The organism is Anabaena sp. CCY 0017, assembly GCF_963920885.1.
GTDB lineage: Bacteria > Cyanobacteriota > Cyanobacteriia > Cyanobacteriales > Nostocaceae > Nodularia.
This window is the reverse complement of record NZ_CAWUDG010000025.1, coordinates 1-55,732: the sequence shown is the minus strand read 5'-3', so window position 1 is coordinate 55,732 and position 55,732 is coordinate 1. Positions and strand designations below refer to the sequence as shown.

General features: G+C 41.9%; 59 protein-coding genes and 2 pseudogenes (1 of these 61 cut by a window edge). 24 read left to right on the top strand and 37 right to left on the bottom strand.

Annotated elements, in window-relative coordinates; genetic code table 11:
• From zds to ACM0OW_RS21575, 3 genes are all read right to left on the bottom strand, one after another.
• Nucleotides 1–1,359: the 5' portion of a 9,9'-di-cis-zeta-carotene desaturase gene (zds, locus tag ACM0OW_RS21585; RefSeq protein WP_414552209.1), read on the bottom strand. The gene continues 81 nt to the left of window position 1, outside the view; 1,359 of the gene's 1,440 nt are visible here — the first part of the coding sequence; its start codon is at nt 1,357–1,359; the stop codon falls past the left edge of the window.
• 345 nt (nt 1,360–1,704) lie between these two features.
• On the bottom strand, nt 1,705–1,881 hold the full coding sequence (locus tag ACM0OW_RS21580; protein ID WP_414552207.1) for a CopG family transcriptional regulator: 177 nt from the start codon (nt 1,879–1,881) through the stop codon (nt 1,705–1,707).
• A gap of 989 nt (nt 1,882–2,870) precedes the next feature.
• Nucleotides 2,871–4,505 (bottom strand): DUF6930 domain-containing protein, encoded by a 1,635-nt coding sequence (locus ACM0OW_RS21575; RefSeq protein ID WP_414552205.1) that lies wholly within the window; start codon nt 4,503–4,505, stop codon nt 2,871–2,873.
• 433 nt (nt 4,506–4,938) lie between these two features.
• Here ACM0OW_RS21575 and ACM0OW_RS21570 point away from each other — a divergent pair, with 433 nt between their 5' ends.
• The 3 genes from ACM0OW_RS21570 (at nt 4,939) to ACM0OW_RS21560 (ending at nt 6,194) form a co-directional block, all read left to right on the top strand.
• Nucleotides 4,939–5,295, top strand: coding sequence for a HesB/IscA family protein (locus tag ACM0OW_RS21570; protein WP_414552204.1), 357 nt, complete (start codon nt 4,939–4,941; stop codon nt 5,293–5,295).
• A gap of 86 nt (nt 5,296–5,381) precedes the next feature.
• Complete coding sequence (locus ACM0OW_RS21565) at nt 5,382–5,801, top strand: tetratricopeptide repeat protein (RefSeq protein ID WP_414552202.1); 420 nt, start codon at nt 5,382–5,384, stop codon at nt 5,799–5,801.
• Nucleotides 5,802–5,951: 150 nt separating this feature from the next.
• On the top strand, nt 5,952–6,194 hold the full coding sequence (locus ACM0OW_RS21560) for a hypothetical protein (RefSeq protein WP_414552201.1): 243 nt from the start codon (nt 5,952–5,954) through the stop codon (nt 6,192–6,194).
• A 307-nt stretch (nt 6,195–6,501) separates the two neighbouring features.
• On the opposite strand, the gene ACM0OW_RS21555 is transcribed toward ACM0OW_RS21560, so the two are convergent.
• The 6 genes from ACM0OW_RS21555 to ACM0OW_RS21530 all read right to left on the bottom strand — a co-directional run bounded on the left by ACM0OW_RS21555 (nt 6,502) and on the right by ACM0OW_RS21530 (nt 13,646).
• Entirely contained in the window at nt 6,502–7,428 is a 927-nt protein-coding gene (locus ACM0OW_RS21555) for a TIGR01777 family oxidoreductase (RefSeq protein ID WP_414552200.1), read from the bottom strand.
• Nucleotides 7,429–7,470: 42 nt separating this feature from the next.
• The gene (locus tag ACM0OW_RS21550) at nt 7,471–7,914 is read right to left on the bottom strand and encodes an FHA domain-containing protein (protein ID WP_414552198.1); all 444 of its coding nucleotides are present in this window, start codon (nt 7,912–7,914) and stop codon (nt 7,471–7,473) included.
• A gap of 353 nt (nt 7,915–8,267) precedes the next feature.
• Nucleotides 8,268–10,697 (bottom strand): heavy metal translocating P-type ATPase, encoded by a 2,430-nt coding sequence (locus ACM0OW_RS21545; RefSeq protein ID WP_414552196.1) that lies wholly within the window; start codon nt 10,695–10,697, stop codon nt 8,268–8,270.
• A 106-nt stretch (nt 10,698–10,803) separates the two neighbouring features.
• Nucleotides 10,804–11,010 carry a hypothetical protein gene (locus tag ACM0OW_RS21540; protein ID WP_414552194.1) on the bottom strand — a complete coding sequence of 69 codons (207 nt, stop codon included), beginning with the start codon at nt 11,008–11,010 and terminating at the stop codon, nt 10,804–10,806.
• Nucleotides 11,011–11,107: 97 nt separating this feature from the next.
• Nucleotides 11,108–11,383: a TM2 domain-containing protein gene (locus ACM0OW_RS21535; protein WP_414552193.1), complete on the bottom strand. Its 276-nt coding sequence runs from the start codon at nt 11,381–11,383 to the stop codon at nt 11,108–11,110.
• Between the two features lie 694 nt (nt 11,384–12,077).
• Nucleotides 12,078–13,646: a lysostaphin resistance A-like protein gene (locus tag ACM0OW_RS21530; protein WP_414552191.1), complete on the bottom strand. Its 1,569-nt coding sequence runs from the start codon at nt 13,644–13,646 to the stop codon at nt 12,078–12,080.
• Between the two features lie 377 nt (nt 13,647–14,023).
• Between ACM0OW_RS21530 and ACM0OW_RS21525 the strand changes: the two genes are divergently transcribed.
• Together ACM0OW_RS21525 and ACM0OW_RS21520 are read left to right on the top strand one after the other, a co-directional pair.
• Nucleotides 14,024–14,701, top strand: coding sequence for a uracil-DNA glycosylase (locus ACM0OW_RS21525; protein ID WP_414552190.1), 678 nt, complete (start codon nt 14,024–14,026; stop codon nt 14,699–14,701).
• 12 nt (nt 14,702–14,713) lie between these two features.
• Nucleotides 14,714–14,935, top strand: a complete 222-nt coding sequence (locus ACM0OW_RS21520; RefSeq protein ID WP_414552188.1) for a toxin-antitoxin system, antitoxin component, Xre family protein — start codon at nt 14,714–14,716, stop codon at nt 14,933–14,935.
• Between the two features lie 174 nt (nt 14,936–15,109).
• Here ACM0OW_RS21520 and ACM0OW_RS21515 read toward each other — a convergent pair.
• A pseudogene (locus ACM0OW_RS21515) lies at nt 15,110–15,262 on the bottom strand (Uma2 family endonuclease); the annotation flags it as partial.
• 118 nt (nt 15,263–15,380) lie between these two features.
• On the opposite strand from ACM0OW_RS21515, the gene ACM0OW_RS21510 reads away from it, so the two are divergent.
• Nucleotides 15,381–15,728: a hypothetical protein gene (locus tag ACM0OW_RS21510; protein ID WP_414552186.1), complete on the top strand. Its 348-nt coding sequence runs from the start codon at nt 15,381–15,383 to the stop codon at nt 15,726–15,728.
• On the opposite strand, the gene ACM0OW_RS21505 is transcribed toward ACM0OW_RS21510, so the two are convergent.
• The 3 genes from ACM0OW_RS21505 to tyrS all read right to left on the bottom strand — a co-directional run bounded on the left by ACM0OW_RS21505 (nt 15,725) and on the right by tyrS (nt 18,277).
• Nucleotides 15,725–16,273 (bottom strand): hypothetical protein, encoded by a 549-nt coding sequence (locus ACM0OW_RS21505; protein WP_414552230.1) that lies wholly within the window; start codon nt 16,271–16,273, stop codon nt 15,725–15,727. The genes ACM0OW_RS21510 and ACM0OW_RS21505 overlap by 4 nt on opposite strands.
• Before the next feature lie 74 nt (nt 16,274–16,347).
• Nucleotides 16,348–17,064, bottom strand: a complete 717-nt coding sequence (gene pyrF, locus ACM0OW_RS21500) for an orotidine-5'-phosphate decarboxylase (RefSeq protein WP_414552185.1) — start codon at nt 17,062–17,064, stop codon at nt 16,348–16,350.
• 13 nt (nt 17,065–17,077) lie between these two features.
• Entirely contained in the window at nt 17,078–18,277 is a 1,200-nt protein-coding gene (gene tyrS, locus ACM0OW_RS21495) for a tyrosine--tRNA ligase (protein WP_414552183.1), read from the bottom strand.
• A 287-nt stretch (nt 18,278–18,564) separates the two neighbouring features.
• Here tyrS and ACM0OW_RS21490 point away from each other — a divergent pair, with 287 nt between their 5' ends.
• The gene (locus ACM0OW_RS21490; RefSeq protein WP_414552228.1) at nt 18,565–20,373 is read left to right on the top strand and encodes a transglycosylase domain-containing protein; all 1,809 of its coding nucleotides are present in this window, start codon (nt 18,565–18,567) and stop codon (nt 20,371–20,373) included.
• A gap of 61 nt (nt 20,374–20,434) precedes the next feature.
• Here the strand turns inward: ACM0OW_RS21490 and ACM0OW_RS21485 are convergent, their stop codons facing one another.
• The 3 genes from ACM0OW_RS21485 to ACM0OW_RS21475 all read right to left on the bottom strand — a co-directional run bounded on the left by ACM0OW_RS21485 (nt 20,435) and on the right by ACM0OW_RS21475 (nt 21,838).
• A complete protein-coding gene (locus tag ACM0OW_RS21485) occupies nt 20,435–20,758 on the bottom strand; it encodes a DUF1825 family protein (RefSeq protein WP_414552182.1) in 324 nt (107 codons plus the stop codon).
• 217 nt (nt 20,759–20,975) lie between these two features.
• Nucleotides 20,976–21,401 (bottom strand): NUDIX hydrolase, encoded by a 426-nt coding sequence (locus ACM0OW_RS21480; protein ID WP_414552180.1) that lies wholly within the window; start codon nt 21,399–21,401, stop codon nt 20,976–20,978.
• 35 nt (nt 21,402–21,436) lie between these two features.
• Nucleotides 21,437–21,838: a hypothetical protein gene (locus tag ACM0OW_RS21475; RefSeq protein ID WP_414552178.1), complete on the bottom strand. Its 402-nt coding sequence runs from the start codon at nt 21,836–21,838 to the stop codon at nt 21,437–21,439.
• 247 nt (nt 21,839–22,085) lie between these two features.
• On the opposite strand from ACM0OW_RS21475, the gene folD reads away from it, so the two are divergent.
• The 3 genes from folD to ACM0OW_RS21460 all read left to right on the top strand — a co-directional run bounded on the left by folD (nt 22,086) and on the right by ACM0OW_RS21460 (nt 24,572).
• Nucleotides 22,086–22,961 (top strand): bifunctional methylenetetrahydrofolate dehydrogenase/methenyltetrahydrofolate cyclohydrolase FolD, encoded by an 876-nt coding sequence (gene folD, locus ACM0OW_RS21470; RefSeq protein ID WP_414552176.1) that lies wholly within the window; start codon nt 22,086–22,088, stop codon nt 22,959–22,961.
• A 136-nt stretch (nt 22,962–23,097) separates the two neighbouring features.
• Nucleotides 23,098–24,027: a geranylgeranyl diphosphate synthase CrtE gene (gene crtE / locus ACM0OW_RS21465; protein ID WP_414552174.1), complete on the top strand. Its 930-nt coding sequence runs from the start codon at nt 23,098–23,100 to the stop codon at nt 24,025–24,027.
• Nucleotides 24,028–24,116: 89 nt separating this feature from the next.
• Nucleotides 24,117–24,572 (top strand): divergent PAP2 family protein, encoded by a 456-nt coding sequence (locus ACM0OW_RS21460; protein ID WP_414552172.1) that lies wholly within the window; start codon nt 24,117–24,119, stop codon nt 24,570–24,572.
• A 102-nt stretch (nt 24,573–24,674) separates the two neighbouring features.
• Here the strand turns inward: ACM0OW_RS21460 and ACM0OW_RS21455 are convergent, their stop codons facing one another.
• The 6 genes from ACM0OW_RS21455 to ACM0OW_RS21430 all read right to left on the bottom strand — a co-directional run bounded on the left by ACM0OW_RS21455 (nt 24,675) and on the right by ACM0OW_RS21430 (nt 29,352).
• Nucleotides 24,675–25,355 carry a hypothetical protein gene (locus tag ACM0OW_RS21455; RefSeq protein WP_414552171.1) on the bottom strand — a complete coding sequence of 227 codons (681 nt, stop codon included), beginning with the start codon at nt 25,353–25,355 and terminating at the stop codon, nt 24,675–24,677.
• A gap of 112 nt (nt 25,356–25,467) precedes the next feature.
• Nucleotides 25,468–25,797, bottom strand: coding sequence for an MgPME-cyclase complex family protein (locus tag ACM0OW_RS21450; protein WP_414552169.1), 330 nt, complete (start codon nt 25,795–25,797; stop codon nt 25,468–25,470).
• A gap of 81 nt (nt 25,798–25,878) precedes the next feature.
• Nucleotides 25,879–26,661 carry an ester cyclase gene (locus ACM0OW_RS21445; RefSeq protein ID WP_414552167.1) on the bottom strand — a complete coding sequence of 261 codons (783 nt, stop codon included), beginning with the start codon at nt 26,659–26,661 and terminating at the stop codon, nt 25,879–25,881.
• 100 nt (nt 26,662–26,761) lie between these two features.
• Nucleotides 26,762–27,478, bottom strand: coding sequence for a pyridoxine 5'-phosphate synthase (locus ACM0OW_RS21440; RefSeq protein WP_414552165.1), 717 nt, complete (start codon nt 27,476–27,478; stop codon nt 26,762–26,764).
• Between the two features lie 282 nt (nt 27,479–27,760).
• Complete coding sequence (locus ACM0OW_RS21435; RefSeq protein WP_414552164.1) at nt 27,761–28,492, bottom strand: hypothetical protein; 732 nt, start codon at nt 28,490–28,492, stop codon at nt 27,761–27,763.
• A 77-nt stretch (nt 28,493–28,569) separates the two neighbouring features.
• Nucleotides 28,570–29,352, bottom strand: coding sequence for an ABC transporter permease (locus tag ACM0OW_RS21430; RefSeq protein ID WP_414552162.1), 783 nt, complete (start codon nt 29,350–29,352; stop codon nt 28,570–28,572).
• 118 nt (nt 29,353–29,470) lie between these two features.
• Between ACM0OW_RS21430 and ACM0OW_RS21425 the strand changes: the two genes are divergently transcribed.
• The 6 genes from ACM0OW_RS21425 (at nt 29,471) to ACM0OW_RS21400 (ending at nt 34,848) form a co-directional block, all read left to right on the top strand.
• Entirely contained in the window at nt 29,471–29,653 is a 183-nt protein-coding gene (locus ACM0OW_RS21425; RefSeq protein WP_414552160.1) for an RNA-binding S4 domain-containing protein, read from the top strand.
• A 750-nt stretch (nt 29,654–30,403) separates the two neighbouring features.
• A complete protein-coding gene (locus ACM0OW_RS21420; RefSeq protein WP_414552158.1) occupies nt 30,404–30,904 on the top strand; it encodes a DUF2231 domain-containing protein in 501 nt (166 codons plus the stop codon).
• Nucleotides 30,901–31,506 (top strand): DUF2231 domain-containing protein, encoded by a 606-nt coding sequence (locus tag ACM0OW_RS21415; protein WP_414552156.1) that lies wholly within the window; start codon nt 30,901–30,903, stop codon nt 31,504–31,506. Before ACM0OW_RS21420 ends, ACM0OW_RS21415 begins: the two co-directional genes overlap by 4 nt.
• A 56-nt stretch (nt 31,507–31,562) precedes the next feature.
• Nucleotides 31,563–32,492 (top strand): cytochrome c oxidase subunit II, encoded by a 930-nt coding sequence (locus ACM0OW_RS21410; protein ID WP_414552155.1) that lies wholly within the window; start codon nt 31,563–31,565, stop codon nt 32,490–32,492.
• A gap of 11 nt (nt 32,493–32,503) precedes the next feature.
• On the top strand, nt 32,504–34,165 hold the full coding sequence (ctaD, locus tag ACM0OW_RS21405) for a cytochrome c oxidase subunit I (RefSeq protein ID WP_414552154.1): 1,662 nt from the start codon (nt 32,504–32,506) through the stop codon (nt 34,163–34,165).
• A 68-nt stretch (nt 34,166–34,233) separates the two neighbouring features.
• Nucleotides 34,234–34,848, top strand: a complete 615-nt coding sequence (locus ACM0OW_RS21400; RefSeq protein WP_414552153.1) for a cytochrome c oxidase subunit 3 — start codon at nt 34,234–34,236, stop codon at nt 34,846–34,848.
• Between the two features lie 15 nt (nt 34,849–34,863).
• Here ACM0OW_RS21400 and ACM0OW_RS21395 read toward each other — a convergent pair whose 3' ends face one another.
• The 7 genes and pseudogenes from ACM0OW_RS21395 to ACM0OW_RS21365 form a co-directional block, all read right to left on the bottom strand.
• The gene (locus ACM0OW_RS21395) at nt 34,864–35,190 is read right to left on the bottom strand and encodes a DUF3140 domain-containing protein (RefSeq protein ID WP_414552152.1); all 327 of its coding nucleotides are present in this window, start codon (nt 35,188–35,190) and stop codon (nt 34,864–34,866) included.
• Between the two features lie 461 nt (nt 35,191–35,651).
• Nucleotides 35,652–36,698, bottom strand: coding sequence for a glycosyl hydrolase (locus tag ACM0OW_RS21390; protein WP_414552151.1), 1,047 nt, complete (start codon nt 36,696–36,698; stop codon nt 35,652–35,654).
• A gap of 240 nt (nt 36,699–36,938) precedes the next feature.
• Nucleotides 36,939–38,105, bottom strand: a complete 1,167-nt coding sequence (locus tag ACM0OW_RS21385) for an FAD-dependent oxidoreductase (protein ID WP_414552150.1) — start codon at nt 38,103–38,105, stop codon at nt 36,939–36,941.
• 19 nt (nt 38,106–38,124) lie between these two features.
• On the bottom strand, nt 38,125–39,423 hold the full coding sequence (locus tag ACM0OW_RS21380) for an FAD-dependent oxidoreductase (RefSeq protein ID WP_414552149.1): 1,299 nt from the start codon (nt 39,421–39,423) through the stop codon (nt 38,125–38,127).
• 296 nt (nt 39,424–39,719) lie between these two features.
• Nucleotides 39,720–40,322: a hypothetical protein gene (locus ACM0OW_RS21375; RefSeq protein WP_414552148.1), complete on the bottom strand. Its 603-nt coding sequence runs from the start codon at nt 40,320–40,322 to the stop codon at nt 39,720–39,722.
• A 120-nt stretch (nt 40,323–40,442) separates the two neighbouring features.
• Nucleotides 40,443–41,726 carry a phospholipase D-like domain-containing protein gene (locus tag ACM0OW_RS21370; RefSeq protein ID WP_414552147.1) on the bottom strand — a complete coding sequence of 428 codons (1,284 nt, stop codon included), beginning with the start codon at nt 41,724–41,726 and terminating at the stop codon, nt 40,443–40,445.
• A 243-nt stretch (nt 41,727–41,969) separates the two neighbouring features.
• Nucleotides 41,970–42,182, bottom strand: a pseudogene (locus tag ACM0OW_RS21365) (type II toxin-antitoxin system HicB family antitoxin).
• Nucleotides 42,183–42,467: 285 nt separating this feature from the next.
• On the opposite strand from ACM0OW_RS21365, the gene ACM0OW_RS21360 reads away from it, so the two are divergent.
• Both ACM0OW_RS21360 and ACM0OW_RS21355 read left to right on the top strand, forming a co-directional pair.
• Nucleotides 42,468–42,701 carry a hypothetical protein gene (locus tag ACM0OW_RS21360; RefSeq protein ID WP_414552146.1) on the top strand — a complete coding sequence of 78 codons (234 nt, stop codon included), beginning with the start codon at nt 42,468–42,470 and terminating at the stop codon, nt 42,699–42,701.
• Between the two features lie 6 nt (nt 42,702–42,707).
• The gene (locus ACM0OW_RS21355; protein WP_414552145.1) at nt 42,708–43,106 is read left to right on the top strand and encodes a type II toxin-antitoxin system VapC family toxin; all 399 of its coding nucleotides are present in this window, start codon (nt 42,708–42,710) and stop codon (nt 43,104–43,106) included.
• Between the two features lie 29 nt (nt 43,107–43,135).
• Here the strand turns inward: ACM0OW_RS21355 and ACM0OW_RS21350 are convergent, their stop codons facing one another.
• Nucleotides 43,136–43,348 carry a type II toxin-antitoxin system HicB family antitoxin gene (locus tag ACM0OW_RS21350; protein ID WP_414552144.1) on the bottom strand — a complete coding sequence of 71 codons (213 nt, stop codon included), beginning with the start codon at nt 43,346–43,348 and terminating at the stop codon, nt 43,136–43,138.
• Here ACM0OW_RS21350 and ACM0OW_RS21345 point away from each other — a divergent pair.
• Both ACM0OW_RS21345 and ACM0OW_RS21340 read left to right on the top strand, forming a co-directional pair.
• A complete protein-coding gene (locus ACM0OW_RS21345; RefSeq protein ID WP_414552143.1) occupies nt 43,337–43,513 on the top strand; it encodes a hypothetical protein in 177 nt (58 codons plus the stop codon). The two genes, ACM0OW_RS21350 and ACM0OW_RS21345, sit on opposite strands and share 12 nt — an antisense overlap.
• 102 nt (nt 43,514–43,615) lie before the next feature.
• Complete coding sequence (locus ACM0OW_RS21340) at nt 43,616–43,837, top strand: hypothetical protein (RefSeq protein ID WP_414552142.1); 222 nt, start codon at nt 43,616–43,618, stop codon at nt 43,835–43,837.
• A 242-nt stretch (nt 43,838–44,079) separates the two neighbouring features.
• Here ACM0OW_RS21340 and ACM0OW_RS21335 read toward each other — a convergent pair whose 3' ends face one another.
• The 3 genes from ACM0OW_RS21335 to ACM0OW_RS21325 are packed head-to-tail and all read right to left on the bottom strand — an operon-like array spanning nt 44,080 to nt 45,008.
• A complete protein-coding gene (locus ACM0OW_RS21335; protein ID WP_414552141.1) occupies nt 44,080–44,415 on the bottom strand; it encodes a XisI protein in 336 nt (111 codons plus the stop codon).
• A complete protein-coding gene (locus ACM0OW_RS21330) occupies nt 44,403–44,822 on the bottom strand; it encodes a XisH family protein (RefSeq protein ID WP_414552140.1) in 420 nt (139 codons plus the stop codon). Before ACM0OW_RS21330 ends, ACM0OW_RS21335 begins: the two co-directional genes overlap by 13 nt.
• 36 nt (nt 44,823–44,858) lie before the next feature.
• Entirely contained in the window at nt 44,859–45,008 is a 150-nt protein-coding gene (locus ACM0OW_RS21325) for a hypothetical protein (RefSeq protein WP_414552139.1), read from the bottom strand.
• A gap of 57 nt (nt 45,009–45,065) precedes the next feature.
• On the opposite strand from ACM0OW_RS21325, the gene ACM0OW_RS21320 reads away from it, so the two are divergent.
• Nucleotides 45,066–45,287 carry a hypothetical protein gene (locus tag ACM0OW_RS21320; RefSeq protein ID WP_089093321.1) on the top strand — a complete coding sequence of 74 codons (222 nt, stop codon included), beginning with the start codon at nt 45,066–45,068 and terminating at the stop codon, nt 45,285–45,287.
• Nucleotides 45,288–45,569: 282 nt separating this feature from the next.
• Here the strand turns inward: ACM0OW_RS21320 and ACM0OW_RS21315 are convergent, their stop codons facing one another.
• Nucleotides 45,570–45,722, bottom strand: coding sequence for a hypothetical protein (locus ACM0OW_RS21315; protein WP_414552138.1), 153 nt, complete (start codon nt 45,720–45,722; stop codon nt 45,570–45,572).
• A gap of 227 nt (nt 45,723–45,949) precedes the next feature.
• On the opposite strand from ACM0OW_RS21315, the gene ACM0OW_RS21310 reads away from it, so the two are divergent.
• Nucleotides 45,950–47,002, top strand: a complete 1,053-nt coding sequence (locus tag ACM0OW_RS21310; protein WP_414552137.1) for a hypothetical protein — start codon at nt 45,950–45,952, stop codon at nt 47,000–47,002.
• Nucleotides 47,003–47,176: 174 nt separating this feature from the next.
• Here the strand turns inward: ACM0OW_RS21310 and ACM0OW_RS21305 are convergent, their stop codons facing one another.
• Nucleotides 47,177–47,752: a Uma2 family endonuclease gene (locus ACM0OW_RS21305; RefSeq protein WP_414552136.1), complete on the bottom strand. Its 576-nt coding sequence runs from the start codon at nt 47,750–47,752 to the stop codon at nt 47,177–47,179.
• Nucleotides 47,753–47,930: 178 nt separating this feature from the next.
• Complete coding sequence (locus tag ACM0OW_RS21300) at nt 47,931–51,917, bottom strand: magnesium chelatase subunit H (RefSeq protein WP_414552135.1); 3,987 nt, start codon at nt 51,915–51,917, stop codon at nt 47,931–47,933.
• A gap of 446 nt (nt 51,918–52,363) precedes the next feature.
• Between ACM0OW_RS21300 and ACM0OW_RS21295 the strand changes: the two genes are divergently transcribed.
• On the top strand, nt 52,364–53,602 hold the full coding sequence (locus ACM0OW_RS21295) for a lipid-A-disaccharide synthase (RefSeq protein ID WP_414552134.1): 1,239 nt from the start codon (nt 52,364–52,366) through the stop codon (nt 53,600–53,602).
• Between the two features lie 192 nt (nt 53,603–53,794).
• On the opposite strand, the gene ACM0OW_RS21290 is transcribed toward ACM0OW_RS21295, so the two are convergent.
• A complete protein-coding gene (locus ACM0OW_RS21290) occupies nt 53,795–54,181 on the bottom strand; it encodes a hypothetical protein (protein ID WP_414552133.1) in 387 nt (128 codons plus the stop codon).
• A 225-nt stretch (nt 54,182–54,406) separates the two neighbouring features.
• Between ACM0OW_RS21290 and ACM0OW_RS21285 the strand changes: the two genes are divergently transcribed.
• Nucleotides 54,407–55,507: a TRAP transporter substrate-binding protein gene (locus tag ACM0OW_RS21285; protein WP_414552132.1), complete on the top strand. Its 1,101-nt coding sequence runs from the start codon at nt 54,407–54,409 to the stop codon at nt 55,505–55,507.
• Nucleotides 55,508–55,732 lie beyond the last annotated feature (225 nt).

Sequence of the window (55,732 nt, the reverse complement as noted above, 5' to 3'; positions counted from 1 at the left end):
TTGCTGAGTATAACTACCTGCTAAAAAGAAATTATCCACTGGAGTTTTTTGGTTAGGACGGTAAGGGTCCATTCCTGGTGCTTCCCGGTAAAGAGATTTCGCCAATTTCACGACACTATACCAAGTCATATTCAGTTCTCTTGATGAGGGGAACAGTTCATGAACTTGCTTGAGAACGTGTTGCGCGATCGCCTCATTACTTTGTTTAATAAAAGGATCTCCCGGTGTGAGTACTAGCTGTAACAAAGACCCTTCTCCAGGGCGATAATAATCACTGGGACTAGTCAAAGCCAAATCAGCAAAACAAGAAAAATCAGCATCGGCGGTATAGAGCAAATTATCTATCCCCGCAGCATGATTTAGCTGTTTGCGTTGCGCTTCATCTTGCAGTTCTGTCACCCAGCCATCAAATCTTAGCTGTACTGTGGCGACTGGTACAGCATCCAACTTATATATATTGTCAAATTCTGACCACTTACGCCACTCTTCGGGTAAAATTCTCTGAATGCCTGGGACATCGCAAGCAAAAACGTAAGCATCAGCCGTAATAATTTCTGTGGTGTCACCTTCAGCAACTGCTATACCAGTGACGTGAGTTTGTTCGCCTGATTCGGTAAATTGAATTTCCCGGACTTGGCGACGGGTATGAATTTGAGCGCCTCTCGCTTCTAAATATTTGAGGATAGGCTGGTGCAAATACTCATTTGGTGAACCCTCCAGCATTCGCATAATCGAAGCTTCAGTTTTAGACGCAAAAAACTGGAAGATTGTCAACATACAACGGGCAGAAATATTGTCACAATCAATAAATCCCAAAGCATACGCAATGGGATTCCACATTCGTTTGATACTACCTTCACTACCACCATGACTGCGGAACCATTCTGCAAAGCTAACTTTATCTAAGGTACGGATAGTTTTCATCGCCCCGTTGAAGTCTACCAAACCTCGGACTATGGGGCTAGTACCCAAAGCGATCGCATTTTGCAGTTTATCTTGTAATGACAGTTGAGAAGTAGTAAAAAATGCCTTTAATCCATTGAAAGGCGCACCCGTAAAAAAGCGGAAATCTAATGTACCAGTGCGTCCTCCTTTATTAATAAAGGTGTGGGTATGTTCTTTCAGGCGTAAATTTGACAACGCCCCCACTTTTTCCATTAAATCAAATAGCTGGTAGTAGCACCCAAAGAAGACGTGCAACCCCATTTCAATATGGTTGCCATCATCATCCACCCAGCTACTGACCTTACCACCCACAAATGGACGGGACTCAAAAATTTGGACTTCACAACCAGCATCAGCCAAATCTACTGCGGTTGCTAGCCCAGCCAGTCCCGCACCCACTATTGCAACACGCATGATTCCATCTTACCTTTTCAGTTTCTTTACAGATTGTAACTGGGTTGGTGTCGGAATTGGCTATTTATCGCCGTAGTCATATTGGTTAGAAAAGTTTTGATAGCTTAAGGTCCTTGAAGCAACTGGGTTTAAACTCAGCACGCTGCTCACACCTTGCTCCACCAACAGCACTTTTTCACATACCAAGTTTACTATTCTCTAAAGCCACAACAGCGTCATGTCATCTGATAATCACTTTACCTTTATCACTCTTGGGACGTGTCAGTGAATGTAGACCAAGGAAACATCACAAGTGTTTTTGGCATATAAATTGATGATCATCTATAAATCCCTAAAACTAAATCCCTAGTTGTTTGTTTCCTTGGTGTCATCTGATAAAGGTAGCCCTCTAATCAGTTCCCGAATAACATCTGTTGCAGGTCTACCAGTTTGCTGGCAATATTTTTCTAGTTTTTCTGCTTCCTGTGTTGCTAAATTGACAGTTATACGTTTTACAGCCCATTTTTTATTAGTCATTATCATGCTATTTGCTATATGTTAACACCATCTAAAAGAACAATTAACTCCAGATGAAGACGATAAGATTATCAGAGTTTGTGTCAAGAAACAAGCAATGCCGTTAGCAATAAAAAAGTCATCTTTGTGAAATGTCTTGATCATTGCCCAACAAAATATAAGATTAGAATTAGCATTGTGACAGCAAAGATATCGCACGCTATCTGGTAAAAACAGTTACACCAACAAGGTGTCTATCCAATCCTGATATTTTAGATAAAATGGCTCGATTTTTTTTGTTTTATCTATCTATCAGAACTTGTTTAAATTAAACGTTTTTTCTATTCATAATCTTCATCACCTTGGTTTACCCAGGAGAGAATGTTTTTCATACTCATTTTCAATTTAACTTGATAAAGTTACTCAAACTTTGTTTCTAAGACAAGTGAAACCAGTGGAGATTCATGACTAGATTCCTCCTGAAATATGATGCAGCTTCTTTGTTAATAAGCTTGCTTTTGGAGCAGAACTGTTACCTTTATTTGTATGGTACGGCTATTATAACCATGAATTTTATACTTTAAATAATCTTTATGAAATGGTGATTTAAGTAAATATTTCTGCTTTATAAAAAAAACATGAACAAAAAGCTAGAATATCTAAGTTTTTACTTAATTCAGGATAAAAATTAGGCAATGAAATTCATAAAACCTCAAGCGTCACCATTTTTACTGAAGTATTTCATGGTTTTACGCCTGTTGATTAGCTGACTAAATCAAGCAAAATTAATGTTATTACGCGTACTTTATGAAATTAAGATAAAGTACCAAGGAAAATGCGCCTCAAATTTTTCAACCATTTTTGTCATGGTCATAGTATCTAAAAATAGTCGGAAATCAGTAGGAAAGCGGAAGAAACTGCGGAATGTGGGATAGCAACCGCCAAGGAGGCAGACAAGACAATAGGCGGCCTTCCCGGTGTGGGAAGGCCGCCTAGGCATGGTGCATTTGATAGGTTTAAAATTGGGGCATGAGTTGGAGAGTGCCGAGACCTAAATCTTGAGGTGAAAGCGATCGCACTTCAAATAAAGCCATCATATCTCGCAATTGGGGATTACCACGGGACGCACCTGTTAGTCCTTTGGCAATAATTAAGCCACAGTAACCTTTGGTATTTTTACAGCGCTGATTCCATTTTTTGCGAGCTTCTCTATGAGTGGGATCATCCTCTAAGAATTCACCGAATAAGAATAACTCATCATCTTCAGTTTGCAACAAACCCAAGTCGTAGCGATCGCCATCAAAAGGATCAGCACCAGGATTGAAGCAAATGGCTTTGAGTCCGCCGGCTGCACCAATCTTTTCAATCACAGTTTTAGCCTTGGGTCGGGAGGTTTGAATTAAAATTACTGGTAATCCGTCACCAACTTTTTCTATTTCACCAGCTTGATGGGTTTGAACTCCTTGGCGCAAGGACTCCAGCATCTCCCAAGATATTACTCCCAGACTCAAAAAGGCATCTTCTGGGATTAAGTCATCCCGCAAAGAAGAAAAATCAGGTAAGTCTTCCTCTTCCATTTCTTCGAGATCAAAACCTGCCATTTCCTCTAATTCTGCTGCTAACTGCGGCATAGTAGAAACAGTTACAGATAAAGATTTAATTGATTCTGACTCTGATTTAGGCGGAGAAATGCGATAGTTGCGGCTCAGACTAGGAAAAGTCTCGCTCTCCAATTGGCTGTGGTAATCGCGGATAAAACGGTTCAAGCTTTCTAAAGCCACGAAGACAGCAAGCGCCTCTTCTTCATATAAAACAGAACGTAATCCTTCTAAGGGATGGATATTACCGAAAGTTGGCTCAATTTCCGATATGGGCAGATAGGCTAAATCCTCATCTGCGTCTATTTCATCTTCGTCTATCTCATCTTCACTTTCAAAAGTCAGAAACAGGCAATCTTGTTTCAGGAAAGCTTCTTCTAAACGTCCTTGTGATTCATCATCCTGTAAAACTGCGGCTCGAAACTGTTTGAGAGACTCTTCTGAGCGATACAATAAAATTCCATACTCCATGCCTAGCATCCCCATAACCGAGGCGTAGAGCGTACCCACATCCCATTTGTTAATCTCTATTGATAAGATTTGCTGTTCTTCTAAAAATTCCCAAGGCGCAGACTGCCAAAGAGCCAAGGCTTTATTATGCAATGCTTGTGCATACTGGGGAGGTAAATCAGGAACTTGGTTCTCCAGAATTTCTGTAAACCCACGAAACAATTCATCAATTAAGGGCAATTCTGGAACGTAGTCAATGGCAATATCCAAATCTTGCAGGACACCGCGCAGGTAAAACTGAATTTCCCGGTCTTTAACTACGATTTTTTGGGGTCGCGCCGGTTTACCAGGACTGTGGGGATGTTCCATCGCGCGCATTAAGGTGCGAACAATTGCTTCGGGGCCTGTTTCAGGAGCTACAACGTCCATTCCCCGGACAACACCCTGTGAACCATCTACCCAAAGAATACATTCACCTTGGGATTCCGAATCTGTATCCTGGGTGGGTGATGATGACATTGGACGGCGATCGCCCTCCCATACAGAAGGAATTTGAGTTAATGTCTTCAACCGACGACTGGTAGAGCGATTAAAACTTGTCATAAAGTAGATTAATCAAAAAGAAGCAATTTGGCAGTAAACTATGGGAAATAACTAGTACAGCATGGCGTAAATAACACAACTATCTAAAATCAATGAACAGCCTACTAGAATCGGCTTTTGACTTTTGACTTTTGATTTTTGACTTCACTGCGGTACTAGGCTGGGGTAAAATTTTTCTGGCTACACCTGAAGAGTGGTTGCAACTGGTGGTTGCCATCAGGCTTAAACTCCAACAATACCGAATCCTTAAACAGAGCGAATCTCTCAATTCTAGAATAAAAAGTTTTGGCTGCTTTTGACGGAGTGTTGACAATTTGACAACTAACGATATCAATATCGCTAGAATAAAAGCAAAAACAAACAGGGTGAACCAACGGTAATCAAAAACCTCGCCCCCTCAAGGTTAGACCACTTAAGGAGTTAAAACAGCAAAATGACACAAGTAACTCAGTCCCAAAAACGTGGAATTCAACTGAGCCAATCAGCTTTACTCCAGGTAAAATCCTTGCAACAAAAGCAAGGTAACGAACTATGCTTACGAGTAGGAGTGCGTCAAGGCGGTTGTTCTGGAATGTCTTACATGATGGACTTTGAGGACACCAGCAAGATCACCCCGCAGGATGAAGTTTTCGATTATGATGGCTTCAAAATTGTTTGCGATGGCAAAAGCTTATTATACCTTTATGGTTTAATGCTCGATTATAGCGATGCCATGATTGGTGGTGGTTTCCAATTCACTAACCCCAATGCAGCCCAAACCTGTGGTTGCGGCAAGTCATTTGGAGTGTAATATGATCAGTGGTCGGTTGTCAGTTATTAATTACTATTGATGACTGACTGCCAACTATTGACTATATAACTATTAACTGATTTGCTATGGCTCAAACAGTAGAATTCCTGTTTGATACAGGTTTGGAACGATATAAAGCTGGTGAAACACCAGAAACTTTAATACCTGTATTTAAAGAAGTGTGCGATCGCGCCCCTAAGACAAGTTCAGCTTGGATTTGTTTATCTTGGTTGTATTTGCTAGAAAACAAACCCAGCTTGGCTTACAAAGCGGCACAGAAGGCAGTGAGGTTAAATCCACAAGACCCACAAGCCAGAATTAACTTGGCTATGTCCATGTTGGAAACAGGTCAAAAAGGTTTGCGAGAACATATTGAATTCGCAAAACAGTTAATTTTTGTGAACGAAGAATGGGAAAAAGACGTTAAAGATAGCATTGCTGATGGTTTAAACCGAAAACCAGATTGGCAGAGTTTGGCAAAAGTCAAAGCTTGGCTATTCGATTAATTAATTAAGGCTAGGACTAGTGCCGCAAAGCGGAAGTCAAAAGTCAAAAGTCTTGATTTTTGACTTTTGAACTTCTTTCAGCCGTGCTGTACTAGTCTGATTAAAAGCCAAAATTAACAATTCAACCTGTTCCCTACTCCCCACTCCCTGATGAAAGAAAAATTATTAAACTGGCTAAACCTAGTTTTAGTTGCTGATGTATTCTTAGTTTTATTTGGCTTTATTTGGTTGGCGATCGCCGCCATTGGTGATGCTGCGGGAGTAAACTTAGGTTTAGATTTATGGCATCAACTTTGGATACCTGTGTTTAACCCCGCAATTGGCATCCTTATGGGTGGCGCTCTTCTTAGCGGTTTAGTCAGTTGGGTTTCTCGCAAATTCCAAGCTGACTAAATATAGCCCAATACAGTTCAGTTAAGCCTAAAAGTCAACGTCTACGTAGGTTGGGTTAAGCGCAGCGCAACCCAACAAAGTCATGGAAATGTTGGGTTTCACTTCGTTCTACCCAACCTACAATTTTCTTAACTGAACCGTATTGAAATATAGCCACCACCAAGAAGATTGGGGGATCATTGTGAGTGATTGCTTGAGGTGGTGGAATACCTACTCAGCACTCGGTGTCCGGGGGGGTTCACTAAGGATTTCGACGAACCACAGACTCACTGCTTAAACCCGCCCCTACCTACTCAGCACTCAGCACTCAGCACTTTCCTATAATTTGTGACAACGCTGGTTGCAAATTAGGATATTCATACTCAAAACCCGCCTCTAAAGTCCGCTTAGGCATGACTTGTTGACCTTCTAAAACTACCATCGCGCCATCTCCTAAGAGAGCTTCGAGCGCGAACCCAGGAACGGGTAGCCATGAAGGACGTTGCATTACTTGTCCCAAAGTTTGGCTTAACCCTGCCATCCTGACAGGATTAGGGGCAGTGGCATTATATGCGCCTGCCATGTCTGGGTTCGTTAAAGCTTGTAAAATCAGACTTACTAAATCATCTAAGTGAATCCATGAAAACCACTGCCGACCACTACCAAGGGGTCCACCTGCAAAAAGTTTGAATGGCGTAATCATTTTGCCCAAAGCACCACCATTTCCTAGAACAATACCCAAACGCAAAATTACAAGACGCACACCAGCATCTTTAACTTTTTGGGCTTCTGCTTCCCAGGTTTGACAGACTTGAGCCAGAAAATCCTTACCAGATGAACTCGTTTCATCAAAGATAGCTGTTTCACTGGTTCCATAGTAACCAATAGCCGAAGCATTTACTAACACAGAGGGTTTAGGGTTAGCTTTGGCTATGGCTTCCGCTATTTTCTGTGTACCTAGCTGGCGACTATTGAGGATTTTCTGCTTTTGTTCTGGTGTCCAGCGTTCCTCGGCAATTGGTTCTCCTGCGAGATTAACTACACCATCACAACCAGCGAGCGCATCTTGCCAAGAACCAGATATTGTGGGTGTATAAGCCAGAATTTCTACATTAGGAAAAGCCCCTGCTGGAAACACTTTTTGAGCAGAAGAAGTGTTACGGGTTAACACCAGTATTCTATGACCCTGCTTGTGCAGTCGTTCTACTAGACGACTACCGACAAATCCCGTTGCCCCAGTAATGGCTACTTTCATAACGCAAATGCACCTTAACCAAACCCTTATTTTAACTATTTCTCAGTCTAACTCTTCATCGTCCGTCATACCTGGATTAATTAGTGTGATATCATACTCAATCTCATCCGTCTGTCTGGATATCTGAGTATTTTGTAATAAATAATAAATAGCGCGTACTTGAGGGCCAAAAACAATCTCATCTTCATTTTTGAGATTATGAACTGGCATTTTGCGTCCATTAATCATCAGACCATTGGCACTAGGCTTTCCTTTGGCATCGCCATCTACAATCCGGTAATAATAATTATGACCATAACCATTAGTATCTCCTCGTTGCATTCTCACTAATGTGGCATGGCGACGGGAGACAAACTGAGACATTAAACGAATATTACACTCTCGGTCTCTACCAAGAGAGTATATGGTTTTTTCCAGAGGAAATTCCTTGCGCCCTTGATCATCCTCAATAATCAATAAATGGCTTTCATTGCTTTCTGTTACCATTGATACATTGTTGATATAATCGGTTAAAATCTAAGTAATCATAATTAACGCAGTGTACCATTTTTTAATTTTTGTCAAGTACACCGATAAACACGGATAGATTTGTACTTCAGAAGATGAAGAAATGTGACAACGTTTTTAGCCATTTTTATGCACTACAGTTAGTGCTAATCAGCTGATTCAGTATTCCACTTGACTGGAACGAGTAGAACACGTTGGTTCTACTCACTCAGTGCTACTGTTGCTCCATTAGGAATGGTAGCAGGTTTTGACTACACTTAAGTATCGATACTTAAGTGTAGCGTGAGTTGGAGAAAAAACAGCATTGGATTGCCAATATTAATTGGCAGTTTTCAAAGACGATGAGCTAGTCTCCTCAATAAAATTGAGTTGGTAACAACACTGACAGAGCTAAAAGCCATTAACGCCGCCGCCCCAGAAGGACTGAGAACAAAACCAAATTTTGGTAACAATACGCCTGCGGCTAAAGGAATACCGATGGTGTTATACGCAAATGCCCAGAATAAATTTTGGCGAATTTTGTTGAAGGTGGCACGACTGAGTTGAATTGATGCTACAACATCATTTATGCGATCGCGCATCAGGACAATTTCGGCAGTTTCCATTGCCACATCTGTTCCAGAATATAAAGCAATGCCCACATCAGCTTGTGATAAAGCCGGAGCATCATTAATGCCATCGCCAACCATTGCGACGACTGAGGGAGATTTTGATATTCCTGTTAACTGGAGAGATTTGATCACATCTGCTTTTTTAGCTGGGAGAACGCCCGCCATCACATCAGTGCTATCTAGTCCTAATTGTTGAGCTATGGCATTAGCGGCTTCTAATCTATCGCCACTGAGCAGTATTACCCGTAAACCCATCTGACGTAACTGGTTGACTGTAGCTTCAGCATCTGGTCTCAGGGTATCTTGAACAGCAATGAGTCCGGCTAAATTACCCTCAACTGCTACGCCAACCACCGTTTTACCATCTTCTGCTAGATGTTGCGCCATTTGTTGTGCAGCGTCACTGGCAAAAACTCCGTGTTTACTTAACCAGTCCCAGTTACCCAAAAGTACAGACAGACCTTCCACAATGGCAGATACACCCAAACCGGGTTCTGTGTGAAAGTCTACAGCGTCAGGAATAAATAACTTTTGCTCCTGTGCTGCTTGTTGAATGGCTTTAGCTAGGGGGTGATAAGTACCGCTTTCTACGGCTGCTGCTAGTTGGAGGAGAGAGTAAGGTTGATGAGCATCCCATTCCTCAAAGGGTAGGCAATCAGTAACGGTGGGATTGCCTGTGGTCAAAGTACCTGTTTTATCAAATACAACTGTATCTAACTGGTGGACTCTCTCTAAGACATCGCCACCTTTGATTAACAAACCCCGTTCAGCACCGATGGCTGTTCCTACAAGAATCGCTGTGGGTGTAGCCAGTCCTAAAGCACAGGGACAAGCCACAACCATGACGGCGATCGCCAGTTTTAAGCTCGTGAGTAGGGGGGAATGGGTCGAAACGCCATCCATCGCTTCTGGACTAGAAAGTGGCGCGTGACTCATCATATCCATGCCACTAGATACAGTGACATCATTCCAGATATGAGTACCGAAAAAGAACCAAAAAACAAATGTCAATATAGAAGCCGTTAAAACACCATAAGTAAAGTAACCTGCGACGGTATCGGCTAATTTTTGGACTGGGGCTTTTCGGATTTGGGCGGCTTCTACTAAAGTCACGATTTGTGCCAAAGTGGTATCGCTACCAGTACGAGTTGCGATGATAGCGATCGCACCTGACTCGTTCAGAGTTCCTGCGGCTACCAAATCCCCTGGCTGCTTAATCACTGGTACTGCTTCCCCAGTCAGCATAGACTCATTTACCGTGGTTTGCCCAAACCGCACCTCACCATCAACGGGAATTTTATCCCCTGGTAGTACCTGTAACCATTCGCCAACACGCACCTTTTCGGCAGGAATCTCCACAATATTTGCTCCCAAACCTAATTTTTCCGGGTCTGGGTTAGGAATCAAGCGGGCTATCTGTGGTTGGAGTGAAAGCAATTCCCTAAAAGCGGCTGAAGCGCGACCTCTGGCTTGTTGCTCTAAAGTCCTACCCAAGAGAATAAAACCCAGCATCATCACCGGTTCATCAAAGAAGCATTCCCAACCCATTTGGGGGAATAGTAATGCGATTAAACTCGCCGTGTAGGCTGTCAGCGTTCCCAATCCCACGAGGGTATTCATATTAGGGGCATTGCGTCGCCATCCCCGCCAACCATCTATTAGAATTGGGCGACCGGGAATTAATATTGCCACTGTTGCCAATCCACAGTGAAACCAGATGTTATTCACAATTGGCAGGATTTGACCACCCATGCTGCCAAAATGTCCAATTCCCGACAACACCAGCAGTACCCCAGCAATAATTAACTGCCTAAATGAAGAACGCATTTCTCGACGCTTGCGTTCTTCGGCATCTGGTAGGGTAGATTCGCCACCAACTTTTTCCCTAGCTTGACGCGGTTGAGCGGGAAATCCAGCTGATGTCAATCGCTGTGCTAGTGCATCTTGGTCTACCTGACCAGGTTCTGTCTCTACCACTGCTACCTCTGTAGCCAGATTCACACAGGCGCTTTTGACTCCTGGATATTGCGTTAGCTGTCGCTCTACAGCGCTTACACATCCAGCACATTTCATTCCCCCAACATCGAGGATAATTTTTTCGGAAGTCGGGGTTGGTTCTGGAGTAAGCTGAGTTTTCGGGGCAAGTTGCATGACAAGTGTTGGGTTCGCTACGAAACTTCAACGCCTCAATAAAAGCGTCTCTATTTTGAGCGTAGGCGAAATTCGGAGATATGACAGAACGTCGAAGATATTAATTTTATGAATTTATGGCCTTTGGCGGATTTTTTCTGCGACTCCACCTCAAATAAGTAATATAAATCACAGATACCACCTGTATGGGCGCGATCGCAATCAAACTTTTCCCAAAATAGTTGATGTCCAAATTAGACATAACGTTGAAGTAGCCCATACCCATCAGTAGCAACATTGTCCAGGTGAGATATTTTTGTTTAATTGTTAGCATATAAAGCTTTGCACCCTTGTCGGTACTGATATCTGACGTGGCATAGCCATAGAAATAGCAAACTACAGATGAACACAGATAGATGATAGAGAAATTTTTAGAACCAGCCCTGCTTATTCACAAAGTAGGTATTAACAAACTCTTCTGGGGACTTGTTCAAGTAGATCATGCCTTCAATTAAACCTACAAGCTGCATAATTAACAAACTAATGCCGTAGGTAAAAAAACCTCCAACTAAAGCGATAACGAGCATGATAAAACCTTCTGGGACATACCCTAGAATAAATTTATGCGCTCCAATTCCTCCAAAAATGATGCCGCAGTAACCAGCAATAAGTTGTTTGGTTGGTTGACTAGAATTTAAATTAGCCATATTAGTTTTACTCCTGGAGAAATGTTTATAAAATTTTTATTCTAGTGAAAATCAAAATTGTCAAATATATTTGTTTCTTAAATATATTTTTAATTTTGTGTTAGTAGAATTTCGCCCTAATACCTATAGGTAAAGCAGTTTGTATACTTTAAAAGCAAAATTTACAATCTAATACAGAGGAATTATTTATCAGTATCTTTATAAATCTTGTGCTATTTGCTAACTCTTTTAACCTATTGAAAAGGCAACTTTGGCTAGGTTTTGTACAGATTTTTAGCTAACGTATATTTTGTACTTAGCCCTGATAATTAAAAATCGCACATTTTTTGCTGCTAACTAAAACACGGTTTGATTTAAATTACTTGTATTATTTGTAGATGTATTTCCTTCATGGTGAGGAAACAAATTTTACAAGTACAGTGCTAGTTCTGAAGTAGAGGAGAACTACATAGAGTCAAAATAGCATTTGTAACAAAATAATTCCTGCCAAAATGGCAAATAAAGGCAATACATATTTCAGTGATTGCTGAAGTTACCCAGATAATACTCGATGTTTAGCTAAACATTTTGTAATTGAGTTGACAGTATTGCTGCACTGATATTTGCTAGCAGAATTTTTATGCTCAAAATAACATTTATATAACCAAATGTAAGCAAATAATTTTAAAATTCGCAACCGTGTTATGAAGTTTTATTAATTACCACTACCCAAAACAAATAGACTGAGTAAGGTTCCACTATTCCACAGACTATGAAGCAGCATGGGAGCCAAGAGATTCCGAGATCGCGTGTAAACTACACCTAAAACAATCCCTAACGCTGTCAGGGGTAGGATTTCCGACAAACTCAGGTGAGCGATCGCAAACAACAAACTACTCAAAATAATTGCTGGCCAAACAGGTACATAACGAGTCAGAGAAGGCAATAAAAAGCCGCGAAACAGCAGTTCTTCAAAAATTGGGGCAGCGATCGCCGCAGTAAAGAAAAACAGCCCCAGAGCCACAGTATCTTGGCTTTCCAGCGCCAACTGTAACAAAGGATTACTACCACCCTGACCCCGCCATAATTGTTGGTTAATCAACGACACCACCACCACTATCGGTAAAGCAGCACAATAACCGCCAAATCCCCACAAAATCCACCGATCCTGCAACCGGAAGCGAAACCAGTTTTCTGGTAGCGGAAAATAGCGCTTGAGCGATAAATAAAGCACCAACAGCGCCCCTGAAGCCACCATCATGTAACTAACTAAAACAGACAAAGCCTGAAGTCGGACATTCACAATGGGGCGCGGGATGGGAAGCAGCATGACCAAAACAGGTACAAACAGTTGCCCCATAAAGAAAAAGCCCACCACAAAAACCTGTAAAATCGTTTCTGCACCCCAAGGCGTTGACCAAGGCAAATCAGCATTTTGAGCCAATAAAGCAGCTTTCCCCTTGATCAAACGCTGACCAATCAAGATAAGCAGTAAAATTAGACCAGTTAATGCTGTCGCAGTGGGAATTGTGGCAATGAGAGCTAATTTCACCACAGCTTGGGTAGCCGCTTCTTGTTGTTCGGACTGAATTGTTGATAAAGCTTCTTGTCGTTGTTGGAGTTGGTAAAGTTGAATTAAAGAAGTATCGCGAAACCAGCCATCTAAATTTTTGTTAATTAGCTGTTGGGAATTAGGTAGAAGTCGAGGCGGGTCACTCCATATTCCACTCAACACAGCCGCAGTTTCCCGAAATTTTGGACTAATTTGGGAGCGTTGCTGTAATTCACCCCAAGTGTTTATAGCTGGATCAGTTTTTTCTTGCTTGGCTTGTAAAATTCCTAGACGTAAATCTAAATCAGCTTGTAATTTTTGCAGTTCTTGGATAGATTTCCGCAACTTTCCCTGATTTTCCTGACGCGAAGCTTGAGGATCTGGAGGTGCATCTGGTAAAGGTTTAGGGGGTACGGGAAGAGCTTTAGATTGAGCAAGTTGTTTTTGAGCTTTATCCAAATTAGTTTGGACTGACTGACGCACCTGCTGATATTGCTTTGTAGCACTTTCTAGGGGGTTTTCTCCCAGAATCGCTGCTTGAATTGCTGACAAGTTTTCATCATTAACGTCTTCTAGCTGCCAAGCTTGGGCTTGTAGCGCAATATTAGTTTGGTACAATTCCAGACGACTTTGAAACTGTGGCTCCTGCAAAGTCCCAAATAAAGATGAAACTGACAACAGGATTGCTATCGGCGTTAGGACAAAAAATAAAATTAACCGCTTAATCGTCATCTATTCCCCTTAAAAAATTCACCAGAGTAACGCGTACCCTTTGGAAATTATCTCAATAAAAAGCCAAAGCTTGATCAATATCTTAATATTTTGAGTTTGTTAGTTGTGAATTAGAACTTCGTGCCGGATTCATGGTTAGCGATCGCCACTGGAATCGATACAATGGTAATATAGGACTCATATTTGATTTATGAAACACACGTAGGGTGTGTTATTCAGGAGAGTACGGCACCAAGACCCAGAAGACGGTGCGTTAGGCTAAAGCCATAACACACCCTACATATACTTAGATTTTTTCAATAATCAAATCGGATTCCTATATCATGACTCGGTAAGCAATAGCACCATTCGGAGCTAACCCTAAAATTCTGGTTTTAATGAGCAGCGATATTCAACTCACCCTCTTCGATGACACCAACTCGAACCCACGAGATTTAATCCCCACAAACGCAAAAATCCCTATTAAACCCGGAACATACAACAATATGACCGAGTTGACACAGGATTGCAATCAGTGCCATCGTTGTGGCTTGGGAGACAATCGGACTCATGCTGTTGTCGGGCGTGGTCATCTCCAAGCACCAATTATGCTCATCGGAGAAGCACCCGGTCAAAACGAAGACGAAACTGGCTTACCATTTGTCGGTAGGTCAGGGCAGTTGCTAGAGAAAATATTAGCATCTGTGAATCTGAGTACAGAACAAGATATATATATTGCCAATATTAATAAATGTCGCCCACCAGCAAACCGAACCCCCACCCCTGATGAAATGGGGGCTTGTATACCCTACTTACTAGAACAAATTCGCCTTGTTGACCCGAAAATCATTTTACTCACAGGTGCAACTGCGGTCAAAGGTATTACTGGCGATAAGCGGGGAATTACAAAAATTCGCGGTCAGTGGTTGGAGTGGGAAGGGCGTTTATGTATGGCAATTTTTCACCCCTCTTACCTGTTGCGTAATCCTTCTAAGGAAGTAGGTAAGCCTAAATGGTTAATGTGGCAAGATATTCAAGCAGTGCGTACCAAGTTGGACGAACTCACTATGAACTAGGAAAAGTCAAGAATGTACACAGAAGATCGGTTAAAACAAAAGCTATGGGAAAAAATTAGCCGAATGTCTCCTGAACACATTTTGCTAGTTACAGACTTTATAGACTCTTTAGATCAGCCAAATTCAGACCAAATGTTTACTTTAGCAGCTGCAAAGCTTTCTGAGCCAGCTTTGCAAAAAGTTTGGGATAACCCTGATGATGCTGAATATGATCAACTAGAAGTTACGCATTGACAATTAACATTAAATATGTATTGTCAAAAACCATATCTTTCGTAGGGGTTTAGCAATGCTAAACCCCTACAATGCTGGTCTATTTACAATCAAAATAATCGGGGAGCAAAGTCTGAAACGACGTATTTTATGGAAATCATACCCTGATTAATTTGTAAAGTGCGTAAGTTCTAAAAGATTAAGTGCAATATCATTGTGCGGAATTGTCCCGCCTGTCATGGCAAAAATTTTGCCGTTGACATATTCATAGCGAATATCTTGTTGGGGTTCCCATGTCAGATATTCCTGGACGGTCATTTTTGGAGGTTGTTGAGAAATAGCTATCATAATCCTTAAAAACCGTGATGGGTTCAGGCTGGCTTCAATTTAGCCAAATGATCAAATCTGGAATAGCGGCTGAAAGAACTGTAGTTAATACGGGGAATCGGTTAGCACAGGAAAAAATATGTGGGACTTAATTATATTTTTAGTATGTGTGTGGGGAATTTTGATCGGCGCAATATATCTTTATCTTAATTCTGCCTCATCTGCTAAAAAGAAAAAACGTCATCGTTATCGAGAAATTACTCGCCACAATACCCGCAACAATAACAGTGTTTGGAGTAGCTCATATATTCACGATTATGGTAGCTATAACTCTAGTAGCAGCAGTGGTTATGGCGGTAGCAGTAGTAATTGCGATAGTAGTGATTATGGCGGTAGCAGTAGTAACGACAGTAGTGGATATAGCAGCAGTAATTGCGATAGTGGTAGTTATGATGGCGGTAGTAGTTGTGATTGCGGAGATTATTAAATTCCGGTACGCATCCGCACACTACCCGCCTGACAATCTCGCAACCAAGTTTTAACTGCTTGGGCAATTACACCCTTGCTACTATCCCTGGGAGGCGATACTACTTGTTGAGAATCACCAGCAATTTGGGTAAACATCATTACTAAACGCCACCCAGTCTTACTTTTTGTCAATAACAACCAGTGAAATTGCTGCGATTCAACGATTTTACCAGCTATATACTGCCGTTCTAAAGTAGTAAAGAAAACTTGCTCTACTCCTGTTGCTGTGCCTTTCTGCCCATTGGCGTTATGCCCACCAGAGTTAATGGGTAGGGGCTGAAACTCTGGTTTTCCTGCTAATAGGACATAACTGTAAATATCACTGGTACGACTGCGACGGCGGGCGCGTTGAGTAAAGCGATTTGCATAACTTGGTAAATCTTGCAATAGCTGAGTAGTTAATAATTCTAAACTTTGTTCAGAACAAGTAGAACTTAAGCCATTTTTAACTGCTTGACTCTGAGTAAGTAAAACAGGTGTATTGGCAAATGCTGAATTATTAATGCTATCTGCCGCTACTAGCCACAAGCCGAAGGCTAAAAGCCATAAGCCATAATTTTTCTTCTGGACTCCTGCTTTCATCCCACTGTAGTTAACTCCTCAACAATCTGATTCCAGGCTAACTCAGGTTCAGCCGCCGCAGTTATCGGACGACCAATTACAAGGTAATCTGCACCGGCTTTGATAGCTTGGGCTGGGGTAAGCGATCGCTTTTGATCTCCCTTGTCTGCCCAAGTTGGGCGCACACCTGGACAAACCAGCAAAAAGTCATTTCCACAAGTTTGGCGTAACTGTGTAACCTCCTGGGGTGAGCAAACCGCCCCATTTACCCCGCATTCCTGCGCCATCAGTGCCATTTCTAAAGCATATTCTGGCAATTCTAACGGAATTTTTAAATCAAAAGCCAGCTGCCTGGAAGAAATACTCGTCAGCAGGGTAATGGCGATTAATTGCGGTGGTTTGACACCTGCTTGCATTGCCCCCACCTGTACCGCCTCAGTTGCCGCTTTCAGGGCATCTCTGCCAGCAGTAGCGTGAATCGTGAGTAAATCCACCCCGTAACTAGCAGCACTACGACAAGCCCCCGCTACAGTATTGGGGATATCGTGAAACTTTAAGTCTAAAAATATCCGTTTTTTCCGGGATTTTAAAACTTCCAGGATTGTGGGGCCAGAACTAGTAAATAATTCTAAACCCACTTTCCAGAAATTTACTTGCGGCAATTGATCTACAAGCGCGATCGCACTTTGTAGATCCGGCACATCCAAAGGCACAATTATTTGGTTATTAGTCATTGGTCATTAGTTATTAATTCTTCACAAGTCGGACAAATTTATTTTTACCAACTTGTAGCACACGCCCGTGTAATTGACTAGGCTGCTCAAAAGTGGTATCAACATCAGTGATGCGATCGCCATCTAGACGCACCCCACCTTCTTGAATTTTCCGTTTACCCTCCCCTGTACTTTTGCACAAACCAGTCACATTGAGAAGAGACGCTAACTTCACAGGAAACTCTGACACCTCAGCCAGAGAAAATTCTGGAACTGCGCCTTCCTTACCGCCGCTTTTTGCCGCTTCCTTAGCCTCATTAGCGGCTGTCTCACCGTTGTACTGTTTAACGACCTCATAAGCTAAAAGCATTTGGCGATCGCGAGGATTTTCTGGCAGCTTTTCCAAAGGTAAATCCGTCAGCAGTTCAAAATACTGAGACAGTAAATTATCGGGAACACCTTGTAACTTCTGATATTTTTGGGCAGGGTGTTCTGACAAGCCAACATAATTACTGAGGGACTTAGACATTTTTTGCACACCATCTGTACCAATTAAAATTGGTAGCAGCAAGCCAAATTGGGGCTTTTGTCCAAAATGGCGTTGCAAATCTCGCCCCACGGCAATGTTAAACTTTTGATCAGTTCCCCCTAATTCCACATCTGCCTCGACAGCCACTGAATCATAGCCCTGCATCAATGGATATAGGAACTCATGGATAAAAATTGGATTCTCTTTTTTATAACGTTCAGCAAATCCCTCCTTAGCCAACATCTGCCCCACCGTCATCGTCGAGAGTAACTCTAGAATCTTCCCTAAATTAAGCCCGGAAAGCCATTCAGAGTTATAACGCACCTCCAACCGTCCTGGTGTGTCAAAATCCAGAATAGGGCGCACTTGGTCAAGATAAGTTTGAGCATTTTGTGCCACATCTGCCTCTGTGAGCTGACGGCGTACCTCAGATTTACCTGTAGGATCGCCAATACGAGCCGTAAAATCACCAATAATGAGAACTGCTGTATGACCTGCATCTTGAAATGCCCTCAGTTTGCGTACTGGTATGCTATGACCAAGATGAATATCAGATCCTGTCGGGTCAATTCCCAATTTGATCCTTAAAGGTCGGTTCGTAGTTACCAAGCGCTTCTCTAAACTTTCACTTTCACGATCAGCATCAGTTGGTTGGGGAAAAATTTCTACTATTCCACGATGTAGCCAAGAAAAATTTTGCGTCATACTAAGAGATTCGCTATTAACTACGCTTTTTAGTCTAAAAGTTGGGTTGGTTATATTCACAGGCAATTTGTCAGTACTTTAATCTACCGAATTAATATAATTGCAAAAAATTAACCGCCTGGCTTCATTGAATGAATTACAGTTATATTTACCAGTGAGGAAGTGAGAACGCCGTGTCGTCTTCTAGGACTTTTACAAATAAGCAGCAACAACGTCAGACTTCATCAGGTTTTGAGTTTTTGAAGGGAGTAGGCCAAATAACTGGCGGTACTCTGCTGTCAATCACAATGCTGGCAAGCTCTATTGTAGCCGGAGGGCTGGTTGGTCTGGCTATTAGTTTCCGTAACTTGCCAGATGTCAGACAGCTGCGTAACTTTGTGCCATCAGAAACAACTTATATTTATGACATTAATGGCAAACTCTTAACAAGTCTTCACGGTGAAGCCAACCGGGAAGTTATGCCCCTAGATAGAATTTCCCCAAATCTGAAACGGGCAGTACTAGCCAGCGAAGATAGTCATTTTTACGACCATCACGGTATAAATCCCAGTGGTGTCGGACGGGCTTTGATAGTAAACTTGGCAGCTGGTAGGGTGCGAGAGGGCGGATCTACCATCACCATGCAGCTGGTGAAAAATTTGTTTTTATCTCAAAAACGTGCCTTTACTCGGAAGTTAGCTGAAGGAGTACTGGCAATTCGGTTAGAGCAAATTCTCAGCAAAGACCAAATTTTAGAACTGTACCTCAATCAAGTTTATTGGGGTCATAATAATTATGGTGTACAAACGGCAGCACGCAGCTATTTTGACAAGTCAGCAGAAATCTTAACCTTGGCTGAGTCAGCAATGATGGCGGGTTTAATCCAAGCCCCAGAAGAATTCAGTCCCTTTGCGAATATAGAACTGGCAAGACGCAAACAAAGGGAAGTTTTGGGGCGGATGCTGGAATTGGAGTGGATTACCCAGGAAGAACATAATGATGCCCTCAAGCAAGAACTGAAGTTTGGTCGCATCAGGTCATTCCAAGGTAGTGCCTTACCTTATGTAACTAATACTGTGTCTCAAGAATTAGTGCAGAAATTTGGACGTGAGGCGCTGATCAAAGGTGGTATGCGTGTGCAAACTACTGTTGATGCTGAATTCCAAACGATGGCGGAAAAAACTGTCAGCAAGTGGAGTGCAAACCTGAACCGTCAAGGGTTGCGGGGTAATGAAATAGCTTTAGTCGCCATCGACCCCCGCACGCATTTTATCAAGGCACTGGTAGGTGGTGTAAATTCCAGAGCTAGCGAATTCAACCGTGCCACCCAAGCCCAGCGTCAACCAGGTTCTGCCTTTAAGCCAATAGTATATTATGCTGCTTTCGCCACTGGTAAATATACACCAGACAGCACAGTACAAGATTCACCTGTCCGTTATCGAGATGGTAGCGGTTGGTACAGTCCGAGGAACTACGACGGTGGCTTTCAAGGAGCAATATCAATACGGTCAGCCCTCGCCCAGTCTCGTAACATCCCAGTCATCAGGTTGGGTATGACTATAGGCATGAATAAAGTCGTAGAAACCTCCCGTACCTTGGGAATCATGAGTCCGATGGCTCCTGTGACTTCTTTGCCTTTGGGAGCTATAGGCATTACGCCCCTGGAACTAGCTAGTGCTTACGCTACCTTTGCCAATTATGGCTGGCAATCACCAGCAACAGTTATGGCGCGTGTCACTGATAGTAGTGGAAATATCTTGCTAGATAATACACCCAAACCCCAGTTAGTTCTAGATCAATGGGCATCAGCAGCAACTATCGATGTGATGCGTTCAGTAGTCACTTCGGGAACTGGTAAAGGTGCAGATATCGGTCGCCCCAGTGCGGGTAAAACAGGTACAACTTCATCTGAAAGAGATATTTGGTATGTGGGTACTGTGCCACAGTTGACAACTGCTATCTGGATAGGTAGAGACGATAACAGACCATTATCTAGAGGTGCAACCGGTGGCGGTATGGTAGCTCCCATCTGGAAAGATTTTATGCAGCAAGCCCTCAAGGGTGTACCTTCAGAGAAATTTAAACCACCTTCTCAGTTTCAGCGCCCTAAACCATAAACAAGTAGGGATTTTGGATGGGTAATTAATCCAAAATCCCTAATGTCAAATTTAAAATTCACTATTGCTGTTTTTCTAGTTCGGTTTTCATCCGCTGTAGGGTAAGATTCATTTGCTCAAACATCTGTTGCGGAGTCACACCAAATTGGTTTAGCTGAGTCTTAAGTTGCTGCACGGTCATCTGCGCCATAAAATCTTCTGACAGCTCGAATCGCTTCATAAAGACGCGATAGCGATCCATCATAGTTTCCATTTGCTCAATAAACAGCTTTTTCCCTTCACGATCAAACTTGCCGTAGTTGTTGCCAAGATTGATTAGTGCTTGATAATCTTCAAACAGCTGTTTTGCTTCTTGCTGAACTATATCAGAGTCAAAGAATCCCATATTACTTATATTCAACTGAGTATTGAAACTCAGCAGCTTAATATTTTTGCCTCTATCACTATTTTAGTCTAGGGAATTCATCTAAGGAACAAGTTTCGGTTTAAGTACGGTTTTTTACCGGAATTTCAACACTTGACTGGGGGCAGGGGGAAGAGGCAGGGGGTGCTAGTTGCAGGGTGCAGGGTGCAGGGGGGGAAAGATTATGACTTCCCAATGACTAATGACTAATGAAATCCAACATGATGCGCTGATGTATAGTACCTAAAGGTCTAATTTCATCGGCTATTGGGGAATAACACTGACCTTGGCGAATATCTTCTGGTGTTAATAATCCCATATCCCAGCCTTCATTTAAAACCAGTTGCTTTAATTCTACGAGGAGTGGTGCATGAAAGACATGGCGCACAACAGCATCATCGGCATAACAAGCGAATTCTACAAATGATGGTAGGGTATAGCCAATTTCTTCGATAACTTCTCGCCTTAGTGCGATATCTGGCGTTTCCCCAAGTTCTAGATGTCCACCGAATAGCCCCCAGTAACCAGGGTAAAGAATACCAGGAATATTATCTCGCAGTTGCATGAGAAACTTGTCTTCTTGGTAAAGAATTGCGATCGCAACCTGAACTGGTTGATCATTCATCGATTTTTTTATACTAACAATTTATCGTGAAATTTTTAACTTTCCTCTATATAAACTTCCCCAAACTCTTGGTCAGCTAAGGGAATACTCTTGTAGTTAACTTTACCCTTAATTACCACTTGCTCCCCCTCTTTCAGGTTGGATTGGTTAGTAATCACCCAAATTTTACCAGTGGAATCATTAATTTGATATGCCCATTGCTTAATTAAGGGAACTTGCTTTTCTACCTTACCTTGGACGTAAACTATATTTCCTTGGTCTGTTTCTGGTTTAATTTCCTGAATCAGGGTGACGTTACTACCAATGCTGAAATTTCCGACTTTTAAGTTCTTTGTTGTGAAGGAACTACAACTACAAAGTCCAGCTACAAGTAATAAAGCAATTCCCTGGCGGTAAGGAATCAGACTGCAAAGGTGAATTTTTTTTGTTGGTTCCATGAAGTTAGTTCCCGTTCGTAAATTTAAGAAGGATGATTCCCCATTCTCCATTACCCTTTATATTTCATTCCTTAGCTGTTCAGATGAGGCAGTTTATCTGAGAAGATAAATAATATGAGTATGGTCTTGTGTGGAAAAACGCTAAGGCACTAAGCAGCAACGCCTTCATAGTCAATAGACTTTTGCCTATTGACTTGGCTGCAAAAGACTGAAATATGGACTAAGGGCGAGTCTTGTAGGGATTTTAATGGAAACAAAAACTGCCAAACTTCTCGATGGTAAAGCTTTAGCTGAAAAAATTCATCAGGAACTTTCAGCTATGACTACAGAAACACAAGCAAAATTTGGGCGATCGCCTGGTTTAGCTGTATTAATGGTGGGGGATAACCCCGCCTCGGCTGCTTATGTCCGCAACAAAGAAAAAGCTTGCGCTAAAGTCGGTATTGCTTCTTTTGGCAAGCATTTTTCTACAGAAACCACCCAAGGGGAACTAGAGGAAGTCATTGCTGCACTCAATCAAGATGAGCGTGTGGATGGTATTCTCGTGCAGTTGCCTTTACCTAGCCACTTGGATGCTGTCGCCCTGCTGAATAAAATCGACCCAGACAAAGATGCTGATGGACTACATCCAATGAACTTGGGGCGGCTAGTGCGGGGAGAACCTGGTTTACGCAGTTGTACACCCTATGGTGTGATGCGGCTATTGCAGGAATATGAAATTCCTTTGCAGGGAAAACAGGCTGTGGTGGTGGGACGCAGCATTTTAGTAGGCAAACCAATGGCCTTGATGTTATTGGAAGCTGATGCTACTGTTACCATTGCTCACTCGCGATCGCTCAACCTTGGTAATATCACGAAGAATGCTGATTTAATCATTGCAGCCGTCGGTCGCCCAGGATTAATTACTGGCGAGATGGTAAAATCAGGCTCCGTTGTGATAGATGTGGGGATGAATCGTGTAACAGATGCCAGTGGCAAAAGTCGCTTAGTCGGCGATGTTGACTGGGAATCAACTGCGGGTGTCGCGGAATATATCACTCCAGTTCCTGGTGGTGTTGGTCCGATGACAGTTGCTATTTTATTGCAAAACACAGTCGCCAGCTATTTGAAAAAGGCAAAGTAGTTATGAGTTATGAGTTATGAATTCTAAATTTTTAACTCCTCACTCCTCACTCATGACTTTTTCCGCGCCACAGCATCTTAAAATTGTGACTGATAAAACAAACAGCTAACAGCCTAAAATTGAAGGAATATTAAGAATGGTAGCAGCTGATAACCTCCAGAAAATGAAAGAGGAAGCCACCTTTAACCTAGTCGCCTATCTCAAAGAGCGGCAAAAGCTTTGTGAAACTGCTCTGGATCAGGCTATTCCCGTGATTTATCCAGAAAAGATTTATGAATCCATGCGCTACTCATTATTAGCTGGAGGTAAGCGTGTACGCCCCATTCTCTGCCTTGCTGCCTGTGAAATGATGGGCGGCGCAATTGAAATGGCCATGCCAACAGCCTGTGCTATGGAGATGCTTCATACAATGTCTTTAATTCACGACGACCTACCAGCAATGGATAATGATGATTATCGTCGTGGAAAGTTGACAAATCACAAGATTTATGGTGAAGATATCGCTATTTTAGCTGGTGATGGCTTGTTGGCTTATGCTTTTGAATTTGTTGCTACTCAAACCCCGGAAAACGTTTCGAGAGAGCGAGTTTTGCAAGTTATAGCTCGTCTCGGTAAAGCCTTGGGTGCTGCTGGCTTAGTGGGCGGTCAAGTAGTTGATTTAGACTCAGAAGGTAAGACAGATATTTCCCTAGAAACCCTGAATTTTATTCATAACCACAAAACGGCTGCTCTTTTAGAAGCTAGTGTTGTTTGTGGAGGCGTTATCGCTGGAGCATCTTCTGAAGATGTGCAACGACTTTCTCGCTATTCTCAAAACATTGGTCTGGCATTTCAGATCATAGATGATATCCTGGATATCACTGCTACCCAGGAGCAATTAGGTAAGACTGCTGGTAAAGACCTAATTGCTAAAAAAATTACTTATCCCAGCCTTTGGGGAATTGAAGAATCACGCTCCAAAGCTCAACAACTAGTGGAAGCAGCCTGTAAGGAATTGGAAACATTTGGCAAATTGGCACAACCACTCCAGGCGCTGGCTCACTATATCACCAGTCGCAATCACTAGGTCAATTTTGGATTGGGGATTTTGGGTTGCATTGAAATGTTTCCTCAGAAAATAATTGCTGCTAAATTTACTAATCGAACCAAAACACCATGCAGGACATAGGCGACATTTTAGATAACCGGGTGCTGTTGGTTGCTCTGGTAGCTTGTTTAATTGCTCAAGCATTGAAGCTTGTAGTTGAGGTAGTCAAAAATCGGAAACTGAATGTCCGTGTTTTAGTGACAACTGGAGGTATGCCCAGCGCCCATTCAGCTTTGGTGACAGCTCTAGCGGCTGGTGTAGGGCAAAGTATTGGTTGGGCATCGCCTGAGTTTGCTTTGGCTACAGTTTTTGCCATCATCGTCATGTATGATGCTGCCGGAGTCCGTCAAGCTGCTGGTAAGCAAGCCCGAATTCTCAATCAAATGATTGATGAATTATTCCACGAAAAACCCGACTTTAGCCAAGACCGTCTTAAGGAATTATTGGGACATACACCAGTACAGGTGATAGCTGGTTCGGCTTTGGGTATAACCATTTATTGGTTAGCTAGGTCTGCTTACTAGTACCGTAATTCGTAATTCGTAATTCGTAATAGAGCCAACAGCAGGCTACGCCAGCGTCAATCGTAATTCCAGTACCAGATACGTTTCAATGACTCAAATATGTTAAAAGCGTACAGATGAACGCAGTAACATTACCTTACTTCCATCTACGAGGACGGCAAAAAAACCGCGTTCGTTGAGCCTTTGCAGTGTGTTGTATGCTTCTTGTCGATTGCCAGTATAAATTGCCAATAAGTAAGGGCGTTGTCCGTAAGAAGCAAAACCTATGTTACCTCCCACTACTTGCTGGACGCTATTAACTAGTTCTGGTTTGTTAAAATAATCCACCAATACAGCATAACCATCTCCTAGTACTTGGGGATTAAAGCTGATTGTCGGAGGTTGATTTTGTGGTGCTTGAACTGGAGGTGGAGTTGGTGCTTGTGTGACATTACCTCCTGGTCTTGTTGTGATGATGGCAGATAAACCGACAATATTATCTATATATCTCGCCCAACGATTAGCATCGTCAATTCTGTTAAATCCACCGATGCGCGTTACTGTATCCGTGAGATATCGGCACGTTGTAGCTTGAATTTCATTTGGTAAGGCACTACGTAACTGTTTCTGATTATTTGCTGTGGGACTAACTACCAGCAAAAGATATTCTCCAGGGCGGGGAGGTTGACAAACGGGAAGATTTTGTTGGGCAGTGACAGAAGTCATGCTACCTATTAAGCTGGCTGTAGTAAGTGCTAATACACTAGATAAAGCATCAAATTTTTGCAAAAGATTGGGACGCATAAACTGGATTTTTTTCAAAAAGTTTAAAAATGCCTTTTTTTCTCCCTACTTTCAGGGCAGGTTTTTCACCTACCCCAAATTGTCGTAGCTGGCGAAGTTTACTACGAACTGCTTAAGACACTGAGGTGAGTGATGCCAAAGGATCTGAGATTGTCTGAGAAGGAGCCTGAAATTCTCCTGTAATTACATACTCTAATCGCAGTTTTAGCCAGGTAATAAATTGGGCATTGGTGGAAATAATGGCGGCGGCTGGTTTAGGACACTGCGCTTTTAGCTCTGCCATCTCAGGTGATTCTAAGAAAGCTGGCTGCTTCACTAACCAAAAATCAATTTCTTTTTCTTGTTCATGGTAGTAACGAATGCGTTCTTTAAGGATTTCTGCGGTTGGTTCTTCTTGTATCAGGAATTTTTGACTTGCCAAAGCGTAATAGTATGTTTTCATTTTTTTAACCTTTGTTTACTATTCAATAATTTGAGGGTACAGAGCTATATCCTGTACCCCTAAAAAATAATTAAACCAGAATTACCTGATCAAAGCACTAAAAGGACAAGCACTGGTTTTTGGTTCGCCAGTTCTGGGTTGTTCTTGCCAATGCCACAATTGTTGGAAAAAACTCCAAAAATTCGGTTTTTTCTGCTTTTGTTCACCAGTTTCTTGTTGTTCGCTTGCTGTCAGCTTCTCTAAAAACTTGGTGTTGTCATAGTAGTGTTCCAAGGAAAGGATTTTTAAGTCCTCGGTGACATGGGCAACACTCATGCCAATCACTTCTATTGTCTCTCCTGTGGGGGCATTGTTTTTGTATGCGCCTTTAAAATGTCCCCAATGCCGCCACTTAAAGGCTACGGTGGGGGGGGCTGAGAAGACTTCTAGCACTTCCCACAGAAATCCTTCTGGAAATGCTGTATGGAAGAGGCTTGTGGATGTTTCAAAGTTTTCCTCAGCCGCTTTGTAATGTTGGGTATTCCCAATTAAGAGTTTGTAAGTCCCTGACTCAACTACATCTGATATTGTGTAGCTAGGGCCTCCATTGGTACTCATACGGAACTTTTCGTTGACAACCGATATCCACTGCTGGGGGTTGGTTTTGAAGTTAGCTTCTACATCGAAGGTTCTCACTAAGTTCTGAACAATGGCTTCTAGTGAGTCTTGGGGATGATTACGTGTACTTTCTTTGGCTAGGTTTTCGTTGGAACGGGTGTAGTCGGGAAATTTGCCATAGCGCCATTCAATATCGGTACTTTGTTCTAGTACTTTATCTCTGTGCTGTACCCAAAGGGGCAGGCTGTTAGAGTCTGTTGAGGTCATAGCGTTTTGCTGAAAGATTTAACTCCAAATTTCTGGATTTCGCAGTTACAACCCCTCTGTTTTTAAAGTCTTGAGTTTTTAGACGCGATGAATCGCGTCTCTACAAGAGTATGGCTTGTTTCATTTCGCGGACTGCTCTTTCGATTCCGACTAATGCGGCTCGACTGATAATGGTATGACCAATGTTTAGTTCTTCCATTCCTGGTAGTGCAGCTACGGGATAAACGTTCCAGTAGGTGAGTCCATGACCTGCGTTAACGCGCAAGCCAGCTTTTATTGCTTGTTCACACCCTTGAGCTAATATGGCTAATTCTTGCTGGCGATGGGTTTCGTCTTTAGCCTCAGCGTACTGTCCGGTGTGCAGTTCAATAAATTGCGCTTTTACCTTGACGGATGCTTCTATTTGTGCTGGCTGTGCGTCGATAAATAAACTAACTGGAATACCAACGCTCTGTAATTTATCGACTATCTCACCTATTCTAGCAATTTGTCCGACGATATCTAATCCGCCTTCTGTTGTGACTTCTTCCCGCTTTTCGGGGACTAAGGTCACGTAATCTGGTTTAATATCGAGGGCAATTCCTAACATTTCGTCTGTAGCGGCCATTTCTAAGTTGAGATGCGATCGCACTGTCTGCCGCAACAATACCACATCTCTGTCTTGGATATGTCTTCGATCTTCCCGCAGATGCACTGTAATACCATCTGCACCCGCTAATTCTGCCAGTACCGCAGCCGCTACGGGGTCTGGTTCCACTGTCCGCCGGGCTTGGCGAATGGTGGCGATGTGGTCAATGTTAACGCCAAGTGTAGGCACCCTTGTCTCTCCCTGTCCATAATCCCTAAGTCTTGATTTTAACGGATTTTAGTTAGATTTAAATAATAGAATTATGGTTGAGCGTAGCCCATCGCGTGAATTACTTGCAATCGCCATCTAGCCCTAATTTTCCTAATATCCCCATTGTTGAATTAATTAATGAATATGTTCAGCAATGTTTAATTATTGCTAGAAGTCAAGCTATGCATAATTTTAGAAATTGGGTTAACACTAATACTAAAAGGATGGAAGATAAAATAAGAGAACTGAGGCATCCGTGGTTCAATTAAGATCACACAAATCCTTACACATTCTAAGGAAATCATCAGCAGGAATACTTAACATATCCCGTAACAAAGGCAGAGTGTTAATAAGTATCTTCGGCTGCTTATCAAAGAGCAATTTTAAAATATCTTCTGGAGGAATACCCTTATCTACTAATGGTCTATAACCATTATTAACAAGGAATTGATGAACCAAACTGCGTATATTGGTTGGTTTTTCGCTTGGAATATACCCGTTTTTATCTAACTTAATTTCAACCGTTGTAGCAGGATAATAAAGAGGTGTATGTGACTGGAAATCAGAAGGTATGCTGCCTAAGTAATCATGCACAGTCTGCAACCCAATATTAAGTAATTGTTCATAGGAATATTCTCTGCTAAACCTAGCGATAAAAGCTAGGTTTTCCTCGTGAACAGATTTAGAATGATGCCCGATTTTAGGGTTGGCTGTACAAATTAAGCGATGTAAAGATGGTTTATTAATATAATCATAGCCGTACAAATCAACAATCATTTTAATAAAATCTTCAAGGGATAAACCAGTCCTACGCTTTGCGTGACTACGCAGGTTATTTTTACTAGCTATGGTTTGATTCCATCTCTCTCTAGATTCTTGATACTTTTCGGGTGTGATTTCACTTTCTTGAGGTTTTTCTTCAGGAATTTGTGGATCTCGTACAATTTCCCATAAAATAGTTCCAAATGGTGTTTCTGAATCCTTTGATAACATTTGTTTTTAAGATTTAACGTAATTAGATCGTGTCCGGGTTTCGGGTAGCAGCAACTGCTTAATCATGATTATACCTCTTAACTCGAAGCACTAGTATAAAAGCGCAAGGCAAACCGCCAAAAACTACTGGAAACCCAGAACAGCACCACAGCTAAAACTCCAGCACCTATTGTCCAATTCATTTCACCCCGACCCAGCATCGCTTCTGCTGGTATAGTTGTTAAAAATGCCACAGGAACTACAAAGGTAAAGAAAAAGCGGTAAGCGGTGGGATAAGCTACCATAGGATATCTGCCAGCTTCTAACAAACCCCGTAAAACTTCAGTAGCGTTGTATATTTTGACAAACCAAATGCTAGTTGCACCCAGCATAAACCACAAGCTATAAAGAATTGCCAAGCCGAATAATAATGGCAATGCACTCATCAGGTAATTATTGATTCCCAAACCGAGGCGTGTACCTGCATAGCCGATGATTATACTGCCAAAAACTAAATCTGGTAGTCCCCAAGGTGACAAGGTATGAGTAGAAAGCCAAAATTGACTGCGGATAGGTTTGAGTAGGACAAAATCTAATGTCCCTTCTTGGACATGACGGACAATGCGATTCAGGTTTGGGGCTAAAAAGGTAGCTGCAAAGCCTTGTAACAAGGTAAAGATTCCCAGAACTAATAAAGCTGCTGACCATGACCAGCCGGTAAAGGTGTAACCAGTACGGTAAAATAAAAATAATCCAAAAAGACTGCCGGCGAGATTACCCATACTACTGAGGGTAGCTATGAGAAAATTGAGACGATACTCCATCTCAGCTGCGATCGCAGTACTCCAAAATAGCTTTAATACTTGCCAATATCTTCTCATCTTGCACCCTTAACCCAATATATTGCCAGCATAGCTAATCACCAGCCATCTTAGCCACACGATCAACTATTCAACCTAAAATGAAAGTATCGTGCATAAAGTGAATTCCCAAGTTTAAATGATCAAACTCGACCAGTTTTTAAAGTTTATGGGTTTAGCCTCAACTGGAGGACAAGCCAAACTAATAATTATTGATGGTGGCGTAAAAGTCAATGGTGAAGTTGAAACCCGACGCGGACGAAAATTAGTATTAGGCGACAAAGTAACAGTAGAAGGGAAAACTTTCGAGGTTAATCTCTAATGTAACGCTTCCCTCCACAAATATATCCTGAACACCCTACCCGGTTTTTGGCGATCGTCAAACTTAACCTTTCTACTAACGGGTAGGGTTCGGAGTCTGATGCTTAATGCACCGAATATGATCATCTAAAAACATCTGGTTGGCATCTTTAAATTACATTAAACTCTTGTGGGGAGGGAAAAGATGCCCGCCTATGTTATGCAAATTAAATGGTGATTAGCTTATGAATGCTTTAACATTTACTTTTAAATTGAAAATTCAAAACTCTATTTCTTTGTAACTGATATTACAAAATCATAATTTACGAATGTTCCATGTTGGACATTCAAAGCTTTTCATGTATGCAATATATGGTAAATGCAAGCTAGTTTACATTATTAAAATATTTTTTGGAATTTTATAAGCATTTTTCAAAGTTCATCTTAATTTTTTTGACAATTCGTAAAAAAACTTTAAGCTAAAATATAGATGGCACAAATCAAACAGAACACAGCAGTTTTGTTAGATAAATTAAAAATTGCTGTTGTAGATGATCGGCATGAACAAATGAATTGAAATTAATCATTGATGATAAATAGTAACTGCATCGCGTTGTCACCACAGTAGAGACGCAGCAGGACTATATATTCACATTGACCGGATTTCGCTGCGTGTAGCCATACAAACTCCGGTCAAGCGTAAATAATTATAGTGGTGTGAGGGCTGTCAATATTGACGATTGAGGTGCAATAGATTGTCCAGGAGAACACAATGCTTGAGTATCTGACATCATTGAATGACCATAATTTGCCGTATCCAGATACGATGCACCCCATCGTTGTCCACTTCGTAATCGCGATGGTATTGTTTGCATTCTTCTGCGATATATTAGGCTATTTTACTGGTAGAACTCATCTTTATGAGGTGAGTTGGTGGAATATGTGTGTGGCAACGATCGCTATCTTTGTGGCGATTATTTTTGGTCAATTTGAAGCAGGTTTAGCACAACCTTACGACTTAGTTAAATCAGTGTTGAATGTACATACATTGGTTGGTTGGTCGCTGTCTGGAATTATCGTCTCAATTACAGCTTGGCGCTATGTGATTCGTAGCCGCAACCCTTACAAATTGTCGATTCATTATATGTTAGCTGGGTTGTTTTTGACCGTTATTGTAGGTGTGCAAGTATATCTTGGAGATCAACTGGTTTGGGTTTATGGACTGCACACAGTACCAGTTGTTGAAGCAGTCAAGGAAGGTATCTTGCCATGAACTCTGAACTCATTGACCAATTAAGCGGACAATTGGGCGCAAATGGTTTACCTTACTCCATTCCCATTCATCCCAACTTAGTCCATTTGACTTTGGGTTTATTCATCATTGGGATTACCTTTGATATTGTGGGTAAACTGTTCCCCTTCCAAAAATGGATCTTTAAGTTTTTAGCAATTCCTGTAGAACCTGCCAACTTTTTTGATGTGGGCTGGTACAACATGATAGGCGCGACTATCATTACTGTCTTTACTGTCGCCGCAGGCTTTTATGAAATGCTGCTGGCAACCCCACCAGCTGATGTGAAAAGTGCCTGGGGAATGCAGGCAATGGAAACCATGATTTGGCATGGTGTTGGTGGCGTATTCTTACTAGCCCTGATTTGTGGCATGACCATTTGGAGAGGATGGCAGCGCTTTGTTTGGAGTGAAGACGCAGACCAACAAGTGCAGTGGAGTTATCTGGCTACAGGTATGGCAGTGATGTTAATCCTGTACGTCCACGGCACATTAGGGGCGCAAATGGCGGCTGAATTTGGCATCCATAATACAGCAGATAGCTTACTGCGCTTGGGCGAAGACCTCAACACAATGCTGAAATAACCAATGTTGGTCATTTTCGATTAATGACTCATGACTAACACTAATGACTAACAATTATGGAAATGCGGAAGATTTTCAATATTTTCACCGTGTTTGTGGGTGTAGCTATTGTGACTGTCACCAGTCTCTGGATAGGAAATCAGGCTTATACCTGGCTTCCACCCCAAGCAGCAGCAGAATCTGTGCTAATTGATGATTTGATTAGCTTCTTAGTCACCTTGGGTGCGTTCATCTTTTTGGGCGTAACCAGCACTCTGATATATTCTCTGATTTTTCATCGGGCGGAAGAAGGCGACTTCACAGATGGCCCCCACATTGAGGGTAATATCGCCTTAGAAGTTGTCTGGACAGCCATTCCTATTATGTTAGTGCTGTGGATTGCTAGCTATAGCTATCAAGTCTACGAACAAATGGGAATTCAAGGGCCGATGGAAATTGTACATTTGCATAATCCTGTCGGTATGGAATCGGCTTATGCAGCACCAAAAGATCAACCAGTAGATGCCTTAGCTGAACCTGTAGAAAACATTGACGTACTGGCTAAACAATGGGCGTGGGTGTTTCACTACCCTGAAAGAAACGTTACCAGTACAGAATTGCATTTACCAAGCGATCGCCGGGTACGTTTGGCACTAAAATCAGCAGATGTGTTGCATGGCTTCTATATTCCTGCATTCCGCCTCAAGCAGGATATAATTCCCAACCACACCATAGACTTTGAATTTACCCCCATCCGTGCGGGACAGTATCGGTTAACCGACTCCCAATATAGCGGTACATACTTTGCCACCATGCAGGCCAATGTAGTCGTGGAATCTCCCGAAGACTACCACCAATGGCTATCCCAAGCTGCAACCCAAAAACCAATCCCCGCTTACAATCAAGCAGCTTCTGAGTATGCCCAAGCAGCTAGTCAGTCAGTCAAAACTGGTTGGACTACCGTAGAACCTGCGGCATCTCCTCTCGTAAATTATCCTGGTTCATAGGAAACTCACCGATGACAAATATCCCTGTTGCAGGCATCAGTCACCCTGGTGAGAAGCCAAGTGACTGGAAAACATACTTCAGCTTTAGCACCGACCACAAGGTAATAGGTATACAGTACCTTGTTACCTCATTCATCTTCTTTCTCGTCGGCGGTATCTTCGCAATGGTAATTCGGGGAGAACTAATTACACCCGAATCAGACTTAATTGACCGCACCGTATACAACGGAATGTTCACCATGCACGGCACTATCATGCTGTTTTTGTGGACATTTCCCTCCCTAGTCGGCTTTGCTAACTATCTAGTCCCGCTAATGATTGGGGCGCGAGATATGGCATTTCCCCGACTCAATGCCGTTGCCTTTTGGATGGTGCCGGTAGTCGGAACACTGTTAATGGCAAGTTTCTTAGTTCCTGGTGGCCCCGCCCAAGCCGGTTGGTGGTCTTATCCACCAGTTAGTCTGCAAAACCCCACTGGTAACTTAATTAATGGTCAAGTGCTGTGGTTACTAGCAGTAGCCATATCCGGCGTATCCTCAATTATGGGGGCAGTTAACTTTGTCACCACCATTGTGAAAATGCGCGCCCCAGGTATGGGCTTCTTTCGGATGCCTTTATTTGTTTGGGCAGTATTTAGCGCCCAAATCATCCAATTATTTGGACTACCTGCACTGACAGCCGGTGCAGTCATGCTGTTACTAGACCTCACAGCTGGAACAGCCTTTTTCAACCCCAGCCACGGGGGTAATCCAGTCATGTTTCAGCATTACTTCTGGTTTTACTCCCACCCTGCCGTTTACGTGATTATTCTGCCCATCTTTGGTATTTTCTCAGAAATCTTCCCTGTCTACTCCCGCAAACCATTGTTTGGCTACAAAGTAGTAGCCATTTCCTCAATGTTAATTGCCGTAGTCAGTGGTATTGTCTGGGTACACCACATGTACGTCAGTGGTACACCAGGCTGGATGCGGTTGATATTCATGCTCACCACCATGTTTGTATCCGTACCCACAGGCATTAAAGTATTTGCTTGGGTAGCCACCATTTGGGGCGGTAAACTGCGGTTAGATACAGCCATGCTGTTTTCCCTGGGTGCTTTAGTAATGTTCGTCTTCGCAGGTATCACAGGCATTATGCTGTCCTCTGTACCTGTAGACGTACACGTAAATAACACCTACTTTGTAGTCGGTCACTTCCACTACGTTCTCTTTGGCACAGTCACGATGGGCTTATATTCAGCCATCTACCACTGGTTCCCCAAAATGACCGGCAGAATGTACTACGAAGGCTGGGGTAAACTACACTTTTGGTTAACATTCATTGGCACTAACCTCAACTTTTTGCCCATGCACCCATTAGGGTTGCAAGGAATGTTGCGCCGAGTTTCCTCCTACGCCCCAGAATACGAATTTTGGAACATTATCGCTAGCTTAGGCGCTTTTCTCCTAGGAATGTCTACCCTACCCTTCATATTCAACATGATAGTTTCCTGGATGCAAGGCGAAAAAGCCCCCGATAATCCTTGGCGCGCCATTGGACTAGAGTGGATGGTTTCCTCACCACCCCCAGTAGAAAACTTTGAACAAATTCCCATCATCATATCCGAACCCTACGGCTACGGCAAAACAGAACCCTTAACAGCCAACAACCCCGCATTAAAAAACGCAGACTAAACTCCCTCCGCGCACCTTTGCGCTTCCCTTCGCGTTCCTCTGCGTTTAAAAAAGGAGAATTCCCCTCAATGGACAGTTCCATCAACCCAGACGAATTACAAATATCTCACCATCACTCAAGCGTTGAACACGAACACGACGAAGAAGGCAACAAAATGTTTGGCTTCATCGTGTTCCTCCTCTCTGAAAGCGTCATCTTTCTCAGCTTCTTCGCCGGATATATCGTCTACAAAACCACAAGTACCAACTGGCTACCAGCCGGAGTTTCAGGACTAGAAATCAGAGAACCTGCAATCAACACAGTCATTCTGGTTTCCAGTAGCTTTGTAATTTATTTGGCAGAACGCGCCCTGCAAAACCACAATTTAAAGGGATTTCGCATATATCTTGGGGCCACAATGGCAATGGGTAGCTACTTTTTAGTAGGACAAGGTATTGAATGGAGTAACCTAGAATTTGGTTTTACTTCCGGGGTATACGGTGGGATGTTCTATCTGCTAACTGGTTTTCACGGTTTGCACGTTTTCACCGGTATTCTGTTGCAGTCGATTATTTTTGTCCGTTCTTTCCTTCCTGGGAACTACGAATCAGGTCACTTTGGCGTAAATGCCACCTCGTTATTTTGGCACTTCGTAGATGTGATTTGGATTGTTTTGTTTATCCTCATCTATCTTTGGCAATAGGTTTTTGGGGATACTTCACTTCAGTGGGTCGTGTCCCCAATTCATTAACGAATAACGCCAACGAGAGTTTTCAATATCACTCGATGGCCTTTGTGCTGTATGGCGGTGAACATAACTAATAACTTTCTTCATGTGGGATAGGTCATCATCGTTATAATCATCTTGCTTGTGCAATAGTTCGATAATCCGCCGCCCGGACTTGTGACCAATTGACTCGTCGTCTCCATCCTTTTGACCAACCGATTGGGACTCATGTGTTTCAAGCCAAGACTCTAATTCCTGGGGGGACATATTGACGGCTTGGTGAAACTCATCAATTACTGATTTAGGATCACGACTCATATATGGCTTTTAATTAAGTTTTGCCATTTTAATACTGCTTAACTGTATGAGTTCAATCCATCTATCCAAGTACACATCTTAATACATACAAACATACAAAGCTTCTCAATTAAATAAAGTACAGATTTATTTATAAGTAAGGATGTAAGAAAAATTTAATGTATATAAAAAAATATAAATTACTAGTAGTGGCGTGGCAAGTTTAAAATGTTGCAAAAAATTGTAGGTTGGGTTGACGTAAGGAAACCCAACATCATTGGTCGCGTTGGGTTGCGCTGCGCTTAACCCAACCTACGTCTAATGCACTATTTTAAGCTTGTCAGTCCAGTAGTGGCGTGACAAGGCTAAAATGTTGCAATAGATTTTTGAGAAAATTGAGATAAATCAATGTTTTCTGCTTTTCCCTAATGCACTATTTTAAGCTTGTCACGCCACTACACTCATTTGTCTTTACATGAGTATTAATATTCACCCCAGCGATGCCACTGGCGAAAATTAGTTCCAGCACTTACAGCCAAACCAATCTGATGTTGTGATGATAGTTCATCGTGACCACCTTCGTTAGCGCCGATGTAATACATTCGGAAACTACCATCATCCATTGGGACTACACAAGGCGTACCGACTGCCCTTGCATCCCAACAACCAGAACCTTTTTCAGCATGGCTAAATATGGGGACATCTGTATCTTTTTGCCAATGAATACCATCTTCAGAAATAGCCAAACCAATGGAGTGATAACCACTGTTATTCACACCTTCATAAAACATTAAATATTGTCCTTTGATTTTTAAGACATGGCGAGTACCAATACCTCTCTCATCAAAACTCCCAGACTCACCCGCCCCTAAAATCTGACCTACTTTTTCCCAATGCAAACCATCGCTTGATACTGCTAAACCGACTAAAAAACCTTTTTCTGGGTTCAGGGTGTGGTAATATAATTTCCAACTTCCATCATCATGCAACACTTGTGGCCAAGCACAGAATAGGGCATCAAATTCGCCGTCTTTCCCTACATCTAGAATTGCCCCTTGATAAGCACCTTCTAGGCGTACCCAATTTATCCCATCACGGGAAATAGCACAGCCGGGGCGCATCTGTAACCCTTTAGCTGAAAATTTGCCGATATCGACAACTGTGTGGTTCCCGCCAAAGTACCACATCCAATAGAGACCATCGTGAAAATTGACGTTACTGACACCAACATGGGCTGAATCAAAGCGCTGAGTGTCTGGGTGAGGTTCCAATACAGAACCCATTGTTAATTGTCCTTGGACTCGTTGCCAATTCACTCCGTCTGGGGAAATAGCTAAACCACAGCGCCCAGTTGGTAAGTTAATTTGCCGGTCAAAAGCAGCATCCCGACCGTAGTACCACATTTTCCACGTTCCATCGGGACAGCGCATGACTTGCGGTGCTGACACTCTCTCGGAATCCCACCAGCCTTCTGTTCCTGGTGCTAAGACTAGACCGGGTTGATTGATTGGTGTTGTTTTGTTATTCATGAAATTGGAAGATAAACGTTCGCGTAGCGTGCGCGTAGCGCATACCACAGAGGCACAGAGAACACAGAGAAATGAGGAAGAGAGAGATTTATGTTAAACCTTGTCCATCATGAAAAGTGGAGTTTTTGTCATTGCGACGTAAGGAAGCAATCTCACCATCTTGACTAAAAACTACGGGTCTCAACCTAGACGAGGTTTATTTGGTGAATTTGAGGTTCCTCTATTACTTGTTGTTGATTTTTAAGAGTAATTTACCACAAAAGGTTTATAGTCGTAGAGCCACTCTTCAAACTCAGCATCACTCACCTGTGCTTGCTGCATCATTTTACTCAGATAGGTTTCGCTATCGGCTTTATAAGCACGCTTCGCGCCGACGGCGTTACGAATCTGGATAATTTGGGTGCGGGGTTTACGACTATTTTCATAATTTGCTAAAGCTGCCGCAATGTTGGGCGCATTATTAAGATATTGGGCTAGTTCCCAGGCATCTTCAAAGGCTGTATTGGCTCCCTGCCCTAATAAGGGTACCATTGGATGGGCAGCATCACCTAAGAGTGTTACTCTGCCTTGACTCCAATTTTCTAGGGGTGGTCTGTCACATATCGGGCGTTCTACAATGTCTTCGGCGTTCGTTGCTGCTAATATTTCTTGTACTGGTTCTGCCCAATCAGAAAATTTTTCTTGGATACGAGACTTAATATCAGCAGGACTTTGGGACAGAAATCCGTCTGGACAGAGGGAAGCTGCACTCCAAAATACATATCTGCCGCCCAAGTCGAAGAACCCGAAAATTTTACCGTCGGATGCTGTCATTGACATGACTTGGTGAGGAAGCAGTTTTGGGTGACTGTATTTGAGAACAGCTCGCCAAGACATCCGACCAGCATAATCAGGCTCTCCGTCACCAATCAATGTCTGCCTAACTACGGAGTTTAACCCATCAGCGCCAATTAACACATCTGCCTGCACTGTTTTTCCACCTTCAAAGCAGATTTGGACTTTTGCCTCATTTTGTTCAAAACTAATGCACCTATGGTCAAGGTGGATGGCTTCAGGCGGTAGTTGAGCAGCGAGGATTTCTTGGAGACGCGACCACCGAATTTGTAACATCGGTTGACCGTATTTTTCCTGTAGGGTTACGGATTTCTGCCCAATCAATTCGCCGTTGCTTTTGTGCAGTTTCAGCTTTTGAGTTTGGCTACCCGCAGCTTTTAATAACTCAGTTATACCAGGTGTAATAGCCTCAAGACTATTTAAACCATTTGGTACAAGGCTTAAACCAGCACCCACTGGACGCAAAAAACGTGCTTTTTCGTAGACTTGGGCATTAATGCCTTGTTTACGCAGTGCTTGAGCTACGGTTAAACCACCAAGTCCTGCCCCGATAATTGCTACTTTATTAACCATGCTTTAAGTATTATCTGTATCAGGTATTCAGCAATTTCTCGTTTGATTTTTTGACTTTGGTTATCCAGTTTTGATATAAATTTAAAATTTCTGAGTAGGAAACTGTGGTTTCAAATATTAGGTCAATTAGCGAATGTGGGAAAATCTTCGGTAACAGTTGGTGCAGAGTTTTGGCAATATATTCTCTCAAAATAAATTCAATAAATAATCCTGTAGATGTTGGAAAAGCATAGTCTCCTAGTTCTACTAAGGCGTAACCATCTGGTTGACGGCGAATAGTAAATTGTTTAAGAGACTCAGCTAAATTATCAGCATACTCGTTCAAAATATGATCAAAAACTTTCGCATCTTCTAGTGCTGCATTACAGCCTTGACCAATTGAAGATGATACCGCATGAGCCGCATCTCCCATAATTAGTACACTATCACCTTGATGATAATGGTTACAGCGAACTGTTAAAATTTTAGCAATTGGTCTGTTGAGGAAAGCTTGCGCTTCTTCTTGCGTCATCATCTGACCAATTTCGGGAAAGTTTTTTTGAAAAAATAGCAATACATCTTGTGTACTAGAAAGACCAGCTATCTGATTGTTTTCGCGGGGAAAATTAATGGCTCCACTCATCGTCCCATCAGCTTGATGTAGAGCTACCATGAGTGTACCGTCTGCTAGTCTCCAAGTGTGAATATTGTCTGATTTGAGGTGAAGACTGGAGTTTTTGCTATTTTCTAAGAAAATCGATTTGTAGTCAGTCGGGTAATACTTTTTTTCACATTCAAAATGTTCTGTACTCTGGAAACCTTCTCTTACCGCAGAATTTGCTCCATCTGTGCCAATTAACAAGTCATAATTAACAGTAAATTCCTGGTTTTTTGGAATACTTTGAAATGAGATAGTTTTTGCAGTAAAATCTACAGAATTGCATTGACAATCAAAATGAATTTTTAGCCGACTTTCATCGTACTTTTGGCTTAATTCTTTTAATAGCACAATTACTAAATTAGTCCGGTCAAGTGTAACTAAAGGAATTTTTCTCGGTGTCAATCTCGACTTACCATTTTGTTGGTGAAAAAGCGTTCCTGTCATTTCTACACTGACTGCTTTGACTGCTGCTTCTAAACCTTCAATTTGTCTCAAAGCACTTATTCCCCTTTCGTTAAGAGATATGGGGAAGGTTCGGGATTTTGAAAAGGAGATAATTCGAGGATCGCTGCGACGCTCGTAAATTTTAATCTGGTATTTGTCGCCACGACGTAAAAGATAGTGAGCCAGCAGAATTCCGCTAGGACCAGCACCAATAATTGCTACTTTTTTGACCATGTTTTTAGGTCTTATGGATGGACAAACTAGAATTTAAAATTTTAAATTAAAATATAAAAGTTTGTCATGAATCTTCAGAAGGATTTAGTAGTAAGCACAAAATCTTTGAGATACAAGAACCTCGTCCCCAAACCCCTCCCCGCAAGCGAGGAGGGGGCTATGATGTACTTCATTCAAGTGCATACCGTTATACAGCTTCTAAATACTCAACTGGTCTACCAAGAACAATTACAAAACTATTCAGAGTTTTACAATCAATTGTATCTTAGTACAATTAATTAAGTCATAGTTTATTTTTAAGCAGCCTCTTCTTGTTTCTTATATAACAGTTGTCCTGACTCTAATTCCGAAGCAATTGGCTGACGACTATTAATGAATGTGTACTGTTCATTAAAGCTACCCGCAGGACGATCTCCAATAATGTAGTGACGTACTGGTATATCTGGACTATTAACAACAACGCGATCAGAAACACGTACTGTTGTATTTGGTGCATTGGGATTTTCTTCTTCAAGTTGAGAAACCACCCAAAGCTCATTGTTTAGGGCATATATACCTTGAATTTCCAGATTGTAACCATTAGAAGGAACCTCAACTTCAGTTGTTATAGTCCGCTCTTTTCGCTCTGCTCCGGGTACATCAACATCAATATAAGGAACTTCAACGGTTTGTTCTTCCTGTATGACAATTACTTTGGGTATTGTAACCGTGCGCTTTGCGACTCCGACCTTCACATCGGGTCCTTCAATATCATATTGTGGTAGTCTTCCGGGTTCTACATTCACATCAGGTAAGCGACCTGCTTGTTCTCGCTCTACTTGACAGGATGCCAAAGGAAGGAGAAGCACAATTAAAGATAAAGGAATGATTTTTTGTAAGATTAAAGGTTTTGATTGCATAATATATCTAAACAACAAAAGAAGCTATCACTCCGTTATCTTCTGATAAAATAGTGCTAATTTGAATCTATCTACAGACCAATATCTATATCTATCTAAGTAGAGGTTTTGAGGATAAATTCATAAATACCAGCGAAACAACAGCGTCATACGTCCAATTAAATGCTCCTGTAAGGAACGATGGCGTAAATCCCTGTTGCTCACCAGCCGACTCTGGGCAAAAGCATCCAGAAAAAATTGTTCCATCTGCTGGAACAAATAGCGATCGCTTGTAGAAATATTTAACTCGTCATTATGAAATAAGCTCCGGGAGTCAAGATTAGCACTACCCAAACTGACCCAATCATCATCTATCAGTAAGCACTTGGCGTGCATCATGCTAGGCTGATATTCATAGATTTCGATGCCCGCTTTTAACAGTTTTGGGTACAATCGCCGAGAAGCATAGCGGACTGGCGGTTTATCATTATGCACTCCCATAGTCAAAATTTTGACATCAATTCCTCTAGATTTTGCTTGCTGCAATATTTTGCAAGAGTTGGGATTAGGTAAAAAATAGGGGCTAGCAATCCAAATCCGCTTTCTCGCAGCTTGCAGTATTGATTCAAACAGAGCGCGAATTCCCGAATCTTGCTGAGTGGGGTCTTCTCCCTTGGTAATTAACAAGGTTTCCTCATGTTCGTGACGCTGAGAAATATTTGCCGAGTTCCAATCTAATGAACCACCCGTGTCTAGCCAGTGTTGGAGAAATATACCTTGGAAACGAGCAACTAAGGAACCTTGAAAACTAACCTCATAATCTAACCAAGGTTGGTTCTTTTCAGTTTCGTCCTTTCCATCCCACAAGTCAGAAACTCCAGCGCCCCCAATCAGGACTATTTCACTGTCCACTATCAGTAACTTACGATGATTGCGTCTAAGGTTAGCGGCGGGAGCTTTCCAAGTGAAAGGATTGAACAGCAGCACTTCCACCCCTGCGGCTTTGAGGGTATGCCAGTATTTTTTTGGTATACTTTTTGCCCCATAATTATCCGCAATTACTTGGACGATAACACCTGCTTGGGCTTTTTTTATTAAAGCTTGAGCAAAATCATCAGCACGTTTTCCGGGGGTGATAATATATGTTTCAAACTGAATAGATTTAGAAGCACTATTGATTACTTCCAGTCGCGCCGCAAAAATATCTGCCGCTTCCCGACAAAATCCGGTAACTTTACCCTGAGTGATAAAGGAATCTGACAGACTAGCAATGGTGACAGGAAAGTTAGCTGTAGTTGGTGAGGGTAAATTCTTAATTTTGTAAAAAATTCGAGAACGGAATACCCCTCGGAAATAGAGAACTATCAAGGTAACGAGAATGAGTAGGCTAATAGGAAAAAATATCCAGATAAATGTTTGACTCATTGCTCATTTTGCCTCATGATGATTACCTATGAGTAAATTATTTGGTTCTGATGAAGGCGACTATAAAAATTATACTTTCCCAATTTCCAAAGAGCGATCGCATGGGGTAAGCCAAGAGCATATTACCAAATAATTGCCATATTCAACACAAAAACATTTAATACCTCTTCACCTGACAGCGTAGGCGGAGATTCCAACACTTCAACCTCTTGTCCTTGTCTATAAATTTACACGTCCTGAGTTTTAAGCAGACATTAAATGCTGTTTTGGTTCAGGAATTTGACGACCTAATGCTTGAGCAGTTTCAATCCATTCTTGCATAATAATTTCCACATTTTGCAGTGCTTCTTGATAAGTTTACCCATCAGCAGCACATCCAGATAATTCTTGAACTTCAGCAATAAAGGTTTGGTTTTGTTCACTCCAATAGAGTATGATTTCATAATGAAGCATTATTTAAACCTCCTAGCTAGGATTGGATAATTACTGCACGAACTTGTTTAACTTGATACGCTTTGGCTTGAGAACCTTTAGTAGGCGTTTATCTTGTTGGCTCACGAGTTATGATATTTTTCCTGAAATGCTTATAATAAAGCAAGCGGTATCTACGGTCAGGTAGACTAAACCCTGGGCTTTTGTTATAATATAAATTATGACTAATGATAGAGATATTCTTAAAAAATCATCATAATTAAGTTGGGATAGCAACTATATAAGGAGAATTTTATCATAGTAAAAATTATGTTGCAATCAATTGAAGGTGTTTACAAACAAGGTAAAGTAGAATTGACAGAATTACCATCGGATATTTCAGAAAGTCGTGTTATTGTAACTTTTTTAGAGCCTAAAAAAAGTTACAAAAAAAAGCAACCAATGCAGTTTGGTGTCTTTTCTGGAAATCAACAGTCAACGGAAGCCGATTTTGAAATTGCTGAATTTGATGGGGATAGCGAAGACAATTTAGATTGGTCATAAGTAATTGTGAAATACGTCATAGATACTCATGCTCTAATTTGGTTTCTCGAAGGTAATTCACGGTTAAGTAGAAATGCTAAAGCCATCCTTTCTCAAGCTGATTCTCAATTGATTATTCCTGCAACTACTTTAGCTAAGGCTGTTTGGGTTGTGGAAAGAGGTAGAACATCTATTCCTGATCCTAAAGATGTAATTTCAGTAGTAGATGCTGACCCCCGTGTGGTAATTTACCCACTTGATAAAGATGTAATTGAAATGACTATGCGCTTATCTGTTATTAATGAAATGCACGATAGGCAAATTGTAGCAACTGCGCTAGTTTTAGCAAGTAAAGGTGAAACTGTGCAGTTATTGACGTGTGACCAAAATATAACTGCGTCGGGTTTAATTGCTATTGTTTGGTAGTTCTTAGATGAAGGCGATACTTTGATAAATTAAGCAGACATCAAGTGCTGTTTTGGTTCAGGAATTTGACGACCTAATGCTTGAACAGTTTCAATCCATTTCTGCATAATAATTTCTACATTTTGCAGTGCTTCTTGATAAGTTTCCCCGTCCGCAGCACATCCAGGTAATTCTGGAACTTCGGCGATAAAGGCTTGGTCTTCTTGACACCAATAGAGTATCATTTCATAATGAAGCATCATTTTAACCTCCTAGCTGCGATCGCACTCTGCATATTATCAAAGCGATCGCCTCTGGTAAGCTTGGCTAATGCACTCTTTGCAAATTTGCCAAAACCATACCACAGGATGATAGTCTGTGTATTGCGATCGCACTCTGCATATTATCAAAGCGATCGCCTCTGGTAAGCTTGGCTAATGTACTCTTTGCAAATCTGCAAAAAGCGTACTCACAGGACGATAATCTGTGTATATTGAAAGTAGGGTAACAGCAATATAAACAGAAAATATATGTCTAATTATCAAGATGTGCTTGAGCAAGCTAAAAACCTTACTCCTGAAGAACAACTAAAGCTAGTTGAAGATTTATCAAGTTCAATTCGTCAACTGGTGACGATGACACCTAAGCCAAAACGCAGCATTCTAGAGTTACGTGGTTTGGGTAAAGACATCTGGAGTGGAATTGACGCTCAGGAATATGTCAATCAGGAACGTGATTCATGGAATGGTTAATTGAATCAATTGATAGGTTGAGTATTTTTTAATGTTGCGATCGCACTCTTCATATTATCAAAGCGATTCCTACGGAGCGCTTCGCTATCGCACAAGTCTTGATCTGCTGGCTTCTATTGTAATCCCAACCAAACCCGCAAAAGCTCATTTTTAGAGTATTGGGGCATAAACATGATCCTCAGCGTTACCCCAAACCCCATCCAGTGATGCAAATTATTCATAATCAATATTAGTTAAGTATTTTAACTCACAGCATATTCTGTAAACTGCCTCATAAAAGGAGACTGAAAACCTAACACAATATCCTCCTTGGAAACTCCAGCAGCTACCAAATTAGCAGCAATATCATCCTCTGTACCATTCCATTGCAGCCAAATTTTTCCACCTTTAATATCAATATGAATGATACAACTATGTACCCAATCTTGACCTTCCCAGCCGACATGAACTATTTGATAATGATCACGTTCTGTATCAAAAATTGTCTCAACTTCTATATTGCCGTAAGCTGGTTTTTGCTCACTATATTCCTGTAATATTTGTTGTACAAGCTGGCGATATCTAGTTAATTTATCCATTTAAAAATCACCTCTTTTTCTACATCGTAGACAAGCATTTTTAACCGATTCTCTGATACCATATCTTTGGGGAAATCAAGTTGAAAAAATGTTTTGTAAGTTGTTAAAGGTACAGCTAAATATAAAACACGCTCCGGTTGTAATCTTCTCAATGCACCTCGATAATTAATAAATTGTCCTAATGCTGTATGAAATTCCGAAATAGCAGACGATTTTTCTAAAAAACTTTTGACTTCGACTGCAATTTTTTGTCCTTCCCGTTCTGCGGATATCAGCTTTTCTGCGGCCAAATCAATAGAAAGATTAACTCCTCCTACACTAATTGTAAGTGGGTCATTAGTAACTTGCCAACCATCTTTTTGTAAAGCTATTTTGACAACTCCATGAAAAATATCTTTAGCTGACATACATACATATCTATAATTATATTGCTTATTCTATAATTACAGTACCAGTAAGCGATACCTTCGGTCAGCTTCGCGATCGCATTCCCACATCCCCAAACGCGAGCGCCTTCGGGAAGCTACGAGATCGCCTCTGGTAAGCTTGGCTAATGTACTCCCCGCAAATTTGCCAAAAGCGTAGATACTCACAGGATGATAGTCTGTGTATATTTAAATTAGGGTGACAGCAATATAAACTGAAAATGTATGTCTAATTATCAAGATGTGCTTGAGCAAGCTAAAAGCCTTACTCCTGAAGAACAACTAAAGCTAGTTGAAGATTTATCAAGTTCAATTCGTCAACTGGTGACGATGACACCTAAGCCAAAACGCAGCATTCTAGAGTTACGTGGTTTGGGTAAAGACATCTGGAGTGGAATTGACGCTCAGGAATATGTCAATCAGGAACGTGATTCATGGAATGGTTAATTGAATCAATTGATAGGTTGAGTATTTTTTAATGTTGCGATCGCACTCTTCATATTATCAAAGCGATAGCCTTCGGTAAGCTACGAAATCGCCTACGGTAAGCTTGGCTAATGCACCCTTTGCAAATTTGCCAAAAGCGTACATACTTTGGCGTTGAATCAATTGATAGGTTGAGTATTTTTTAATGTTGCGATCGCACTCTTTATATTATCAAAGCGATCGCACAAGTCTTGATCTGCTGGCTTCTATTGTAATCCCAACCAAACCCGCAAAAGCTCATTTTTAGAGTATTGGGTCATAAACATCATCCTCAGCGTTATCCCAAACCGCATCCAGTGATGTTTGACTAGCTTGAAGCCAAAATTCAGTTTCATCATCAGGAAGTAGAGTCACTAGCACTCTTGTTCCTTCCGGTAACTGTACTGACTCCAGCATTTCGATCTTTCCTTCCCGAACGGTAGCCCAAAGCGTTTTTAGCATATCCGTTTTCTGAATGCTTATGTTTTTATTTTATGCTTCGATACCTCAGAGAGCGATTTCTACGACGGGCTACGCCTACGCACTCCACACCCCAAAATAGCCCAAAGAGCGATCGCACTTGACTTGATTAATAATGATACTGTCAGACAACACTTTATAAATGCATTATACTAAAAAATATTATGTATCAAGAAAAAATTGTGGATCAAATAGAAACTGCAAGGAAAGCACATAACTCAATTGAAAAATATCAGCGCGGATTGGCATTTGATTTAAAATCTTCACCAATTATTTTAAATAAACCTAAACACCAGATATTACATTCTATCGGTTCAAATTCAGAAGATGAATTATCTATATCCTCATTCATTACATTGGCAGAAGGTGGTATTCCCGAAAATTTTAATTATAAAAACATACAAAGAGCGATTCCTGGTAAACTTTGGAAAGAATGGGGTGATCACGATTTATTAATGGAAGAATTAAAAGTAGGTTGGATTCCCTTACATAAATGGGATAAAATACCATTCTTTCAGCATCATGCAGATATTGAAGGCAATACTCCTACTTATATAAATGCCCTTGAAGTTGCTAAAAATCGTGGTTACTATGTTCCTAAAGAATACTTCTTACAAAATAATCATATTAGTTTTAGTGAATTCCTTGCTTATCGTGCAGCCCATGATTTAATCCTTTACCATAGTAATATATATTTAGGGTATAATGTATTGCGTGATGATTGGAGAGAAAATCTAATATTATTTACTGGGCAGTTTATCATACCCGATCCTGTAAATAAAAATAAGACTCCTTATATTATTGATCAGCTTTGGGTAATTCGTACTTCAAACACACAGGTGAGGTTGATTGGATTAGAAATTGATGGTGAACATCATTTTCAGTCTGAAGAGAATATTTTAAAAGATAGAGAAAGAGATAAAAAACTAGCTGCTATGGGTTATGAAATTTATCATGTAGCAGGATGGTGGTGTCGTATTGATCCAATTCGCGTCATTCATGAATTTTTAGAGTCTGCGGGAATTTTTCCTGATGCTGTTAGTAAACTTAAAGGTTCTAACTGGCAGTCAATTGATGAATATAAATGTGGAATTTGTCACCAACCTATTGTTAGACATAATGATTATTGGTTTAACCAAATACAACATAGAGATTCTATAGTTATCGCTCATGAATCTTGTGCTGAAGAGTATTGGGCTAGGAATTATTATGATTAATTAGAAAATCACCGCTTTACCTACATGATAAAAAACATTTTAATATAAGTTTTTTATCTCAGATTTTTGGTTAAATTGATTGAAAAAATTTTTAATCACTTGTAAAGGTACTGCTAAATACAAAATATACTTTGTATTGTATCCATCTTAATGATATTAGATAAATAATAGCTATTACCAAATCATACCCAAATTCAAAACAAAACCATTTAACACATCTTCCCCTGACACCGTAGCAGGAGACTCCAAAACCTCAACATCTTTTCCTTGTCTATAAATCTCAACTTGCCGAGATTTACGATTAATTAATAAACCTAAACGCACACCATTATCTATATATTCCCTCATCTTGTCCTGTGTAGTCTTCAAACTATCACTAGGAGAAAGTAACTCAATTACAAAATCTGGACAAATGGGAGGAAACTTTTGTTTTTCTTCATCACTTAAAGCATTCCATCTTTCTAACTTTATCCAAGAAGCATCAGGAGAACGATCTGCACCATTAGGCAATTTAAAACAGGTAGAAGAATCAAAAGCTATTCCCGTACCATCAGCATCAGTCCAATTAAATAATTGTTGATTTAGTCTACCATTACGATTTCCCGTTTCTCCTCCCGTTGGTGGCATAATTATTAAATCACCATTTGCTGTTCTTTCAAATCTCAATTCCCGGTTGTTTTGACATAGCTGAAAAAACTGATCATCAGTCATATCTATCACTGATTTTAAATTGACAGTTAAAGCATTCATAGCCATATCCTACTACAATTACAAAAATTCTTATTTCACCCAAATCATGAACTAATAGACCTCTTCCTTTGCTCCTTATTATACCAAATTTCCAACACCTCTCTGCGCCTCTGCGCCTCTGCGTGAAAAAAATCAACTCCTTTAAAAATAGGCAGGTATAAAACCTGCCTATCTAATCCTATTCTATTCCTTCAATGCGGTCTTCCACTTCTTGGTACAACTCGCGCAAACGATCTAAATTGTCCTCGCTAGTCTCCCAATAACCGCGACCATTCATTTCCAACAAAGTGGAAACAATCTTGCGGAAAGAATGGGGGTTGAGATTCATCAACCGTTTTTGCATTTCTTCATCTTTGATGAAGGTTTCGTTGGTATCCTCATAAATCCAGTTATCCACAGCGCCGGCGGTCGCACTCCAACCCGTGGTATTTACCAACCGCTTGGAAAGTTCGCGTACACCTTCGTAACCGTGAGATAACATCCCTTCGTACCATTTGGGATTTAACAATTTGGTACGCGCATCTAAACGCACGGTTTCGGTTAACGATCGCACCTGTGCATTTGCTGTGGTAGTGTCTGCAATATAAGATGCTGGTTTCTTACCATCTTTACGCAGACTTGCTACTAACTTAGTAGGATCTGAGTCAAAGTAGTGGGAAACGTCCGTTAAGCTAATTTCCGAAGAGTCCAGATTTTGGAATGTAGCATCAGCAGTTTTCAAAGAAGTTTCAAACATCTGCCGTGACTCATCCATCACACCGGGGTTATCGGAATTGAAGGAGAATGATTTCCGTCTCAGGTACATTTCCTGCAACTCGGCTTCACTATCCCAAGTGCTGTTTTCTACCGCCAAGTTAATATTTGACGAGTAAGAACCAGAAGCATTAGAGAAAACGCGAGTCGCTGCTTGTCTGAGGTTAATTCCCATTTCCTCAGCTTGTTTCAAAGCGTGTTGGCGAACAAAGTTCATTTCTAAGGGTTCATCAGCCTCAGCTGCCATTTTCACGCCTTGGTCTAGCAGGTTCATTTGGTTGATGAACAAGTCACGGAACACACCAGAACAGTTGATGACTACATCGATTCTGGGTCTTCCTAACTCTTCTAGAGGAATTAACTCTAACTTGTTCACCCGTCCCAAAGCATCGGGAACCGGACGCACACCAATCATCCACATGATTTGTGCCAGGGATTCACCGTAAGTTTTGATGTTATCGGTTCCCCAGAGGACACAGGCGATGGTTTCTGGCCATTTACCCTCATTTTCTGCCTTGTTACGTGCCAATAGCCTGTCTACAACGATTTTGGCTGATTGGATGGCGGCGGCGGTGGGGATTGATTGGGGGTCGAGGGCGTGGATATTCTTACCTGTAGGCAATACATCCGGGTTACGGATGGGATCTCCACCAGGGCCAGGTAAAACATATTCGCCTTCTAAGCCTTGGAGTAATGCGCCGAGTTCGTTATCTGCACAAACTTGTTTCAGGCAGAATTCCAAATACTCAAACACTGGTTTTAAGGCTTCTGGGTCAACTTTGGGATAGCCGGCTTTATGTAAAGCTTCTACCCAAGGTTCTTTTTTACCCATGTTGAAGAAGTTCAACCGGGAAACCAAGGAAACTCTGCCTTCTGCGTCAGTTTGCGCTTTTACCAGTGCGGCTACTGCTTCACGGGTGGCTAAGGTGATGTCTTGTAATAGCTGGACATCTTCTAAATTGCCGAGGTCGCTGCTTTTGTAAATATCGTCGATGTCACGCCCGATGCTGCTGGCAATTATCCGGGGTAAGCTGAGAATTTCTTCTTCTTGACGATCTAAACTACCAATGTTAACTAGGGTAGCTACTGCTTCTTCCGCACTTGGTGGTTTACCAATCACGTGCAACCCGCAGGGTAACAACCTAGATTCAATTTCCATTAACTTCCGGTAGACGCTACCAACAATATGATCTCGCTCATCGGCGGTCATTTCTTTGGCATCGGTTTCTGGTAAGTTAATATCTTTATCCAGGTTGACGATCCGGCATTTATCCATGATCGTGTTGACAATGGGAATGCCGCGCCCACTATCTTTTAAGGTTTGGTATGAAGCGATTAACTCGCTGAGTTCTTTCAAACCTTTATATAACCCGGCGTTTTCTGCGGGTGGTGTCAGGTAGGAAATTGTTTCAGCATAACTGCGGCGTTTGGCAATTGTCGCTTCACTGGGGTTATTAGCTGCATAGTAATACAGGTTGGGAATTGAACCAATTAAGTTATCTGGGTAACAGTCTCCAGACATCCCCATCTGTTTACCTGGCATGAATTCTAAGGAACCATGTGTACCAAAGTGCAGTACTGCATCTGCGCCCCAAATTTGCTCTAAGTACGTGTAGTACGCTGCAAAACCGTGGTGAGGACTAGCTGAACGGGAGAACAATAGCCGCATCGGGTCGCCTTCATAACCAAATGTGGGCTGTACGCCGATGAAGACGTTACCAAATTGTTTACCGTAAATCAGCAGGTTCTGCCCATCGCTGTTGAGGTTTCCGGGAGGTGGTCCCCAGTTTTCTTCTAGGCGTTGGGAGTAGGGGGTGAGTGCTTCATACTCTGGGACTGACATCTTGTAGGCGATGTTCAGTTCTGGGCTGGAATACTGTGCCTGGGCATCGTGGATGACTTGTTCCATTAACGCTTGGGCGCTTTCGGGAACGTCTTGCACGTCGTAGCCGTTGTTTCTTAGCCCTTTTAATACTTCAAATATGGAACCGAATACATCTAAGTAAGCTGCGGTTCCGACGTTGCCTTTATCTGGGGGGAAACTGAATACTGTGATGGCAACTTTTTTGTCGAGTTTGGGCTTGCGGCGCAGGTTAGCCCATTTTAATGCTCTTTGGGCTATGGATTCTACTCGATCTTGCAGTGCGATCGCTTTCCCTGTTGTCCCATCTCTACCTGATAAAATTATCGGCTCAATGGCTCCATCCAACTCAGGAATAGCAATTTGCAAAGCTACTTGAATGGGATGTAAACCCAAGTCGCTATCCATCCACTCTTCTGTGGTTTGGAAGACTAAGGGCAACGCTACCATATAAGGACGATTCAGGCGTTTGAGTGATTCAATAGCCTTGGGATGGTCTTGTCTAGCTGGTCCACCGACTAAGGCAAAGCCAGTCAACGAAATCACTGCATCAATCAGTGTTGCGTTGGTGGTCGGTTCATAGAAGTAAGCATCCACGGGTTTGGAAAAATCCAATCCCCCAGCAAATACAGGAATTACTTTGGCTCCAAGTGATTCCAATTCCTGGACAATGGCGACATAATGTGCATCATCACCTGTAACTAGGTGCGTGCGTTGTAATACTAAACCGACACAAGGAGCTAAGGGATCTTTTAGATCACTAGAAATATCCTTGCGGGCGGTGTACCAATTCAGGTATTCTTTTATATCCTCAAACATGGTAGTCGCCAAAGGATGCCAAATTCCCATATCGGGATAGACAACTGGCGCTTCATAAGTGGGAGATGGAAAATTTTGCTTGTCTACATCTTTTAATACATATTTATCAGCTAGCATCAGCAAGAAATTTTCCAGGTTTTCTGGTGAACCTCCCAGCCAATACTGAAAACTGAGCATGAAATTTCGTGCGTCCTGTGCCTTTTCCATGGGCAAGAACTTTAATACTTGGGGCAGAGTCCGCAGCAGTTTGAGCATTCCATCTTGGAATCCTGCTCCGGATTTTTCCTTGCGCTTCCGCATAAATTGAGCGATGACACTCTTCGATTGTCCCAATTGTGCCAAGGAAAAAGTCCCCATTTTGTTGAGGCGCATGACTTCTGGCATGGATGGGAAAACAACCGAAACATCTAGGTGATGGCGGTGTGGTTCTACGGCTGTAACTACTTTTTGTGCTAAGTCTTCTATGAAAATAAGTGAGGCGATAAAGATGTTAGCAGTCTCCATTTCCCGTTTGAACTCTTCGTAGTTCTCTGGATCTCGGAGTTCCTCGATCAAGTACCCACTGATTTCAATCGCCAGATTGGGATTGTTCGAGTTTATCGTGCTAACAGCTTGCGACAATGCACTTTGATACTGGGACTCAAGCACGACATAGACCACCTTGATTAAATTACGTCCGCGTAAGTTATCAGGCGCAATATGTCTAATGGTGGACTTGACGTGTGTGAACATGCAGATTGGCTCCTTTGATGTTCTCTAAACAGAAGCTCTCAGCGACATCTGCCGCCAGAGTTACTTCTTTGTGATCGGCAATATTAATTTTTTATCAGAAAAACCTTACTCTTTGTGCGTTTCGTGGTCTAGATGACACAAATCGATATAAAAAAATAAATATTTCTTTGTAAAACTTGACAAATATGAAAAGTGTTTACTCATATTTATGTAACAATTTTGTAATATTTTGGTAATTATGATTTGGGGAATGGGGAATGGGAATATGGGAATATGACTAATAAAACCTAACCCCCTTGCCTAGTAGGGAAGCTACGGTGTACACACAAGTCGGTAAATTCTCTTTTGTGTCATAAGACCCCACCCCTAGCCCCTCCCCGCAAGCGAGGAGGGGAACTAGTTTTCCACATAGCGTGAAAAGTCAAATAACCAATGACTAATGACCAATGACTAAACCAGTTGATATTGTGATTCTCTCGAATGGCCCTGGTGAGGTGACAACTTGGGTGCGTCCTGTTGTTAAGGCTTTACGGCAAGAACTGGGAGATGATCCTGCTGTGGTGAGGATTTCTGTGGTTTTGTCTCCTTGTCCAAATGCTACGGGTAAGGAAGGGGCGATCGCTCTTTCATATCCAGAAGTAGACAGGGTACAATCAGCAGAGCATTTTTGGCAGTTTCTCCTGTGGGGTAAGACTTTTGAGAATTGGGAATGGCGCGATCGCGGTGTGGTAGTTTTCTTAGGTGGTGATCAAATTTTTCCCGTAGTCATTGGCAAAAAATTGGGATATCGCACAGTAGTTTACGCTGAATGGGATGCACGTTGGCATCATTGGATTGACCGTTTTGGCGTAATGCAGGCTAAAGTTGCTGCCAAAGTTTCCCCAAAATATGCTCACAAATTTACGGTTGTGGGGGATTTGATGCTGGACGTTTCAGACGTTTCAGACGCGATGAATCGCGTCTCTACAAGTGAAATAATTGGTTTACTTCCGGGGTCGAAAGCTGCAAAATTAGCCCAAGGTGTACCATTATCTTTGGCTATTGCTGAATATATTCACGCCAGAAGACCTGAAATCAGATTTGTGATTCCCGTTGCGCCAACATTGGATTTACAAACTTTAGCGAGTTTTGCCGATACACATAAGAATCCTTTTGTCAATATATTTGGGGGTTTGTCGGCGACTTTAGTTGAATCTGAGCATCCCGTGCTGAAAACTGAAACGGGTTTGTGTTTGGAATTGTGCAGAGAAAATCCCGCCCACGAATTATTATCTCAATGTACTATCTGTTTAACCACCGTAGGCGCAAACACGGCTGAACTCGGTGCTTTAGCTGTGCCGATGATTGTTTTAATACCGACACAACAACTTGATGCGATGCGTTCTTGGGATGGTTTGCCGGGATTATTAGCTAATTTACCTGGGGTGGGTTCTAGCTTTGCTAAGGTAATTAACTCGCTGGTGTTGAGTCGCAAAGGTTTATTAGCATGGCCAAATATCTGGGCGAAAGAGGAGATTGTCCCAGAACTGGTGGGCAAACTCCAGCCGCAAGAGGTGGCAGAAATGGTTTTGGACTTTTTGGATCATCCAGAGAAGTTAGAAGCAATTAGGGTGAAATTACGCAGTGTTAGGGGAGAAAGCGGTGCAGCCCAAAAGTTAGCAGGTTTAGTGAGTGATGTTTTGTAAGTTAGCCTTGGCGATTAGAAGTCGCGGCTACACAAACGAAACCCACCTACGTGGGTTTAAAAGCGAATTATATTCGTCTAATTTCTATCAGCCCTGGCGACTAGAAGTCGCGGCTACACAGACGAAACCCACCTACGTGGGTTTAAAAGCGAATTCATTCGCCTAAAATTTTTAAATCTTTTAATGTAGGGTTTAATCGGGAAAACTGGCGTTCTGTCGTCCCAGTTCGTAAATACCAGAAATAATACAAGCCATGATCCCGAAGCTGATTCCCCAACTGCGTCCTAAACTAATTTCTATTAGCCAGTTGGATAAAGCGCCAGTTACCAGAAAAGGCACAATACTAAATAGGGAAGCATAAAAAGCGTTTTGGGATTCTCTTGCTTCCCGTGTCTTTTCAAATTCGGTTTGGCTGGTGTAAAGCGATCGCTCGGCAAAATTAAACCACCGATTCAGCTGCTCAATAATTTTTTCACGGAGTGACGAAAAAGCGAAGTATAGTGCCAATGACCACACACTCGCACCAGCGATCGCTACCGTGCTTACCTCAAAACGGAAAGGAAAAATTTCAGTGATCATAGCTTGGGGATATTCTGCAAACGGCTAATTTAAATTGACCTTTTAAGCAATTTTAAGCATAAAACCTTGCAGAATTTCCTTGACTTGCCAATAAAATACAGAATCTCTGGTCAGCAGAAAGCTAGTTTCTGGTAATGCATAGTCATTTACCAGAATTGGTTATTCTATCCGAATGCAAAAAACTGGTAAATTACCGTATCACCTCAAAATTGAGTACCAAGCATCATGAAACGTCGAAAAATTCTCAACACAGCTGCGATCGCCACTGCAACTGCTGTAACATTAGGTTCCTGTGCGCGTACCCAAACCGCCGCTAACGTGCAAACTGGACAGCCCAATGTCCGATGGCGAATGGCAACTAGCTGGCCTAAATCTCTAGGGATTTTTAGTGGTGCAGATATAGTTGCCAAGCGAGTTAAAGAAATGACCAATGGACGTTTCAACATTACCCCCTTTGCCGCCGGGGAATTAGTTCCGGGGTTGCAAGTCATGGACGCTGTGCAAGCGGGAACCGTAGAATGCGGACACACAGCCGGTTATTATTACATTGGCAAAAACTTAGCTTTAGCCTTTGCCACCTCCGTACCCTTCGGGTTAAACGCCCAACAGCAGAACGCTTGGCTGTATCACGGTGGGGGACTAGAAATAATGCGAAAAATTTATAGCGACTTTAATATTATTAACTTTCCAGCTGGTAACACCGGGGCGCAGATGGGAGGATGGTTTAAAAGAGAAATTAACACTGTTGCCGACCTCCAAGGTTTAAAAATGCGTATCCCCGGAATTGGGGGACAAGTCATATCTCGTATGGGTGTGCAAGTGCAAGTGATTCCTGGAGGCGAAATTTTCTTAGCACTAGATCGGGGTGCAATTGATGCAGCTGAGTGGGTAGGCCCTTATGATGATGAGAAACTTGGTTTAAACAAAGCCGCCCAATTTTACTATTATCCAGGTTGGTGGGAACCAGGCCCCACATTAGAAGTATTGGTTAACCGTAGTGCTTGGGACAAATTACCTCCAGAATACCAAGCCATCTTTAAAACAGCGACTCATGAAGCCAACATAAATATGCTCACTGAATATGATGCCTTGAATGGTCAAGCACTTTCGAGGTTGATCGCCGGCGAGACGAAATTAGTTTCTTTCAGCCCAGAAATTATGCAAGCAGCGCAAAAAGCCTCCTTTGAATTTTTAGAAGAAAATGCCAGTAAAGATGCAACTTTCAAAGAAGTTTACGAACAGTGGAAAGGCTTCCGTAAACAAGTTTTCGACTGGAACCGTGTAAATGAATTGAGTTATGCCAATTTTGCGATGTTGAATAGTTAGGAAGTGGGTAGGGGCGGGTTAACAGATATCATTAAACAAAGAAGGCGGACAGGATGCCCACCCCACAATATTAATAAACCCGCCCCTACTGGAGAATGCTACGGTGTACACACATCCTGGAGCAAAGAGATTTTCCAGTCCTAAAAACAAGATTTCCGCTTAAATCTTGTTCCCCTCCTCGCTTGCCTACGGTGTACACACAAGTGATCTGATCCCCCTAAATCC

Bases quoted from the DNA above. Each gene is read 5' to 3' on its own strand.
- ACM0OW_RS21580 (WP_414552207.1), bottom strand. From the start codon at position 1,881: ATGATAATGACTAATAAAAAATGGGCTGTAAAACGTATAACTGTCAAT.
- ACM0OW_RS21575 (WP_414552205.1), bottom strand. From the start codon at position 4,505: ATGACAAGTTTTAATCGCTCTACCAGTCGTCGGTTGAAGACATTAACT.
- ACM0OW_RS21570 (WP_414552204.1), top strand. From the start codon at position 4,939: ATGACACAAGTAACTCAGTCCCAAAAACGTGGAATTCAACTGAGCCAA.
- ACM0OW_RS21565 (WP_414552202.1), top strand. From the start codon at position 5,382: ATGGCTCAAACAGTAGAATTCCTGTTTGATACAGGTTTGGAACGATAT.
- ACM0OW_RS21560 (WP_414552201.1), top strand. From the start codon at position 5,952: ATGAAAGAAAAATTATTAAACTGGCTAAACCTAGTTTTAGTTGCTGAT.
- ACM0OW_RS21555 (WP_414552200.1), bottom strand. From the start codon at position 7,428: ATGAAAGTAGCCATTACTGGGGCAACGGGATTTGTCGGTAGTCGTCTA.
- ACM0OW_RS21550 (WP_414552198.1), bottom strand. From the start codon at position 7,914: ATGGTAACAGAAAGCAATGAAAGCCATTTATTGATTATTGAGGATGAT.
- ACM0OW_RS21545 (WP_414552196.1), bottom strand. From the start codon at position 10,697: ATGCAACTTGCCCCGAAAACTCAGCTTACTCCAGAACCAACCCCGACT.
- ACM0OW_RS21540 (WP_414552194.1), bottom strand. From the start codon at position 11,010: ATGCTAACAATTAAACAAAAATATCTCACCTGGACAATGTTGCTACTG.
- ACM0OW_RS21535 (WP_414552193.1), bottom strand. From the start codon at position 11,383: ATGGCTAATTTAAATTCTAGTCAACCAACCAAACAACTTATTGCTGGT.
- ACM0OW_RS21530 (WP_414552191.1), bottom strand. From the start codon at position 13,646: ATGACGATTAAGCGGTTAATTTTATTTTTTGTCCTAACGCCGATAGCA.
- ACM0OW_RS21525 (WP_414552190.1), top strand. From the start codon at position 14,024: ATGAGCAGCGATATTCAACTCACCCTCTTCGATGACACCAACTCGAAC.
- ACM0OW_RS21520 (WP_414552188.1), top strand. From the start codon at position 14,714: ATGTACACAGAAGATCGGTTAAAACAAAAGCTATGGGAAAAAATTAGC.
- ACM0OW_RS21510 (WP_414552186.1), top strand. From the start codon at position 15,381: ATGTGGGACTTAATTATATTTTTAGTATGTGTGTGGGGAATTTTGATC.
- pyrF (WP_414552185.1), bottom strand. From the start codon at position 17,064: ATGACTAATAACCAAATAATTGTGCCTTTGGATGTGCCGGATCTACAA.
- tyrS (WP_414552183.1), bottom strand. From the start codon at position 18,277: ATGACGCAAAATTTTTCTTGGCTACATCGTGGAATAGTAGAAATTTTT.
- ACM0OW_RS21490 (WP_414552228.1), top strand. From the start codon at position 18,565: ATGCTGGCAAGCTCTATTGTAGCCGGAGGGCTGGTTGGTCTGGCTATT.
- ACM0OW_RS21485 (WP_414552182.1), bottom strand. From the start codon at position 20,758: ATGGGATTCTTTGACTCTGATATAGTTCAGCAAGAAGCAAAACAGCTG.
- ACM0OW_RS21480 (WP_414552180.1), bottom strand. From the start codon at position 21,401: ATGAATGATCAACCAGTTCAGGTTGCGATCGCAATTCTTTACCAAGAA.
- ACM0OW_RS21475 (WP_414552178.1), bottom strand. From the start codon at position 21,838: ATGGAACCAACAAAAAAAATTCACCTTTGCAGTCTGATTCCTTACCGC.
- folD (WP_414552176.1), top strand. From the start codon at position 22,086: ATGGAAACAAAAACTGCCAAACTTCTCGATGGTAAAGCTTTAGCTGAA.
- crtE (WP_414552174.1), top strand. From the start codon at position 23,098: ATGGTAGCAGCTGATAACCTCCAGAAAATGAAAGAGGAAGCCACCTTT.
- ACM0OW_RS21460 (WP_414552172.1), top strand. From the start codon at position 24,117: ATGCAGGACATAGGCGACATTTTAGATAACCGGGTGCTGTTGGTTGCT.
- ACM0OW_RS21455 (WP_414552171.1), bottom strand. From the start codon at position 25,355: ATGCGTCCCAATCTTTTGCAAAAATTTGATGCTTTATCTAGTGTATTA.
- ACM0OW_RS21450 (WP_414552169.1), bottom strand. From the start codon at position 25,797: ATGAAAACATACTATTACGCTTTGGCAAGTCAAAAATTCCTGATACAA.
- ACM0OW_RS21445 (WP_414552167.1), bottom strand. From the start codon at position 26,661: ATGACCTCAACAGACTCTAACAGCCTGCCCCTTTGGGTACAGCACAGA.
- ACM0OW_RS21435 (WP_414552164.1), bottom strand. From the start codon at position 28,492: ATGTTATCAAAGGATTCAGAAACACCATTTGGAACTATTTTATGGGAA.
- ACM0OW_RS21430 (WP_414552162.1), bottom strand. From the start codon at position 29,352: ATGAGAAGATATTGGCAAGTATTAAAGCTATTTTGGAGTACTGCGATC.
- ACM0OW_RS21425 (WP_414552160.1), top strand. From the start codon at position 29,471: ATGATCAAACTCGACCAGTTTTTAAAGTTTATGGGTTTAGCCTCAACT.
- ACM0OW_RS21420 (WP_414552158.1), top strand. From the start codon at position 30,404: ATGCTTGAGTATCTGACATCATTGAATGACCATAATTTGCCGTATCCA.
- ACM0OW_RS21415 (WP_414552156.1), top strand. From the start codon at position 30,901: ATGAACTCTGAACTCATTGACCAATTAAGCGGACAATTGGGCGCAAAT.
- ACM0OW_RS21410 (WP_414552155.1), top strand. From the start codon at position 31,563: ATGGAAATGCGGAAGATTTTCAATATTTTCACCGTGTTTGTGGGTGTA.
- ctaD (WP_414552154.1), top strand. From the start codon at position 32,504: ATGACAAATATCCCTGTTGCAGGCATCAGTCACCCTGGTGAGAAGCCA.
- ACM0OW_RS21400 (WP_414552153.1), top strand. From the start codon at position 34,234: ATGGACAGTTCCATCAACCCAGACGAATTACAAATATCTCACCATCAC.
- ACM0OW_RS21395 (WP_414552152.1), bottom strand. From the start codon at position 35,190: ATGAGTCGTGATCCTAAATCAGTAATTGATGAGTTTCACCAAGCCGTC.
- ACM0OW_RS21390 (WP_414552151.1), bottom strand. From the start codon at position 36,698: ATGAATAACAAAACAACACCAATCAATCAACCCGGTCTAGTCTTAGCA.
- ACM0OW_RS21385 (WP_414552150.1), bottom strand. From the start codon at position 38,105: ATGGTTAATAAAGTAGCAATTATCGGGGCAGGACTTGGTGGTTTAACC.
- ACM0OW_RS21380 (WP_414552149.1), bottom strand. From the start codon at position 39,423: ATGGTCAAAAAAGTAGCAATTATTGGTGCTGGTCCTAGCGGAATTCTG.
- ACM0OW_RS21375 (WP_414552148.1), bottom strand. From the start codon at position 40,322: ATGCAATCAAAACCTTTAATCTTACAAAAAATCATTCCTTTATCTTTA.
- ACM0OW_RS21370 (WP_414552147.1), bottom strand. From the start codon at position 41,726: ATGAGTCAAACATTTATCTGGATATTTTTTCCTATTAGCCTACTCATT.
- ACM0OW_RS21360 (WP_414552146.1), top strand. From the start codon at position 42,468: ATGTTGCAATCAATTGAAGGTGTTTACAAACAAGGTAAAGTAGAATTG.
- ACM0OW_RS21345 (WP_414552143.1), top strand. From the start codon at position 43,337: ATGAAGCATCATTTTAACCTCCTAGCTGCGATCGCACTCTGCATATTA.
- ACM0OW_RS21350 (WP_414552144.1), bottom strand. From the start codon at position 43,348: ATGATGCTTCATTATGAAATGATACTCTATTGGTGTCAAGAAGACCAA.
- ACM0OW_RS21340 (WP_414552142.1), top strand. From the start codon at position 43,616: ATGTCTAATTATCAAGATGTGCTTGAGCAAGCTAAAAACCTTACTCCT.
- ACM0OW_RS21335 (WP_414552141.1), bottom strand. From the start codon at position 44,415: ATGGATAAATTAACTAGATATCGCCAGCTTGTACAACAAATATTACAG.
- ACM0OW_RS21330 (WP_414552140.1), bottom strand. From the start codon at position 44,822: ATGTCAGCTAAAGATATTTTTCATGGAGTTGTCAAAATAGCTTTACAA.
- ACM0OW_RS21320 (WP_089093321.1), top strand. From the start codon at position 45,066: ATGTCTAATTATCAAGATGTGCTTGAGCAAGCTAAAAGCCTTACTCCT.
- ACM0OW_RS21315 (WP_414552138.1), bottom strand. From the start codon at position 45,722: ATGCTGGAGTCAGTACAGTTACCGGAAGGAACAAGAGTGCTAGTGACT.
- ACM0OW_RS21310 (WP_414552137.1), top strand. From the start codon at position 45,950: ATGTATCAAGAAAAAATTGTGGATCAAATAGAAACTGCAAGGAAAGCA.
- ACM0OW_RS21305 (WP_414552136.1), bottom strand. From the start codon at position 47,752: ATGAATGCTTTAACTGTCAATTTAAAATCAGTGATAGATATGACTGAT.
- ACM0OW_RS21300 (WP_414552135.1), bottom strand. From the start codon at position 51,917: ATGTTCACACACGTCAAGTCCACCATTAGACATATTGCGCCTGATAAC.
- ACM0OW_RS21295 (WP_414552134.1), top strand. From the start codon at position 52,364: ATGACTAAACCAGTTGATATTGTGATTCTCTCGAATGGCCCTGGTGAG.
- ACM0OW_RS21290 (WP_414552133.1), bottom strand. From the start codon at position 54,181: ATGATCACTGAAATTTTTCCTTTCCGTTTTGAGGTAAGCACGGTAGCG.
- ACM0OW_RS21285 (WP_414552132.1), top strand. From the start codon at position 54,407: ATGAAACGTCGAAAAATTCTCAACACAGCTGCGATCGCCACTGCAACT.